Origin of the sequence: Staphylococcus sp. 17KM0847 (genome assembly GCF_013463155.1) — a bacterium.
In the GTDB taxonomy this organism is placed as follows: domain Bacteria; phylum Bacillota; class Bacilli; order Staphylococcales; family Staphylococcaceae; genus Staphylococcus.
Window position 1 is genome coordinate 288,357 of record NZ_CP040781.1, and the last position, 57,671, is coordinate 346,027.

Annotated in this window: 59 protein-coding genes (2 of these 59 cut by a window edge); 41 read left to right on the forward strand and 18 right to left on the reverse strand. The window is 35.4% G+C overall.

Annotation, left to right across the window (positions count from 1 at the left end; genetic code table 11):
- Nucleotides 1–85: the final stretch of an inorganic phosphate transporter gene (locus FGL66_RS01410; protein WP_180809843.1), read on the forward strand. Its footprint begins 917 nt before the window's first position; the window shows 85 of its 1,002 coding nt (coding positions 918–1,002); its start codon lies beyond the left edge, outside the window; it ends in the stop codon at nt 83–85.
- A gap of 55 nt (nt 86–140) precedes the next feature.
- On the opposite strand, the gene FGL66_RS01415 is transcribed toward FGL66_RS01410, so the two are convergent.
- Nucleotides 141–971: a LysM peptidoglycan-binding domain-containing protein gene (locus FGL66_RS01415; protein ID WP_180809844.1), complete on the reverse strand. Its 831-nt coding sequence runs from the start codon at nt 969–971 to the stop codon at nt 141–143.
- Nucleotides 972–1,169: 198 nt separating this feature from the next.
- Between FGL66_RS01415 and FGL66_RS01420 the strand changes: the two genes are divergently transcribed.
- From FGL66_RS01420 to FGL66_RS01460, 9 genes are all read left to right on the forward strand, one after another.
- The gene (locus tag FGL66_RS01420) at nt 1,170–1,787 is read left to right on the forward strand and encodes a Bax inhibitor-1/YccA family protein (protein WP_180809845.1); all 618 of its coding nucleotides are present in this window, start codon (nt 1,170–1,172) and stop codon (nt 1,785–1,787) included.
- A 131-nt stretch (nt 1,788–1,918) separates the two neighbouring features.
- Complete coding sequence (locus FGL66_RS01425; protein ID WP_180809846.1) at nt 1,919–2,389, forward strand: peptide-methionine (S)-S-oxide reductase; 471 nt, start codon at nt 1,919–1,921, stop codon at nt 2,387–2,389.
- A gap of 261 nt (nt 2,390–2,650) precedes the next feature.
- Nucleotides 2,651–3,364 (forward strand): YebC/PmpR family DNA-binding transcriptional regulator, encoded by a 714-nt coding sequence (locus FGL66_RS01430; protein WP_180809847.1) that lies wholly within the window; start codon nt 2,651–2,653, stop codon nt 3,362–3,364.
- Between the two features lie 17 nt (nt 3,365–3,381).
- Nucleotides 3,382–3,861 (forward strand): cupin domain-containing protein, encoded by a 480-nt coding sequence (locus FGL66_RS01435; protein WP_180809848.1) that lies wholly within the window; start codon nt 3,382–3,384, stop codon nt 3,859–3,861.
- Nucleotides 3,862–4,354: 493 nt separating this feature from the next.
- Nucleotides 4,355–5,560 carry a restriction endonuclease subunit S gene (locus FGL66_RS01440; protein ID WP_180809849.1) on the forward strand — a complete coding sequence of 402 codons (1,206 nt, stop codon included), beginning with the start codon at nt 4,355–4,357 and terminating at the stop codon, nt 5,558–5,560.
- 309 nt (nt 5,561–5,869) lie between these two features.
- Entirely contained in the window at nt 5,870–6,433 is a 564-nt protein-coding gene (locus FGL66_RS01445) for a ribonuclease FAU-1 family protein (RefSeq protein ID WP_180809850.1), read from the forward strand.
- Nucleotides 6,434–6,557: 124 nt separating this feature from the next.
- Nucleotides 6,558–7,442, forward strand: a complete 885-nt coding sequence (locus FGL66_RS01450) for a LysR family transcriptional regulator (protein ID WP_180809851.1) — start codon at nt 6,558–6,560, stop codon at nt 7,440–7,442.
- A gap of 192 nt (nt 7,443–7,634) precedes the next feature.
- A complete protein-coding gene (locus FGL66_RS01455; RefSeq protein WP_180809852.1) occupies nt 7,635–8,834 on the forward strand; it encodes a sugar efflux transporter in 1,200 nt (399 codons plus the stop codon).
- A 59-nt stretch (nt 8,835–8,893) separates the two neighbouring features.
- Nucleotides 8,894–9,379 carry a DUF456 domain-containing protein gene (locus FGL66_RS01460; RefSeq protein ID WP_180810444.1) on the forward strand — a complete coding sequence of 162 codons (486 nt, stop codon included), beginning with the start codon at nt 8,894–8,896 and terminating at the stop codon, nt 9,377–9,379.
- A 54-nt stretch (nt 9,380–9,433) separates the two neighbouring features.
- Here the strand turns inward: FGL66_RS01460 and FGL66_RS01465 are convergent, their stop codons facing one another.
- Nucleotides 9,434–10,117 (reverse strand): hypothetical protein, encoded by a 684-nt coding sequence (locus FGL66_RS01465; RefSeq protein WP_180809853.1) that lies wholly within the window; start codon nt 10,115–10,117, stop codon nt 9,434–9,436.
- A gap of 196 nt (nt 10,118–10,313) precedes the next feature.
- Here FGL66_RS01465 and FGL66_RS01470 point away from each other — a divergent pair, with 196 nt between their 5' ends.
- The 3 genes from FGL66_RS01470 to FGL66_RS01480 all read left to right on the forward strand — a co-directional run bounded on the left by FGL66_RS01470 (nt 10,314) and on the right by FGL66_RS01480 (nt 11,712).
- Nucleotides 10,314–10,640, forward strand: coding sequence for an SA0632 family lipoprotein (locus tag FGL66_RS01470; RefSeq protein WP_180809854.1), 327 nt, complete (start codon nt 10,314–10,316; stop codon nt 10,638–10,640).
- 86 nt (nt 10,641–10,726) lie between these two features.
- A complete protein-coding gene (locus FGL66_RS01475; RefSeq protein ID WP_180809855.1) occupies nt 10,727–11,026 on the forward strand; it encodes a hypothetical protein in 300 nt (99 codons plus the stop codon).
- 140 nt (nt 11,027–11,166) lie between these two features.
- The gene (locus FGL66_RS01480; RefSeq protein ID WP_180809856.1) at nt 11,167–11,712 is read left to right on the forward strand and encodes a GNAT family N-acetyltransferase; all 546 of its coding nucleotides are present in this window, start codon (nt 11,167–11,169) and stop codon (nt 11,710–11,712) included.
- 86 nt (nt 11,713–11,798) lie between these two features.
- On the opposite strand, the gene FGL66_RS01485 is transcribed toward FGL66_RS01480, so the two are convergent.
- The 5 genes from FGL66_RS01485 to FGL66_RS01505 all read right to left on the reverse strand — a co-directional run bounded on the left by FGL66_RS01485 (nt 11,799) and on the right by FGL66_RS01505 (nt 15,359).
- Complete coding sequence (locus FGL66_RS01485; RefSeq protein WP_258007312.1) at nt 11,799–12,365, reverse strand: LOG family protein; 567 nt, start codon at nt 12,363–12,365, stop codon at nt 11,799–11,801.
- A gap of 73 nt (nt 12,366–12,438) precedes the next feature.
- Nucleotides 12,439–12,894, reverse strand: coding sequence for a DUF188 domain-containing protein (locus FGL66_RS01490; protein ID WP_180809858.1), 456 nt, complete (start codon nt 12,892–12,894; stop codon nt 12,439–12,441).
- 10 nt (nt 12,895–12,904) lie between these two features.
- Nucleotides 12,905–13,693 carry a hypothetical protein gene (locus tag FGL66_RS01495; RefSeq protein WP_180809859.1) on the reverse strand — a complete coding sequence of 263 codons (789 nt, stop codon included), beginning with the start codon at nt 13,691–13,693 and terminating at the stop codon, nt 12,905–12,907.
- Between the two features lie 187 nt (nt 13,694–13,880).
- The gene (locus tag FGL66_RS01500; protein WP_180809860.1) at nt 13,881–14,732 is read right to left on the reverse strand and encodes an undecaprenyl-diphosphate phosphatase; all 852 of its coding nucleotides are present in this window, start codon (nt 14,730–14,732) and stop codon (nt 13,881–13,883) included.
- Nucleotides 14,733–14,918: 186 nt separating this feature from the next.
- The gene (locus tag FGL66_RS01505; protein WP_180809861.1) at nt 14,919–15,359 is read right to left on the reverse strand and encodes a MarR family winged helix-turn-helix transcriptional regulator; all 441 of its coding nucleotides are present in this window, start codon (nt 15,357–15,359) and stop codon (nt 14,919–14,921) included.
- 228 nt (nt 15,360–15,587) lie between these two features.
- Between FGL66_RS01505 and FGL66_RS01510 the strand changes: the two genes are divergently transcribed.
- The 4 genes from FGL66_RS01510 (at nt 15,588) to mdh (ending at nt 18,924) form a co-directional block, all read left to right on the forward strand.
- Nucleotides 15,588–16,514 (forward strand): CobW family GTP-binding protein, encoded by a 927-nt coding sequence (locus FGL66_RS01510; protein WP_180809862.1) that lies wholly within the window; start codon nt 15,588–15,590, stop codon nt 16,512–16,514.
- A 73-nt stretch (nt 16,515–16,587) separates the two neighbouring features.
- On the forward strand, nt 16,588–17,496 hold the full coding sequence (locus tag FGL66_RS01515) for an aldo/keto reductase (protein ID WP_180809863.1): 909 nt from the start codon (nt 16,588–16,590) through the stop codon (nt 17,494–17,496).
- 31 nt (nt 17,497–17,527) lie between these two features.
- Nucleotides 17,528–17,809, forward strand: a complete 282-nt coding sequence (locus tag FGL66_RS01520; RefSeq protein WP_180809864.1) for a hypothetical protein — start codon at nt 17,528–17,530, stop codon at nt 17,807–17,809.
- Nucleotides 17,810–17,982: 173 nt separating this feature from the next.
- Nucleotides 17,983–18,924: a malate dehydrogenase gene (mdh, locus tag FGL66_RS01525; protein WP_180809865.1), complete on the forward strand. Its 942-nt coding sequence runs from the start codon at nt 17,983–17,985 to the stop codon at nt 18,922–18,924.
- A gap of 72 nt (nt 18,925–18,996) precedes the next feature.
- On the opposite strand, the gene FGL66_RS01530 is transcribed toward mdh, so the two are convergent.
- Nucleotides 18,997–19,707 carry a CPBP family intramembrane glutamic endopeptidase gene (locus tag FGL66_RS01530; RefSeq protein WP_180809866.1) on the reverse strand — a complete coding sequence of 237 codons (711 nt, stop codon included), beginning with the start codon at nt 19,705–19,707 and terminating at the stop codon, nt 18,997–18,999.
- 197 nt (nt 19,708–19,904) lie between these two features.
- Between FGL66_RS01530 and norA the strand changes: the two genes are divergently transcribed.
- The 10 genes from norA to FGL66_RS01580 all read left to right on the forward strand — a co-directional run bounded on the left by norA (nt 19,905) and on the right by FGL66_RS01580 (nt 34,652).
- Entirely contained in the window at nt 19,905–21,062 is a 1,158-nt protein-coding gene (gene norA, locus FGL66_RS01535) for a multidrug efflux MFS transporter NorA (protein WP_180809867.1), read from the forward strand.
- Between the two features lie 195 nt (nt 21,063–21,257).
- Nucleotides 21,258–23,591, forward strand: a complete 2,334-nt coding sequence (locus tag FGL66_RS01540) for a CDP-glycerol glycerophosphotransferase family protein (protein ID WP_180809868.1) — start codon at nt 21,258–21,260, stop codon at nt 23,589–23,591.
- Complete coding sequence (ybaK, locus tag FGL66_RS01545) at nt 23,588–24,073, forward strand: Cys-tRNA(Pro) deacylase (protein ID WP_180809869.1); 486 nt, start codon at nt 23,588–23,590, stop codon at nt 24,071–24,073. The genes FGL66_RS01540 and ybaK overlap by 4 nt, the downstream gene beginning before the upstream one ends.
- A gap of 142 nt (nt 24,074–24,215) precedes the next feature.
- Nucleotides 24,216–24,965 (forward strand): DeoR/GlpR family DNA-binding transcription regulator, encoded by a 750-nt coding sequence (locus FGL66_RS01550; RefSeq protein WP_180809870.1) that lies wholly within the window; start codon nt 24,216–24,218, stop codon nt 24,963–24,965.
- 2 nt (nt 24,966–24,967) lie between these two features.
- Complete coding sequence (pfkB, locus tag FGL66_RS01555; protein WP_180809871.1) at nt 24,968–25,891, forward strand: 1-phosphofructokinase; 924 nt, start codon at nt 24,968–24,970, stop codon at nt 25,889–25,891.
- 1 nt (nt 25,892) lies between these two features.
- Nucleotides 25,893–27,800: a PTS fructose transporter subunit IIABC gene (locus FGL66_RS01560; RefSeq protein ID WP_180809872.1), complete on the forward strand. Its 1,908-nt coding sequence runs from the start codon at nt 25,893–25,895 to the stop codon at nt 27,798–27,800.
- Nucleotides 27,801–28,131: 331 nt separating this feature from the next.
- On the forward strand, nt 28,132–29,478 hold the full coding sequence (locus tag FGL66_RS01565) for a hemolysin family protein (RefSeq protein WP_180809873.1): 1,347 nt from the start codon (nt 28,132–28,134) through the stop codon (nt 29,476–29,478).
- Between the two features lie 167 nt (nt 29,479–29,645).
- Nucleotides 29,646–30,071: a transposase family protein gene (locus tag FGL66_RS01570; protein ID WP_180809874.1), complete on the forward strand. Its 426-nt coding sequence runs from the start codon at nt 29,646–29,648 to the stop codon at nt 30,069–30,071.
- Nucleotides 30,072–30,287: 216 nt separating this feature from the next.
- On the forward strand, nt 30,288–32,867 hold the full coding sequence (locus tag FGL66_RS01575; protein WP_258007294.1) for a YfhO family protein: 2,580 nt from the start codon (nt 30,288–30,290) through the stop codon (nt 32,865–32,867).
- 789 nt (nt 32,868–33,656) lie between these two features.
- Nucleotides 33,657–34,652 (forward strand): glycosyltransferase family 2 protein, encoded by a 996-nt coding sequence (locus FGL66_RS01580; protein ID WP_180809875.1) that lies wholly within the window; start codon nt 33,657–33,659, stop codon nt 34,650–34,652.
- Between the two features lie 620 nt (nt 34,653–35,272).
- Here FGL66_RS01580 and FGL66_RS01585 read toward each other — a convergent pair.
- Entirely contained in the window at nt 35,273–35,668 is a 396-nt protein-coding gene (locus FGL66_RS01585; RefSeq protein WP_180809876.1) for a type II toxin-antitoxin system death-on-curing family toxin, read from the reverse strand.
- A gap of 38 nt (nt 35,669–35,706) precedes the next feature.
- Nucleotides 35,707–35,949, reverse strand: a complete 243-nt coding sequence (locus FGL66_RS01590) for an AbrB/MazE/SpoVT family DNA-binding domain-containing protein (protein ID WP_180809877.1) — start codon at nt 35,947–35,949, stop codon at nt 35,707–35,709.
- On the opposite strand from FGL66_RS01590, the gene FGL66_RS01595 reads away from it, so the two are divergent.
- Nucleotides 35,908–36,213: a transposase gene (locus FGL66_RS01595; RefSeq protein WP_500862568.1), complete on the forward strand. Its 306-nt coding sequence runs from the start codon at nt 35,908–35,910 to the stop codon at nt 36,211–36,213. The genes FGL66_RS01590 and FGL66_RS01595 overlap by 42 nt on opposite strands.
- Nucleotides 36,214–36,326: 113 nt before the next feature.
- Here FGL66_RS01595 and FGL66_RS01600 read toward each other — a convergent pair whose 3' ends face one another.
- The 5 genes from FGL66_RS01600 to queC form a co-directional block, all read right to left on the reverse strand.
- Entirely contained in the window at nt 36,327–36,581 is a 255-nt protein-coding gene (locus FGL66_RS01600) for a GlsB/YeaQ/YmgE family stress response membrane protein (protein ID WP_258007313.1), read from the reverse strand.
- A 71-nt stretch (nt 36,582–36,652) separates the two neighbouring features.
- On the reverse strand, nt 36,653–37,243 hold the full coding sequence (locus tag FGL66_RS01605) for a hypothetical protein (protein ID WP_180809880.1): 591 nt from the start codon (nt 37,241–37,243) through the stop codon (nt 36,653–36,655).
- A 108-nt stretch (nt 37,244–37,351) separates the two neighbouring features.
- Nucleotides 37,352–38,068: a 7-carboxy-7-deazaguanine synthase QueE gene (gene queE / locus FGL66_RS01610; RefSeq protein WP_180809881.1), complete on the reverse strand. Its 717-nt coding sequence runs from the start codon at nt 38,066–38,068 to the stop codon at nt 37,352–37,354.
- Entirely contained in the window at nt 38,068–38,493 is a 426-nt protein-coding gene (queD, locus tag FGL66_RS01615; protein ID WP_180810446.1) for a 6-carboxytetrahydropterin synthase QueD, read from the reverse strand. The genes queE and queD overlap by 1 nt, the downstream gene beginning before the upstream one ends.
- Nucleotides 38,493–39,164: a 7-cyano-7-deazaguanine synthase QueC gene (gene queC, locus FGL66_RS01620; RefSeq protein ID WP_180809882.1), complete on the reverse strand. Its 672-nt coding sequence runs from the start codon at nt 39,162–39,164 to the stop codon at nt 38,493–38,495. The genes queD and queC overlap by 1 nt, the downstream gene beginning before the upstream one ends.
- 330 nt (nt 39,165–39,494) lie before the next feature.
- On the opposite strand from queC, the gene FGL66_RS01625 reads away from it, so the two are divergent.
- The 7 genes from FGL66_RS01625 to ltaS all read left to right on the forward strand — a co-directional run bounded on the left by FGL66_RS01625 (nt 39,495) and on the right by ltaS (nt 46,119).
- A complete protein-coding gene (locus tag FGL66_RS01625; protein ID WP_180809883.1) occupies nt 39,495–40,067 on the forward strand; it encodes an anthranilate synthase component II in 573 nt (190 codons plus the stop codon).
- Entirely contained in the window at nt 40,068–41,210 is a 1,143-nt protein-coding gene (locus FGL66_RS01630; protein WP_180809884.1) for a chorismate-binding protein, read from the forward strand.
- Nucleotides 41,211–41,215: 5 nt separating this feature from the next.
- Nucleotides 41,216–41,827 carry an aminotransferase class IV gene (locus FGL66_RS01635; RefSeq protein ID WP_180809885.1) on the forward strand — a complete coding sequence of 204 codons (612 nt, stop codon included), beginning with the start codon at nt 41,216–41,218 and terminating at the stop codon, nt 41,825–41,827.
- 9 nt (nt 41,828–41,836) lie between these two features.
- Complete coding sequence (locus FGL66_RS01640; RefSeq protein ID WP_180809886.1) at nt 41,837–42,046, forward strand: hypothetical protein; 210 nt, start codon at nt 41,837–41,839, stop codon at nt 42,044–42,046.
- Between the two features lie 14 nt (nt 42,047–42,060).
- Nucleotides 42,061–42,741 (forward strand): 5-oxoprolinase subunit B family protein, encoded by a 681-nt coding sequence (locus FGL66_RS01645; protein WP_180809887.1) that lies wholly within the window; start codon nt 42,061–42,063, stop codon nt 42,739–42,741.
- Complete coding sequence (locus tag FGL66_RS01650; RefSeq protein WP_180809888.1) at nt 42,741–43,745, forward strand: 5-oxoprolinase subunit C family protein; 1,005 nt, start codon at nt 42,741–42,743, stop codon at nt 43,743–43,745. Before FGL66_RS01645 ends, FGL66_RS01650 begins: the two co-directional genes overlap by 1 nt.
- Nucleotides 43,746–44,187: 442 nt before the next feature.
- Nucleotides 44,188–46,119: a polyglycerol-phosphate lipoteichoic acid synthase LtaS gene (ltaS, locus tag FGL66_RS01655; protein WP_180809889.1), complete on the forward strand. Its 1,932-nt coding sequence runs from the start codon at nt 44,188–44,190 to the stop codon at nt 46,117–46,119.
- A gap of 144 nt (nt 46,120–46,263) precedes the next feature.
- Here the strand turns inward: ltaS and FGL66_RS01660 are convergent, their stop codons facing one another.
- Nucleotides 46,264–47,079 carry a ZIP family metal transporter gene (locus tag FGL66_RS01660; protein ID WP_180809890.1) on the reverse strand — a complete coding sequence of 272 codons (816 nt, stop codon included), beginning with the start codon at nt 47,077–47,079 and terminating at the stop codon, nt 46,264–46,266.
- 113 nt (nt 47,080–47,192) lie between these two features.
- Between FGL66_RS01660 and FGL66_RS01665 the strand changes: the two genes are divergently transcribed.
- The 6 genes from FGL66_RS01665 (at nt 47,193) to FGL66_RS01690 (ending at nt 55,606) form a co-directional block, all read left to right on the forward strand.
- On the forward strand, nt 47,193–49,070 hold the full coding sequence (locus tag FGL66_RS01665; RefSeq protein WP_180809891.1) for an ABC-F family ATP-binding cassette domain-containing protein: 1,878 nt from the start codon (nt 47,193–47,195) through the stop codon (nt 49,068–49,070).
- 10 nt (nt 49,071–49,080) lie between these two features.
- Nucleotides 49,081–50,883: a DNA helicase RecQ gene (recQ, locus tag FGL66_RS01670; protein ID WP_180809892.1), complete on the forward strand. Its 1,803-nt coding sequence runs from the start codon at nt 49,081–49,083 to the stop codon at nt 50,881–50,883.
- Nucleotides 50,884–51,085: 202 nt separating this feature from the next.
- Nucleotides 51,086–52,045 carry an ABC transporter ATP-binding protein gene (locus FGL66_RS01675; protein WP_180809893.1) on the forward strand — a complete coding sequence of 320 codons (960 nt, stop codon included), beginning with the start codon at nt 51,086–51,088 and terminating at the stop codon, nt 52,043–52,045.
- Nucleotides 52,042–53,556, forward strand: coding sequence for an ABC transporter permease/substrate-binding protein (locus FGL66_RS01680; RefSeq protein WP_180809894.1), 1,515 nt, complete (start codon nt 52,042–52,044; stop codon nt 53,554–53,556). The genes FGL66_RS01675 and FGL66_RS01680 overlap by 4 nt, the downstream gene beginning before the upstream one ends.
- Nucleotides 53,557–53,833: 277 nt before the next feature.
- Entirely contained in the window at nt 53,834–54,898 is a 1,065-nt protein-coding gene (hisC, locus tag FGL66_RS01685) for a histidinol-phosphate transaminase (RefSeq protein ID WP_180809895.1), read from the forward strand.
- 180 nt (nt 54,899–55,078) lie between these two features.
- Nucleotides 55,079–55,606 carry a 5' nucleotidase, NT5C type gene (locus tag FGL66_RS01690; RefSeq protein WP_180809896.1) on the forward strand — a complete coding sequence of 176 codons (528 nt, stop codon included), beginning with the start codon at nt 55,079–55,081 and terminating at the stop codon, nt 55,604–55,606.
- A 50-nt stretch (nt 55,607–55,656) separates the two neighbouring features.
- Here FGL66_RS01690 and FGL66_RS01695 read toward each other — a convergent pair whose 3' ends face one another.
- On the reverse strand, nt 55,657–57,159 hold the full coding sequence (locus tag FGL66_RS01695) for a peptide MFS transporter (protein ID WP_180809897.1): 1,503 nt from the start codon (nt 57,157–57,159) through the stop codon (nt 55,657–55,659).
- Nucleotides 57,160–57,422: 263 nt separating this feature from the next.
- A protein-coding gene (locus FGL66_RS01700) for a peptide MFS transporter (RefSeq protein WP_180809898.1) crosses the window boundary here: on the reverse strand, nt 57,423–57,671 show its 3' end. The gene runs 1,263 nt beyond the window's last position; the window shows 249 of its 1,512 coding nt (coding positions 1,264–1,512); the start codon falls outside the window, past its right edge; its stop codon occupies nt 57,423–57,425.

Below are 57,671 nucleotides of genomic sequence, written 5' to 3' on the forward strand. Positions count from 1 at the left end.
TATGATTGTCACATGGGTCATTACATTACCTATTTCGGCAGTGATTTCAGGATTGATCTATATGATTTTGAATCTTTTCTTATAACAACAAAAAAGTTTGTGATGTCGCATTTAAAAGTGTGACATCACAAACTTTTTTACTAATGAATATAATTGAATGAGCTTGTAAGTGAACTTGGAATTGTACGATAACCTACAACACCCGGTGGTGTGTTATAATTCATTTCTGAAACGAGGACGCTACCATCTCCGTTGACACGTTCAACGTAAGCAACGTGTCCGACAGCCCCTTCAGTAGTTTGTAAAATAGCGCCTGCTTGGGGAGTGTTGTTCACAGAATAGCCATCTGCAGCAGCACGGCTTGCCCAATTATCAGCATTCCACCAGTAAGTACTAATGGTTTGACCTGTTTCTGCACGACGGTTAAAAGCATGCCATGTACATTGTCCCCATGTATATAAATTAGAGTGACTAAATGTTGGTGAGTTATAGCCTCCATTTGTATAAGTTGTACCGGATGCATCTCCAGATGGTGAACCACTTACGTTAGCAGTTGGCACATAATTAGCCGTGTGACCCGGGATTTGTAATGTTTGGTTAGGGTGAATAAGATAGCCATTCAAACCATTGGCATTCATTAAATCTTGTACAGATACACCATATTGAGCGGCAATAACATCTAAAGATTCACCTGCTGTTACTGTATGACCTTGTCCCCCTGTGGCTTGTGTTGTATAAGTTTGTGTATGACCACTAGAATGAATCGATAAAGTTTGGTTAGGGAAGACCATATTATTAGATAAACCATTAGCTTGTTTAAGTGCATCGACGGTTGTACCATATTGTTGTGCAATTGTCCATAAAGACTCACCTGATTGTACGGTATGTTGTGTTGAAGCTTCGGCATCTTGATGTGCAAGCACAGCTGCTGCGCCAGATGTCACTGTAAGTGCAAATGCGAATTTTTTCAATGTACTGCCTCCTTATGTATAAATATCGACATATTGTAAATTATTGTTTTATTATTCTTGTACATGGTATCAAATATTATTATCCTTGTGGGCGATGTTACGAATCTGTAATAATTTTTAAATGTTTTTGTGATTGATTATCTTTTGATATATAGCTAAAAATGCATACAATATAAGAGAAAGGAAAGGTAATGCTATATGGTTAAGTTTTCCCAGCATAATCGTTATGCACAAGTTTGGTTGTTCTTTTTATATTATTGGTTGGTTTTCAGTGTTTCGATGTATTTCGGTCAATTTTTGCCCCATGCATGGCATCAACCGTTATCCATAGGTTTGGCAGTGCTTATTTTAATGACGATGTTTATACAAAGAGCGCGCTTTAGTGGCCCTATTATCTCACATATCTACACAATTGTGGCGGGCTTGTTATCTTATGCAACAGTGATGTATGCATGGACAGATTTGGGTGCTAAAGATTTTTGGACAGTTATTCTATTAGCAATCGTTGGATTTTTAGTTTTTGGTATTCTTGGCTTTTTTGTGATTCAAGATGCATCTCGCATGGGCAGATACTTATTTGTTACATTAATCGCACTAATCTGTATGAGTATCGTTGGTTGGTTTTTACATATTCCTATGTTATACACAGTGATTTCTGTTATTGGATTATTACTTTTTCTTTTATATACATTATATGATTTTAATAGAATGAGACGAGGTGCTTTTTCACCAAGAGAAATGGGTTTTAATTTATTTCTAAATCTATTTCGTATTATTCGCCACGCACTTCGACTTGCACAAGTAGCTAAAAGATAAATAGTGATATATATCCGATAGATGGCGTTATTTGAAATGGTTTAAGTACATCGACTTTCTTAAAAATCGATTTAATACTAAAATTGGATTAATCAAAAACACTTAATATAAAAGTGGAGTGGGAGTTGGCTATGGAAACGATATATTTAGCAGGTGGTTGTTTATGGGGTGTGCAAGCTTTTGTAAAGACATTACCCGGTGTAGTTGAGACAGAAGCGGGTAGGGCGAACGGAAGTAGCCGTACACTTGAAGGTGAATACGATGGCTATGCAGAATGTGTAAAGACTGTATTTGATCCTGCAATTGTACAAGTAGAAGATTTGATGACATACTTGTTTGAAATTATAGACCCATATAGTGTAAACAAACAAGGTGAAGACGTTGGGTTAAAATATCGAACAGGTGTCTATAGTGAGCAAGAGTACCATTTAGAAGCTGCACGTCAATTTATAGCAAATAGAAGTGATGTAGACCGAATTGCAGTTGAAGTTAAAGCATTGGAGAATTATGTACGAAGCGCTGAAGAACATCAAGACCGTTTAGCCAAATGTCCAGACGATTATTGCCATATTTCCCAAGAAATGCTGAATAAATATCAATAAAGCGGTATGAGAGCTGAGGCATTGTATTGATCAAGACAGGTATGACAAGATAAATAGAGTGTTAGTTTATATTGATACTCACTTAGAGAAGATCAATATTTAAAAATTCTAACCTTAATATAGAGGATACGATATAGGTAGTGAGAAAGTTATAGTATGATTGTTTGTGATAAGTCGTACATATTTGAGTGTATTGCTTTCATCTCAATGTACCATGTATAATAAAAGTAATTTAAAAGCAATCGAAAGTGAGATGGAAGAATGGGACGTAAATGGAACAACATTAAGGAGAAAAAAGCACAGAAAGATAAAAATACAAGTCGTATTTATGCTAAGTTTGGTAAAGAAATTTATGTGGCAGCTAAATCAGGTGAACCGGATCCAGAATCTAACCAAGCATTAAAACTTGTGTTAGAACGTGCTAAAACGTATTCTGTACCCAATCATATTATTGATAGAGCTATTGATAAAGCAAAAGGTGGCGGAGATGAGAACTTTGATGCCTTACGCTATGAAGGTTTTGGTCCAAGTGGTGCGATGTTGATTGTCGATGCACTTACGAACAATGTCAATCGTACGGCTTCTGATGTGCGTGCAGCATTTGGTAAAAATGGCGGCAATATGGGTGTTTCAGGGTCAGTAGCATATATGTTTGACCACACTGCAACATTTGCTTTTGAAGGTTTTGATGTTGATACAGTTTTAGAGCAACTCATGGATAAAGAAATTGATGTACGTGATGTAATTGAAGAGGGAGACTTAACAATTGTATATGCAGAGCCTGACCAATTTGCGTCTGTTCAACAAGCATTACGCGATTTAGGTGTACAAGACTTCGAAGTGGCAGAGTTGGAAATGTTACCGCAAACAGAAGTACAATTATCCTCTGAAGATCAAGAAACTTTTGAGAAGCTTGTCGACGTGTTGGAAGACCTTGAAGATGTTCAACATGTCTTTCACAATGTAGCATTGTAATGATTGGAGCATAATGAATGAATGCAAAGCAATGGATAAAACATTTGCAGTTAGAACCTCATCCAGAAGGTGGATATTATCGTCAAACCATTTTAAGTGCTGATAAGGTGAAAGATCGACCAAACTATTCGAGCATTTACTTTTTATTAGAAGATACGAATATTTCTCACTTTCATCAAATTGATGCTGATGAAATATGGTATTATCATGCAGGTGCAACATTAACGATTCATATGATTCACGCTGACGGTACATACGAAGCAGTACGTTTAGGCGCGCAAGTTGACCGAGGAGATGTTTTACAATATGTTGTCCCTAAACATACAATATTCGCGTCTTCTATTGAGGAACAAGATGCTTTTGCTATCGTAGGCTGTATGGTACAACCTGCATTTCGCTTCGAATATTTCAAACTTTTTACGCAAGATGAATTATTAGAACGTTATCCACAGCATGAAGCAATTATTACACGATACGCTAAAAGAGCGCTATATTAACGCATCTACACCCTTTGATGTCTTTAAGAGATTTGAGAGGGTGTATTTTGTTGGGCGCTTCACCTTTTGTGGTATACAAAAAGCACACATGTCTCTATAATTTTAAGTGCTCAAACTCAAATTAAAGTAGACATGATGCGCCTATGTGTAATGATATATTAAAACGACTTAAAATAAAAATACACATAGATATTCAAGACGATGTTGACGTACGAGGGACAGCTTTTCACAGTCATTTGAATTTAAAAAAGGGAAAACCCAAATAACCCAACTGACCAATAAGTCGAAAAACATCAATTTTTACACAAATAGAGAAGTCATAGATAAGTTATACAGCAAGCTTAGAAGAAATCGCAGACAATGACTATAACAAGATATGTCGATACATTTGAAGAAGAGTCCATAGATTTAGAACGAGTACAAGCAGATGTGGAGATTAAAGAAGTAGAATAAGAAATAGAAGGCTACTTAAAGACATTAAGGGGGATAACACATGACTAATCAAACGAAAAATGTACCCGAATTAAGATTTCCAGAATTTGATGGAGAATGGGAATATAATTTATTTGGTGAAATTGTTACGAATAAAAGTAAAAAATTTGATCCCAAAAAGGAAGACTCAACTCAAGATATAGAACTAGATAGTATTGAGCAAAATACTGGCCGATTACTTAATACATATATATCTAAAAACTTTACAAGTCAGAAAAATAAATTTTATAAAGGTAACGTGTTGTATAGTAAGTTAAGACCATATTTAAATAAATATTATTATGCACAAATGAATGGTGTATGTTCATCTGAAATTTGGGTTTTAGACAGCTTGGATAAGCAAAAGTTATCAAATCTTTTTTTATACTTTTTTATTCAGTCCAATAGGTTTAGTAATGTGGCAAATAAAACTGCAGGGTCAAAAATGCCTCGTACGGATTGGAATTTAGTGGAAAATGTTAGATTATATAAAGGTTCGATTGAAGAACAACAAAAAATTGGTGGATTTTTCAGCAAACTGGACCAACAAATCGAATTAGAAGAACAAAAGTTAGCCAAACTAGAAGAAAAGAAAAAAGGATATATGCAAAAGATTTTTTCTCAAGAGTTAAGATTTAAAGATGAAAATGGGAAAGAGTATCCAGAATGGGAAGTTAAAAGATTAAATAATATTATACATTTACAAAATGGTTATGCTTTTCAAAGTAATTTATTTTCAGACAAAGGCACACCAATTATAAGAATCACAGACATTAATAAATCCTTAGTTTCAGTAGGGACAACTTATTATCCTGAAGATATAAATATTGATGAAAGGTTTATAATTAATAAAAACGATATATTAATAGCAATGTCAGGAGCTACTACAGGTAAATTAGGTAAATATATTAGTGACAATCCTAGTTACTTAAACCAACGTATAGGTAAATTTGTAATGAAAGATGGAGGCGACAATGATTTTATATTTGCCTATTTGAATTCAATGAATTTCAAAAAAGAGCTAACTAAGTTACTAGTGGCAGGAGCACAACCCAATATAAGCGCTCAAGATATTGAAAATATAAGTCTTGTAATACCTTCTAGTGAGGAACAAAGAAAAATAGGAGTATTCTTTAACAAATTAGATAAGTTAATAAAAAGACGATTCGATAAAATTGAACTATTAAAACATCGTAAAAAAGGCTTACTACAAAAGATGTTTGTTTGATGCTTATAACACCTTATTAACTCAAACGATATAAGTTTTTTAGTCTGTGCCAGTCATGTTGTAGTATCAAATGTTTTATTATTATGACTTTTTGAGGTAGCTATGCAAATATAACACCATTAAAAAATATTGCGATTTTCAAATTAAATTATTACAATTCTTGCTATTTTTGCGCTTATGAAATGATAATAAATAAAACGAGATACTTTTAATGATCTATTCATCGCAGTCAAAATAAATGCGTTAAAGTTCGAACGAGTGACAGGGTGCTATTATTTATATATAATAAACGAAAGGAGGAGGGTGACTGTGAAAGTAAAATACATTGATAAACGTCACTGGCGTCGCCTCTTAGACCGTGATTATATAGAAGTAAAAGTCAATAACAATAAGTTTAAAGGTATTATCGGTTTAATCACGATTAATAAAGTGAGGGAGCCGTTAGAAGTGACCGTTGTGGGTAAGAAGATGATTGTAGCTGATGATAAATACCAATGGTTGCAAATCGTACCAGAAAAGAAACGTTATAGTGTAACTGTGATGTTCAACGATCGTGGTGAGCCGTTACAGTATTATTTTGATGTTAATTTAAAAAATATTACTCAAAAGGGTAAAGCGAGAACGTTAGATTTATATCTGGATGTTCTAGTTTTACCAGATGGACGTTATGAACTTGTAGACCAAGATGACTTAGAGCGTGCGTTACAGACGAATCAAATTACGCGTAAACAATATCATGAAGCATATATTATTGCACATCAATTAATGATACAAATTGATGAAGATTTTAAAAGTATTGAAGACAAGGTCATGTATTGTTTCAAAAAGATTAGACATAAACATTACAGGAGAGAACACTCACGCACATATTAAAGAACAGACGACTTGGAAATGTGTGATGTTAGGATATTGAATGGCACACTGGACGAGGCGTCGTCTGGTGTTTCTTTAGTTTAGATTGGAAATAAGAGTAGTTATAGTTAGAGGAGGAACAGTAGTGAAAATTGATGATTATCGATTACTTATCACATTAGATGAAACGAGGACTTTGCGTAAAGCAGCAGAACGTCTTTATATTTCTCAGCCAGCTGTGACGCAGCGTTTAAAATCTATTGAACGTTATTTTGGTGTCGATATTTTTATAAGAACTAAAAAGCAATTAATCACGACGACAGAAGGTGCAATGGTTATTGCACATGCTAAAGAGATGTTAAATCAAGAAAGCCTCTTTCAAGATAAGATTAAAGCCCATGTTGGAGAAATTAATGGCAGTCTATCAATTGGTTGTTCATCACTGGTGGGGCAGGCCGTGTTACCCGACGTATTAAGCCGTTATACATCAGAATATCCTAATGTAGAAATTAAATTACAAATTGGTTCGAGTGACCATATTAAAACACATTATAATGATTACCACATTATGATTGTGAGAGGGAACCAGCTCTTAAATAAACATAATGACCATTTAATGGATGACCAACATTACTTCATTTATCCTAAAAACAAAGCATCAGAATTACATAAGCTGCCGTTTATTGAGTTTCAAGCAGATCCAGTTTATATTAACCAAATTAAGGCATGGTATTATCAACATATGTCTCAAGACTATCATGCGCGTATTAAAGTGGATCAAGTTGCAACGTGTAAGGCGCTATTGCTGAGTGGTGTTGGGTTGACGATATTACCAGAAATTATGACAAAAGATTTGGATGCAGATCAGTTTGAAATGATTAAAGTAGATATCGAAGAGCGCCCACTTGTTCGTGCAACATATTTAAGCTATGACATGAGTATGATGCAACTGCCACAAGTCAATGCTTTTATACGTGTTTTAAAAGAGTATGTTCAGGAAACTCGTAATAATGATATTGCGCTACACTAATATAAAGGTAGTGTGCAATTTTTATTGTAAATATCTATAAGTGATTGGCTAAGCCTGATATAAAGAGAAATTAAAGGTCAGTGCATAGTCATTTTACGATTTTTATTGATTGTGAGAGGTGAGGTTTTTGATAAAAGTGCTTAAATCTTGCTTCTTTATTGTTTGGTGAGGTCAAATAAAAAGGAGATTTGTATGTTTCGCGAGCTATTAACGATTAAAAATTATAAGTTATTTATTGTAAATATGATGTTAATTGGAATGGGGATAGCAGTAACGGTACCATTTTTTGTATTATTTGCAACTAACCAATTGGGAATGACAACAAACGAGTTTGGTTTACTCTTAGCTCTAGCAGCAATGAGTCAATTTACAATGAATGCTATCGTGGCACGATTTTCAGATACCCATGCTATTAATCGTAAAATCATTATTATTATAGCGTTGTTAATGGGTGCCATTAGTTTTTCTCTTCCGTTTTTTGTAGATAATATTATTTTGTTTATTATATTATACGCAGTGTTTCAAGGATTGTTTGCACCAGCTATGCCTCAATTATACGCATCAGCGAGAGAATCGATTAATCAATCTACATCAAGCAGTCGTGCCATCTTTGCAAACTCTGTACTCCGTTCCATGTTTTCTTTTGGCTTCTTATTTGGTCCGTTAGTAGGTAATATTTTAAATCAATCAATGGGATATAGTGGCTTATTTGGTGGTACAGTAGCTATTATTTTAACGACACTTATATTGCAAGTCTTCTTTTTTAAAGACGTCCAATCCACCCAACCTGTACGTGAGCATACACCCACTGAACAAAATGCACCTTCTATGCTGACACATACATATTTAATTGTGCCATTTTTAGCGTTTATATTACTTCATGTTGGTCAATGGATGTATACATTGAATATGCCATTATTTGTCACTAATTATTTACATGAAGAAGAAAAGTATGTGGGACATCTTGCAAGTTTGTGTGCAGGCTTAGAAGTGCCATTTATGATTATTTTAGGTATTGTTGCGAGTAAAGTTTCGACTCGGACGCTCTTAGCTATTGCTGCACTTTGTGGTGCTTTATTCTTTGCAAGTATTGGTATTTTTGAGAGTGTACACATCATGTTAATAGGTCAGGTCTTTTTAGCAGCATTTTTAGCAGTGTTATTAGGCATAGGGATTAGCTATTTTCAAGATATTCTACCACAATTTCCAGGGTACGCCTCCACGCTGTTTGCGAATGCAATGGTAATCGGTCAGCTGTTAGGTAATTTACTCGGTGGAGCAATGAGCAACTGGGTGGGATTAGGTAACGTCTTTTATGTTTCAGCATTTTCACTGGTTTGTGGTTTTATTCTTATTTTATTTACTAAAAAAGATGTTGCTGTACGATCATGACATTCAACAAAAAATGAATAATCCAGTTATATTGTAAGAGAGGTAACATTATGGAAAATATATCTGTTGTTTTATGGATACTTGTTTTGATGACATTTATTATGGCATTCGTTGGACTTGTTAAGCCAGTTATTCCTGCTGTTTTGATGCTTTGGATTGGCTTTTTTATTTATTATTTTGGGATTGATAGAGCGTCATTGTCGTTATGGTTTTGGGGTGCCATGCTATTGTGGACGTTGTTTATTCTTATGGTAGATATATTTTTGAGTCGTTATTTTGTAACACGATTTGGAGGTTCTAAACAGGCAGAGTATGCGGCATGGATAGGGGTTATTGTGGGTACATTTATTTTGCCACCGTTTGGTATTATGATTGTTCCGTTTGTTGCTGTTTTAGTCATCGAATACATACAAAAGCGTCACTTGTATAGTGCGATTAAAGTGAGTGTGGGTGCAGTAGTTGCATTCTTCTCAAGTACACTAGTACAAGCGTTGGTTATGCTTATGATGGTCACGTGGTTTTTTATTGATGCGTTATGGTTGTAAAAACATAAAGATGTTAAGCATCTTAAAAACGTAATTAAGACATATAGAGTTACATCAACGCCATGAGGCACGATTATCTTGTTGTTGCTTTGTATTCATATAGAGTCCTACGGGTAGAATAAATAGAGATGCAATAATGAATGTCCAGTTGTCAATATGAAAATAAGGGCCAAACTCTAAAAAACGTTGTGGAAAGAAAAAGATATTAAACATAATCATAATAAGACCTATCAAAATGAAATAACCACCCAGCCATGCCCAGCGAGAATAGCTAAATGCTTGGAGTTGCACCATTTTAAAACAAGCCCATACAAATAAGAAGATAACAAATAGACCACTTAAAAAGGTGAGTGGAAATGTATAAATAAAAATACGTGTATCATTAATAAAGAAACCTAAAAATCCTTTGAGAAAGCAGAAAAGCCCTAATAAAAAGATGATATGCTGATAAATATATCGAAAAATATTAATAAATGTATGATTGGGCAGTGTTTTAATTGTTTGAATCGCATGCTTTTTAGGATCATGATTAAAGAAATCCATAGCATGAGTTCCTTTGTTTTCTGCTTTGAGTAGGTGTGTTAAAATGCGTTGTAATACTTTTTCAGAGTCGTACGCATTAACACGCATATCTGCACGTACATATGTCATATAACTTTCAAAAATTTGACGATCTGTATTATTGAGACGTAAAGACTTTACGTTGTTTTCTTTCATCAATTCATTGGTAGTTTTCATAAAGCAATACACCTTTGTTCAATGTGATTTGTTAAGATGACCTTATTATACGACTTTAAGTATAGAAATCAATCATTATTATCAAGTGAGTTGGAATGAGTGAGATTCAGGTGTGCTGATTTCTATTTATGTTTATGCGTCATATTGAAAGACATGATAGAATAAAGATAAGCAATTCTTGCATTGGAGAGAGATTATGAAGAAACAAGTTGCAATATTAATGATAGGTGCATTGATGTTAACAGGGTGTGGCAAAAGTGAAAAAGCTAAGCTACAAGATGAGATTCAGTCACTTGAAAAAGAACAGAAAACATTGAAACAAGAAAATAAAAAGTTAAAAGAACAAGGCGATAAACTGGATGATCAAATTAGAGAAATGGAAGATAAGATTGAACATGATGTCAATCGCAATGAAGAAGAAAAAAGAAGTACTAAGGAAGATGAAGCATCGTCTACCTCAGCACAAGATGAAACTTCAGAAAATCAGCAGCAAAACGATGCGCACGATAAAGAAGAACAATAAATTTCAAATTGAGCTGTTTGAAAATAATGATGTAAGGGTATGTTGAAAAACAATAGAAATGAACGAATAGAAAAGAGGAATCGTCTATGTATGAAAAAGAATTTGCACTTTTAGAAGGACGTGACATGTCACTTGTTGAACTCGGAAGAGAGCTTGAAAATATCACAGGTTATGACATGATTGATTCAACTGGAGAACTTGAAAGATCAATTGCGCTAAAGCCGAACTTTCAACATGATTGGGAAACATATACAGCGACTTATCGTTTAAAGCATCGACATGATTATATAGACGCAGTGTTTAATATCATTAAAGATTATAATGAAGAACGTATAAAAGAAGTCCCAGTAAAAATTCAGCTTATCAGTTATATATCAAAAGCATAAAAATTGAAACGTCGGGACTAGGGCATTTTTGTCTTTAGTCCTCAATTTTTTTTGAATGATTCATTACAAGCGGAGTCGTATTTTATAAATGATGCCCGCTCAGTTATAAAGTGGGGCTTCAATAGAAAGGGAGTTGTGTTATGACGATATATATGGAAACAGAGCGGTTATATTTACGTGGATGGAAACGTGAAGACTTATCGTCATTACAGCAATTGAATGCCAATCGCCAAGTGTGTCAATTTTTTCCAAGTATATTAAGTTATCAAAGAACAGCAAAACATTTCGAATCGATAAAAACATATTTGGATCTACATCATATTGGTATGTTTGCAGTCGAATTAAAAGCAACAAAAGAATGGATAGGGATGATTGGGTTGAATTATTTGCCAGAAACGAGTACATATCCATTTAGAAATTTACCATTTTATGAGATTGGATGGCGTTTATTACCAGATGTATGGAATAACGGTATTGCGACAGAAGGAGCGGCTGCAGTTATAGATTATGCACAGCAAAAAAATATTAAAGAAGTTTTTGCGATTGCTTCTGAAAAGAACATCTCCTCTATACGTGTTATGGAAAAGTTAGGGATGCAACGCTATGATCAGTTCGAGAATAGGCAATTGGGGTTGCACCATCCGTTAAAAAAACAAGTACGATATCATCTGAATTTGGAAGATTAATGAAGCATAACGATATGATATACAATAGCTGGTCAGAAAATGGATGTTTAGCACACCACTCTGACCAGCTATTGTTGTATATATTATTAATCATATGTACGTGTTGAAATAGGTTGAGCTGCTTTTAAGCCGTTTAGTAAGGCTTCAGGTGTATCATACAGTTGAGAGAGTTGTGCATACTTTGAATTGATAAATCCCTCATCTATTATGTGTTGAATCAAGTGTGCTAATGGTGCATAAAATTGATGTGTATTATAAATGGCGATTGGCTTCTGATGTAAACCAATTTGAGCCCAACAATAAACTTCAAAAAACTCTTCTAAAGAGCCTGCACCACCCGGCGCAAGTACAAAGGCGTCAGCAAGATCAGCCATTTTTTGTTTACGCTCATGCATAGAGTCTACAAGGATAAGTTCAGAAACTTTTTGACTTGTAATCTCACGTTGATCTAATAGTTTGGGCATCACACCAATAGCCTTACCCCCGTGATCAAGTACGCCATCTTGTATAGCCCCCATAATACCGATAGAACCTGCACCAAAAACAAGTTCGATATTTTGTTCGGCAAAGTAACGCCCTAGTGCATATGCAGCTTCTACATATTCAGGACGATGCCCTTTGCTTGCACCACAATAAACAGCAATTCGTTTAATCATTGTAATCACCTCCCTGCATTTAAGTATACGTGTTATAGCTGACTTATGACAGGGAGAATTGCATTGGGCTTTATGAATGGCTCAATATTTGAATCAGTTTAACGCAGAATCTTTGACGTGTTTCATCAGTAAATGGCTTAGGCCCTTTGAGATGTCGCTTTGTTTTACGGCGTGTTTGCTGACTGTAAAATCGTTGTAAGAGTAGCGTGTCGATATTATCGTGTGTATATAAGAAACCGTTATGATGAAAAACGGTATGTGCTTGATTTAATACAAGACTGGCTAAACCATAGTCTTGTGTAACAACAAGATCTGTTGTAGTTGCATATTGTAAAAGTGAAAAGTCTACTGCATCACGCCCGCCATCTATATATTGTAGTGTGACATAAGAGGGATAATCTTGATATGAAAAATGATCATAACTGCGAAATATAAAGACAGAGATGTCATACCCTGCTGCAATACGAATGATATCATCAATTACAGGGCATGCATCTCCATCTATAAGTATACGTTTAATCGTCATAAGATAAAACCTATTGCTTTGTTTGACTTGTTGATGCTTTTTGAAGTTGGGACAATTTTTTAATGTGTTGACGTTCAGCTCGTGTTGATTTTAAGTGATTATGACCTGATGTAGCTTCTGATTTACTAGCATGTTTTTGTGCTTTTGCCATTTGCTGTTTCATCGCTTTTTGACGTTGGTTACGTATTTTTTCTTCGACTTTATGACGTTTATCAATAGCTTTTTGAAGTTTTTTATCCATTTTGTTTAGGCTTTTTTTATTTTGTTTTGCGAGCTTATCGCCATATGCTTCAACTTTTGAATCCACTTGACTAGGCACGAATCCCACTTGTTTTGCATGCTTTTGCATTTTGGTCATATTCTTTTTCATTTGTTTTTGACGATAGGATTGTGCTTTTTCTTCGACTTTATGGCGTTTATCGATAGCCTTTTGAAGTTTTTTGTCTAATTTTTGAATGTCTTTTCGATTTTCTTTGGCTAAAGCGTCTCCTCGAGCATGTACATTTTCGGGGCGCATCTCACGCTGTATTTTTGCTGCTTGTTTCATTGCTTTTTGATGTGCATGACGACGTTTTTTAGTCTGAAGGTGTGATTTTATTTTGTTTTCACTATTAACAATATGATTTTTTACGGATATAGCAGTGCGACCAGTTTTAAGTGCAGCTGTTTTAGTTGTTGAGACTGTTAAATTGGTAAGCTTTTGAACTTCTGGATGTTTTTTAAACTTTTTGCGCTCTAAAATAAGTGGTACTAAAAAAACAGGTATTACAGTAACAAGAGTTTTAAATGTTTTATTCATAGACGTTTGCCTCCAATTTTATTATTCTTCAAATTATACCCACTTAATCTATATTTAAACGTATATAAATTAAGAGAATGTGATAGAACGATCAAGTATTGACAAAGTATTTAACCTATCCCATTCTCTTAACTTTATAATAGATGTTTTTGTGTTTACAGAAGTCTAAGATGTTGTTTTTGTATTGTTATAAAATGATGTAATATACAACAGCTATCACAACTACGAGTACAATACGATAAATTGCAAAAGGTAAAAGTTTAACATTTTGAATAAGTCGCAAAAAGAGCTTGATGGAAATAAATCCAACGATAAATGCAGCTAAAAATCCGACGATATAGAATGGAATGTGTGCCAATTCTATATAGTTGTAATGCTTCACAATCGAGAGACCGCTTGCTGCTAACATAACGGGAACTGCCATAATAAATGTGAAATCTGATGCTGATTTATGGTCGAGTTTCATCAAAACACCTGTTGAGATGGTAGAGCCTGAGCGTGAGAAACCCGGCCACATTGCAACAGCTTGTGACAGTCCAATCACAAAAGCTTGAAAATAAGAAATTTCATCTACATTTACAGGATTTCGGACATTTCGACTATATTTATCAGCTATTATCATATAAACTGCACCTAAAAAGAGTCCGATAAGTACAGTAGGTAGGCTAAATAAGTATTTTTCAATTAAATCATCAAACAACAAACCGAGAACACCCGCAGGAATCATACCAACTAAAATATGAGTGAGTTTGAGACGACGCGGTTTTGAACGACGACCGTCTTGGTGTTGTGGTGCGTATGTACCAATATGAAACATTTCGAAATACTTATGACGAAAAATCCATGCTGCAGCAAACACAGAACCAAGTTGGATGACAACCTTGAACGTGAAAGCAGATTTTGAGCCTAAAAACTCTGTGGATTTTAGCCACATATCATCTACTAAAATCATATGTCCTGTTGAAGAAACAGGCGCAAATTCTGTGAGACCTTCGACAATACCTAAAATAAGTGCTTTTATAAGTTCAAAAAATAGCATAAAAAATCCTCTTCATTCTATTTAGTATAAGTACTAATATAACATAGCACAGCAGGGCTTTGCCTGTCTGTTGCTTTCTTTAAATTTCAGACCAAAGTATGAAAAAACATGCATACCTCAATCAATGTCTAGTGACTTTAGGTATGCATGTATCACATATATAACAGTAGTGTATGTTAATGGTTGTTAATGTTTGTCTTCTGTAAATGCATCAATGACTTTTTCAAGTATATGATTTAAATTTTCGAGTTCGTCAAGTGATAGTGAAGATGCTTCTGCTACAATAACTGCCGCATCGCAGAGCTTGGACTCCATAGCTTTACTTTTATCCGTTAAATAAACGAATACTTCGCGTTGATCTATCTCTGAACGTTCACGTCGAATCAAGTCAATATGCTCCATGCGCTTAAGTAGTGGAGAAACGGTACCTGTATCTAATGCCAAGTCTGTAACAATCTTTTTAACATTAACAGGTGATTGTTTCCAAAGAATATTTAACACTAAAAATTGTGGATATGTGATATTGTATTCTTTAAAGATTTTGTTAGAATAATAGCGGTTCACTTGTCTTTGTGCATTGTATAAATTAAAGCATACGCGTCCTTTTAGGTTAAGGTGATCAGACATTATTACTTCTCCTCCAGACATTCTATCCGTTTTTTCTTTTTCTCTTTCAGATGGAACCCGCCCTATAATTTAAGTTGATTTTAGCCGTTCTTACTTAAATATATGCTATTCTAAAGTGTAGCATGCAGCAATTCTAGAAGATAAAACATACTTTATCAAGTCAAACACCATATTAGCATGTATATATTATAACAGATTTATAAAATTTTTATACAGAGAGTGATAGAGATGCAACATAAAAAGATAGAAATTACCATTGTAAATGGTTTTTTAGGTAGTGGGAAGACAACTTTTTTGAATTATTATATTAAAAAAGTGTTAGAGCAACATGAACATGTCGCACTTATTGTTAATGAATTCGGTGATTTTGATGTAGATGGACATATTTTAGATGGCGTTGAAACGTCTATTTCGATGTTGCAAGGGTGTGTATGCTGTGACTTACAAGAGGATTTAGTAGCCCAACTTCAACAACTATATCAACAAGGTATGACTCAAGTTATCATTGAAGCTACGGGCATTGCCAATCCTGTTGACATCCTTTTAGCTTGCCAAGATCCTTTGATTGTACAATTGTTCGAAGTTCCAAAAATTATTACGATTGTTGATAGTCAGAGATTCTTAACAAGAGGTACATTGACGGTGCAAACGCAAAATTTAATGCATACACAAATAGCGATGAGTCAACAAGTGATTTTGAATAAAATAGATTTAGTAGAAAATAATGAAATACAAACACAACTGATAGAAGATGTTCGTCAGTTGGCACCTCAAAGTTTTGTTGCTACTGCTATTCATGGACGGATAAAAGAAGTTATAACGCAAGGGAAAGATGGAGCGTGTCAACAACAAAATAGGGATATCCAAAAAGGACATGCACATTATGATACAGTAACATATCATTTTACACATCCTATTTCACGCGCAATGTTCATTGATTTTATTTTGAATATTCCTGATTCTGTGCTAAGAATGAAAGGATATATTCAATTGAGAGAGACCCCAAATGAAACCTATTTATTTCAATATGCGGGTGAACTGCCATCGTTTGAAAGTTTAGGAAACGTCAACATTCCTACATCGTTAGTGATGATAGGGGAGCATCTTGATAAACCAAGACTTCGAAATAAGTTAGACGTGTTACAATTCAGTTAAATACATTTTTTATTCATGCAATGTGAGATAACTTTCGCTACAATCTAAGTAAAGATGCTTTGAGGTGAGACTATTGGAAAAAATTAAAATTAATCAGCATGTATCATATTCTCAATTGATTCATGGCTTTTTTCGTGCACATACTTGGCAAATGACTACTCAAGAAATGAACCGTTTTCTCAATGAATTAGTTGAGCGGGGCATTACAACAATGGATCATGCCGATATCTACGATAAATACAAGGTGGAAGGCTTATTTGGTAAAGCGTTAGCACTATCTCCACGGTTACGGGAGCAAATTCAGATTGTGACGAAGTGTGGTATCGTACAGCCAAATGAAATTTATCCAAATCAAAAAGGTCATCGTTATGATTTGAGTGAAGCACATATTAAACGTTCAGTTGAGCGATCACTACAAGAATTACAGGTAGATTATATCGATAGTCTACTGATCCATCGTCCATCTCCACTGATGAAACCGTGTCAAATTACAGATGCATTAAAGTCTTTAGTTGATGAAGGTAAAGTACGTTCATTTGGTGTGTCTAACTTTAGAAGGTCACAATACGAATTATTAAATGACTGTTTAAAAGATGACCGTTTTCATATTGCTGTTAACCAAATTGAAATATCACCATATATGTTACAAGCTTTTCATGATGGTACACTTGATGATATGTATAAAGATAATGTCAAAATTATGGCATGGGGACCTTTTGCTGGAGGACGTTTATTTGACCTCAATGATGCAATTACACAGCGCGTTTATCCGGTTTTACAACGTGTAGCAGCACAGCATGAAGCTTCAGTTGAAGCCATTGTTATTGCATGGCTGATTAAACATCCTGCAATGATTATGCCTATATTAGGGACGCAACGTTTAGATCGTATTGATGCAGCGCTTGAGGGCTTGACAATACAGTTGTGTGAACAAGAGTGGTTTGATATTTACACAGCTGCTCAAGGATATGATATTCCTTAACAAATGATATCGATGAAATGAGGAGGTTCATATGACAGAAACAGAATATCAACAACGCAATCGTTTTAAACTTTATGTAATTATTTTGCCGTATCTCATCTTTGCTTTTATTGTAGCAGCCGTTGTTATTGTGTCACCAAAAACAATTTGGTTTGTGACATTGTTTGGTGTTTTTATGGTTTATCATGTCATTGCAATGTTTGTCGCTTTTTTATTCAAGTATGGCAAAGAAACATTATACTTATTATTTCTGACTGGCTGTATGGTTGCAGCTTTTGCCTTTTTTGTAAATATGCTGCTCGAACATCATTAATAGAAAACGAAATAAGTTTAATCTATCAGGAGTTATAGGAGGAAGATTTAATGATTAAAGGATCTGATTCTGAGATAGCTCCTTTTTAATTTGGTAAGCGCTTACATTTTTGGGTTAAATTCTCATCTTGCAATGTTATAATAAAAGTGAATAACAAGTAGGGGGATTGAATGATGAAACGTAAAAAAATATCTATTATTGGTTCAGGGCATACGGGTTCAACATTAGCGTTTATTATAGCGACACGAGGGATTGCAGATGTTATGCTTGTAGATCGCGAAAAGAATGAGCAGCCTATGAAAGGCAAGGCGTTAGATATATTGGAGAGTGGTCCTATTTTAGGATTTGACACACATATTTCATCTACTGTGGATTACGCAGATACCCAAAACTCTGATATTGTCGTTATGACTGCGGGTGTTCCACGTCAACCGGGAATGAGTAGAGATGATTTGGTGCAAATCAATGAGCAAGTCATGATAGAAGTAACGGAGCAGGTCGTTCGCTATTCGCCGAACTGTACGATTATTGTACTCACTAATCCAGTTGATGCGATGACATATACAGTGTATAAAGCTTCAGGCTTCCCAAGTACTCGTGTTATTGGGCAATCAGGTGTATTAGATACTGCACGTTTTAGTACATTTGTTGCTGAGGCTCTAAATGTTGCAGTCAATGATGTGACAGGACTTGTACTAGGAGGACACGGTGATACAATGGTACCATTAATTCGTCATAGTCAAGTGAATGGCGTGCCATTAACGGAACTGTTGTCACAGGAAAAAATTGATGCCATTATTGCACGTACACGTAGTGGTGGTGCAGAGATTGTTAAGTTATTGGGGGACGGTTCTGCTTATTATGCACCCTCTGCGGCAATTTATGAAATGATAGAAGCGATTTTATTTGATCAAAAACGGTTATTACCCGTAATTGCATATTGTCAAGGTGAGTTTGGATTAAATGATTTGTATATCGGCGTCCCGACAATTTTAGGTGCAAATGGTGTAGAACGTATTGTAGAGTTAGAGCTTAATGATGATGAAAGCGTACAGTTAGAACAATCAGCTGCTTCGGTGGAAAAAGTAAAAGCAGCATTGAAACAGCAATTTTAAATGTATATTAAGTAACAGAGTAACGGGATTTAAGACGGTATCATAGGTCTTAATCCCGTTTTCGATACAGTATTATAATGTTTGCATCGTAATGGCAACAAAAGCGATGAAGTTATTGAACATATGTGTTGTAATAGAAACAACAATGTTGCAATTACTTTTAATATAAGTCATCACAAACATAGCCCCCATTAAAATGTACGGTATGATTTCGAGTATTGTTTGTGAAGCTTGCATATGTAGAGAGGCAAAAGTAGCAATAGAGATAATCCCCATTATACCGATGCCGAATTTTTTCCCTAATTCACCGACGATAACGTAGCGAAAGAGTAACTCTTCAGTAATAGGTGTGACGATAACAATACTAATAAAAACGAGCGGTAACCATTGTGGATTTTCGAAAAACATTTTTAGTGCTTCTTGGTTACCCGTCTCTTCAAATTGCCATTTTTTAGGAAGATGACTTATAGTAAGCATAAAAACTGCATTTGCAATAATATAGCAGATGTATGTAAAGATAATCAATTTAATATAATGACGCAAATTGCTGAAACATTGCACCAAGTATGTGCGAACATTATGGCGATGTGACCAGATTAAAAAGCTAATGACGCCTAATGATACAAGAAGTGATCCGATAATAATGGCAATAGGTACAGGGAGAACATCGTTTGTACCAATAGCTAATAGTGTAAGTATAGGGATAATCACGGCTTGACCCGTAAAGTAAATAAAGAAAGCCCATAAGTCACGCCATGCTGTTTTAGGCTGTGAATGATTCATATAAAAATCTCACCTTTCTAATTTGGAAATGTGTACAATTACTATTAAAACATAAAGTGGTATATGAAGAATAGACATAGGATAACAATATAATATTGTTATGATATTTTTAATATGCATAATCAATGACTTTATCATATACGCTTGCTAATATATACTGAATGGATATTTTGCAAACAATAATAAAGGAGGTATATATGAATAAACAGTTTGTCGTATTATACATGAATATTTTCCTTATATTCTTAGGGATTGGACTTGTTATTCCTGTTTTACCCGTTTATCTAAAGGATCTTGGGTTAACAGGTGCAGATTTAGGGATATTAGTGGCAGCATTTGCTTTGGCACAAATGATTATTTCACCTTTTGGAGGCGCTTTAGCTGATAAGTTAGGGAAAAAATTAATCATATGTATAGGACTCATACTCTTTAGCATATCAGAGTTTTTATTTGCTGCGAGTCATGTTTTTTCATGGCTTCTTGTATCTCGTGTATTAGGTGGCTTCAGTGCAGGAATGGTTATGCCGGGTGTAACAGGGTTGATTGCAGACCTTTCACCTATGCAGGATAAAGCACGTAACTTTGGTTATATGTCGGCGATTATTTCAGCAGGATTTATACTGGGACCGGGGGCAGGCGGTTTTCTTGCGGAGATTTCACATCGTATGCCATTCTTTTTTGCAGGTGGACTGGGCGTGATGGCGTTTGTAGGAACAGTGCTGCTTGTTCAACCCCCTAAACAAGAAACATTACAAGGATTTCAGCATTTTGAAACAGCTGAGTTAGAAAAAATACAAGTCAAAAAGTTTATAACTCCAGCTATTCTAACATTGATTTTAGCATTTGGTTTGTCGGCTTTTGAAACACTATTCCCACTTTATACTGCAGATAAGATGGATTTTCAACCTGCAGATATTTCGATAGCGATCACAGGTGGTGGTATTTTTGGAGCGATATTCCAAGTGTTTTTGTTCGATAAGATGATGCGTTATTTAAGCGAACTGACATTCATTACGTACGCTTTAATTTATTCTGCAATAATTTTGGGGCTTCTCATTTTTGCACAAACGTATTGGCATGTTATGTTGATTTGTTTCATTGTCTTTATCGGATTTGATTTGATTCGCCCAGCATTGACGAATTATTTTTCTAATATTGCAGGTAACAGGCAAGGATTTGCAGGAGGGCTTAACTCTACTTTTACAAGTATGGGGAACTTTATTGGACCGTTAATTGCAGGTGGTTTATATGATGTTAATATTGAGTATCCATTGCTGATGTCTATTGTCTTTATGATAGTAGGCTGTGGCGTGATTATGATTGAAAAGATGTTGAGAAAAAAAGTTGCACAATAATGAATGAAATATGACTTGAGATGGTTAGAGATGATGTGAGACAACCACTTTGACAATAAGTGTGTTTTTCATTAATCATCTACTACCATTTTTTATTAACAAGATCTTTTAAACATACATGATTTGTTGATGAATAGGGTTGCTGCATGCTCATGTTATAATGGTGAGAAGTGAGTTAAGAGGAGAGAGGATATCATGCGTATTAAAGTGCTGGGATACAATATTTTTCAAAAAGGTGGCACCTCACAAAGTAATTTGAATCTTATATCGACACTGTCCAAAGCAGGTCATGAAGTGACATATGTTAATTTTGTTGGCTTTCAAAATAAGCATTTGAAAGTATTAAAAAAACAAGTCGGCCACTCTATTCATGCTGTTCACTTTGTTTCATTTCATGGGCGTCAATCTTTAATGAATGCAGATTTGCTTATTTTAACGAGAGAAAGCTTGTTTAGTTTAGCACGAGAAGTGAAGATTTATGCGCCAAATACAATGATATTAGGAGAAATACATGGTCCACTTGCTTATGTCAAAGAAGATATGGATTTAGCATTGGAAGCAATGGATGCAGTACGTGTGAGTACACAGGAAATCGCCAAGCAGTTTGCGCAACGTTATGATTATCCATATGTTTTTCCGATGTATGTGAATACGGATCATATTAAGTGGAAAAAAGCACCAAGTACCAACACTAAAAACTTATTGATTAAAGCAAGGTTTGAAGATGAGATTAAAGAGATATCTTATGCATTGAAATTGATGTACTATACGATTCATACACGAGGTCAACAAGATATACACCTTTATTTACAAGGTTATGGACCTTCGTTGACGGACTATAAACAACTGATTGAATATTATGATATAGCCGAATATGTGCACATCAATGAAGCGATACCAAGTGAAGTGATATATCTTTCAACATCACCATATGAAACACTCGGCTTTTCTATTTTAGAATCTATTGCTGCAGGTTATCAGGTGATGGTTTATCCGGGGCATGATGATGTACTCCGAAATATTTATAGTGCTTATCAGGCAGTACATTTTATTTCTAAAGATTTAAGTTTAGATTATGATGTATTAATGACTGTATTAGCTACACCATACACTCAAGCTCAGCGTTTAGCAGATGAGGAAGTGTATACTGCCCAATTTGCAAGCACAGCTTATGCAGATAAGCTTGTTGATAGCGTTAAACGGATGTCTCGCATACACCACACACAAACAGTTCATATCAAGCCACCTCAAATCACAGCTAAACAGCAATATTGGAAAGCTTTAGGCCAACGTTTGATTGGCAAAACACAACGAATGTTACCAACGCGCGTAAAACAAAAGTTAGAAAACTCAAAGCAAGGTCAACAATTAATCCGAGGTGTACGACTTGCTAATGCAGCCGTTCGACGTAGACGGCATTCTCATAATATACAGGAAAAATGTATATTTATAGAGTCGTTTCATGGTAAAAACTTTTCCGGAGATCCTAAATATATTGCATTAGCATTGAAACGTATATCACCAGAACTACAAATTTATGTGAGTTCTGTGAGTACATTAGTAGATATGGAAATTCGTTCGTATGGTATGATACCGGTTCGTTTTGCCTCTAACGCTTATATTAAAGCTTTTGAACAGTGTCGTTATATTATTATTAACGGTAATCTTTGGAATCGCTTAAAAAAACAAGAGGGGCAAGAAGTTATTCAAACATGGCACGGTTTTCCGTTGAAGCGAATGGTAAATGATTTGATGAACGCTAAAGAACGGATATATCAATCTGCTCAGTTTAGACCTAAAATGCTGCAATGGGACGCGCTATTAATATCATCTAAACAATATGAGGAATATGTAACATCTGCCTTTGGATTGTCTGATCATCCATCACTTCATATAATGCCATATGGCGCACCACGCAATAGTTACTTAATACAGCATAGAGATGATTCAATAGAGCGTCAAAAGGTACAAGAGAAATATTTATTGACTAAAGATGAAAGTAAGCGATACATTTTATTTTGTCCGACGTGGCGTAAAACGGAACGCCAGTCTGTATCAAAACTAGATTTGAAAGCATTATTAGAAGCATTGCCGATACATTACGAAATACTCATCAAGCTACATCCTAACGAAGGCCATTTGCGTCAGTATTATAAAACAATGCATCCACGTGTACATTGTTTTATGAATGAACTTGTCGATATTCAAGAATTATATTTGTTAGCTGATATTTTAATGACAGATTATTCATCAGCTATGTTTGATTATGCACATTTAAATCGTCCAATTTTCATTTTGGATGAAGATGTAATAACATACGGTCAAGAAATAGGATTTTATTTTGATGTGACAGCATTAAAATCGATTCAACACGTTCAACCGGATGCTAAAAATATTGCACATGCTATTCAAGCAGCAACAGCTATAAATCATGAAGAAATCATTCAGAGATTTATGTGTCTCGATACTCAACACTCAGATGAATGTGTCGCTCAAGCGATGATGTCTTTTGGGAGGGAACAGCAATGAAGAAAATGAAAAAGACAAATGCAATGAGAATATTGGACCGTGCAAAAATAATGTATGAAACGAGAACATTTGAAGTAGATGATGAACATATTGAAGGCTTAGAAGTGGCAAAACGTATAGATGTTTCCGAGAAACAAGTCTATAAAACATTAGTGCTTGAGAATGCACAAAGAGAACATTTTGTGTTTGTCGTACCTGTATCAGCACACCTCGATATGAAAGCTGCAGCGGCAAGTGTAGGAGAGAAGAAATTACATTTAATGCCCTTAGAAGATTTGAAAAAAATAACAGGCTACATACGAGGAGGTTGTTCACCCATAGGTATGAAAACACAATTTCCAACAGTCATAGATGCCAGTGTAGAGCAGTTTGATCAAATGTTTGTGAGTGCAGGTCAACGTGGCGTTCAAATGGGTTTAGCTCCGCAAGCATTAATAGAGGTAGTCAACGCAGAAGTGAAATCTATTGCCATATATGAATAGAAGTTATAGATACATAATGATCGAATGAGATTGTTATGTGTCTTTTTTATGTCTTTGATGAATGTTTTTGATTGAAAATGACTGTATATGATTGATAAATGAAAACGAATACATTATAATGTAAGAGAATTGAGGTGGTCAGGTGTTAACAGACAAACGCCATGCACTTATTATTGAGGCTTTGGAACAACATAATTTTTTAAAGTTACAACAGCTAATGGCTTATACAGGTTCGAGTGCATCAACGATTCGACGAGATTTAACAAAACTGCAAGAAGAAGGTCTTTTGACACGTGTACATGGTGGTGCAAAGTTAGTGTCTTTATCGTTAGAGCCTGAGCTATCCACTAAACGTACACAACATATCGAAGAAAAGATTGAAATTGCCAAACAAGCAGCACAGCTGATTAACGATGGAGATGACTTGTATTTAGACGCGGGATCAACAACATTGGAGATGATACCGTTTATAACAGCCACAGGTATTACTGTTGTGACAAATGGTTTATCTCATGTTGAAGCACTTTTGAAACAAGGCATTCACACATATATTATTGGTGGAGAAATGAAGCCAAATACAATGGCGGTCGTAGGTACGAGAGCAGTTAAGTTTTTGAAGAATTATTGCTTTGACAAAGCTTTTTTAGGTATTAACGGTATTGATGAAACATCGGGGCTGACGACACCAGATGAACGTGAAGCGATGATGAAGGAAGTGGCGATACAGCAAAGCCAACAAGCTTATGTTTTGGCAGATCATTCTAAATTTGGACAGGTTCATTTTGCTACTATAAAAACATCTGAGTTACCCATTATTATTACATCCGCACAAGGTCATTTGCAGAACCAGTCATTAAAAGGGGAAAAACATCTTGAAATTTTAGGAGGCTAAATATGATATATACAGTAACGTTGAATCCATCGATTGATTATATTATGTTTGTGGAAGGTTTTACATCGGGAGCGCTTAATCGTACAGTAGATACTGCAAAGTTTGCAGGGGGTAAAGGTATTAATGTTTCACGTGTATTAAAAACATTAGATGTACCATCTACTGCGTTAGGTTTTGTGGGTGGATTTCCCGGACAGTTTATCGAAGAAACATTAACAAAGGCGGGTATTAAAACGGACTTTACGCACGTGAAGGAAGATACACGTATTAATGTTAAATTGAAGAGTGATAAAGAAACTGAAATTAATGCAGCAGGACCTCAAATTACAAAAGAACATATTTCAGAGTTATTTGAAAAACTTCGTCAAACGACATCAGAAGATATTGTTGTTGTCGCTGGTAGCGTACCGAGTAGTTTGCCAAATACAATTTATAAAGATATCGCTGAAATTGTTCAACGTACTGGAGCACAATTGGTAGTAGATGCAGAAAAATCCTTAATCGAAGGGATTTTACCTTATCGACCACGTCTCATTAAGCCGAATAAAGTAGAACTAGAAGAAATGTTTGGCACGACGATAACTACTGATGAAGAGGTATTAATGTATGGTCATAAACTTTTAGAACAAGGTGCACAAACTGTTTTAGTATCACTTGGGGGAGAAGGTGCTATTTACTTAGATAGAACACAAGCCTATAAAGTCCTTGCACCAAGTGGTAAAGTCGTGAATACAGTAGGTGCAGGTGATAGTACCGTAGCAGGCATGGTAGCGGGCTTTACAAAATGTTTAGCTCAGCAAGAAGTATTAAAATGGGCGATCGCCTCAGGGTCAGCGACAGCATTTAATGATGATTTAGCACAGCGCAAGATGATTGATGACTTATTTAAAAAAATAGAAATCACACCACTATATAAGGAGGGGTAATATGAGAATTACAGAATTACTTACAAAAGCAACAGTAGCAATGGATTTGGAAGCAACAACAAAAGATGAGGCGATATTAGAACTTGCACATCAACTCAACCATGCCGGGAAACTTAACAATTTAGATGATTTTGTGGCAGCAATACACAACAGGGAAAGTCAAAGTTCGACAGGTATTGGAGAGGGTATTGCGATCCCTCATGCCAAAGTAGGTGCGGTAGATACCCCTGCTATTGCATTTGGTAAATCTAAAGCGGGTCTTGATTACAATAGCTTAGATATGCAACCCGCACATCTATTCTTTATGATTGCAGCACCAGAAGCAGGTGCACAGACACATTTGGATGCCCTTGCTAAACTATCAGGGATTTTAATGGATGATCAAGTGCGTGAAGCTTTACTTCATGCAACGACGCCTGAAGAAGTTTTAGCAATTATCAATAAGGCAGATGATGAGGTTGAAGATGAAGAAAATGTAACAAATCATGCAGCAGATGTGGATACAACACAACCTTATGTATTAGCAGTCACAGCATGCCCAACAGGAATTGCACACACATTTATGGCACGCGATGCATTGAAAAAACAAGCAGAGCAAATGGGCGTTCAAATAAAAGTTGAAACAAATGGCGCGGGCGGTATTAAAAATCATTTGACGGAAGAGGATATTGAAAAAGCAGATGGTATTATTGTCGCTGCAGATGTGCATGTCGAAACGAATCGCTTTAATGGTAAAAACGTAGTACAAGTGCCGGTAGCAGATGGTATTAAACGACCAGAAGCATTGATACAAACGGCTTTGGATAAAAGTCGTAAGCCATTTGTAGCGGAGCAAGGTACAACAACTTCTGAAGGTAATGAAGAGAAGTTAAGTGTAGGTAAAACAATCTATAAACATTTAATGAACGGTGTTTCTAATATGCTACCGCTTGTTATTGCAGGTGGTATTCTGATGGCAATTGTCTTTATGATTCACCCAGACGCTATGGATCCGAACAGCAGTCATTATAATGCATTTGCAGATACGTTATGGCAGATTGGTAACAAAAGTGCCTTTGCATTAATTGTTCCGATTTTAGCAGGTTACATTGCACGTAGTATTGCAGATAAGCCGGGCTTTGCAGCAGGTCTTGTGGGTGGTATGCTCGCAGTTTCAGGTGATTCAGGCTTTATCGGTGGGATTATTGCAGGTTTCTTAGCAGGTTATTTAACACAGGGCATCAAGTCATTAACGAAAAACTTCCCACAAATGTTAGAAGGGTTAAAACCGACATTAATCTATCCAATTGTTTCTGTAACAATTACAGGTTTAGCGATGATTTATATCTTTAATACACCCGCATCATGGTTGAATAATGCATTGATTTCAGGATTGGATAGTTTGTCAGGTACAAACATCGTCATTCTCGGTATTGTAATTGGTGCAATGATGGCGATTGATATGGGTGGACCATTTAACAAAGCGGCTTATGTATTTAGTACGGCGGCTTTAACAGCTGGTAACCCTGCTCCAATTACAGCAGCAATGGTAGGGGGTATGGTTCCGCCAATCGCTTTAGCCTTTGCAATGATTATTTTTAGAGCGAAGTTTACAAAAGAGCAACGCGGTTCAATTATTCCTAACTTTGTAATGGGTGCAAGCTTTATTACAGAGGGTGCCATTCCATTTGCTGCGGCAGACCCATTGCGTGTTATACCATCAATGATGGTGGGCTCTGGTATTGCAGGTGGACTTGCATTGTTATTCGGTTCTCAAATTCAAGCTCCTCACGGTGGACTTGTAGTCATCTTCGGTACAGATTTTGGTCACTCACTTTATACAATTATAGCTATTGTAATAGGTGCACTTATCGGTGCAGTAATGTATGGATTACTCAAACAAAAACCAAAACAAACACCAACAATTTAATGGATAGAAGGACTGTGTCACAAAAGTGGCCAGTCTTTTTATTTATGCTGTCTATTAAGTGAGATAAATGGGTAAAGAAAACAAGTCTCATTTTATGGAGTACTACTTCGAATATCTTTTCTTATAGCAGATATACTCCTATGTATGATTTTGAAATGAGTTATGGTATGATAAAATTATTATTTTTATGTCTGGAGGTAGCTCAATGGGAAGGATTTAGTATTTGGATCTGAACAGTCAATGCATGTTTGGCATATAAATATCATGTTATCGCTTTCTATTGAGCGATGCAAAATTAACGGAGGTGAATCCCTATTTAATAGGGAACTAATTGGATAGTACGACCATTATTTATTTACTTATATTTTTTACATTAATTGCGCTAACAACCGTCTTTGTAGGGTCTGAATTTGCGCTTGTAAAGGTACGTGCAACGCGTATTGAGCAGTTGATTGCAGAAGGGAACGGCAATGCACGTGTTGTGAAAAAGATGATTTCCAACTTAGATTATTACTTATCTGCCTGTCAATTAGGAATTACGGTAACATCATTAGGATTAGGGTGGTTAGGTGAACCATTATTTGAGCGAATACTACATCCTGTGATTGAACTATTGAATATACCAGACCCGCTCGTAACAACTATTTCTATTGTGACAGCATTTATTATTGTAACTTATATCCATGTTGTTATTGGGGAGTTAGCCCCTAAAACTTTAGCAATTCAATATACTGAGCGTATCGCTTTATTATATGCACGACCACTATATTATTTTGGTTTTGTCATGAAACCTTTAATTTGGTTGATGAACGGTTCAGCGCGACTCATTATTCGCACATTTGGTGTAGATCCAGATGTGACAAATGAAGCGATGTCAGAAGAAGAACTTAAAATTATTATGAATAATAGTTATCATGGTGGCGAAATCAATCAAACAGAGTTAGCATATATGCAAAATATTTTTTCGTTTGATGAGCGACATGCAAAAGATATTATGGTGCCACGTACACAGATGATTACACTTAATGAACCGTTTAATGTCGATGAATTGTTAGAAACAGTAAAGGAACATCAATTTACGCGTTATCCAATTACTGAAGATGGTGACAAGGACCATATTAAAGGATTTATTAATGTGAAAGAATTTTTAACTGAATATGCATCGGGTGTGCCGATTAAAGTGAGTCATTATATTCACGAGTTACCGATGATTTCTGAAACAACACGAATCAGTGACGCTTTAGTCCGTATGCAACGTGAACATGTGCATATCAGCTTGATTATTGATGAATATGGTGGAACAGCTGGGATTTTAACGATGGAAGATATATTGGAAGAGATCGTTGGCGAGATACGAGACGAGTTTGATGATGATGAAGTCAATGATATTGTACAATTGGATGATAAGACATATCAAATTAATGGTCGTGTGCTTTTAAGTGACCTTGAAGATCAGTTTGGTATTGAATTTGAAGATTCAGAGGATATAGATACCATTGGTGGTTGGTTACAAGCACAAAACACCAATTTAGAGCATGATGACTATGTAGATACTATTTTTGATCGCTGGGTCATTTCAGAAATTGAAAATCATCAAATCATTCATGTCTTATTACGTTATGAATATAATGCAGAACGTCCGCGAAGTGTAGATGAAGAAGCACAAGATGAAGAGTAAAAAGTGATTTGAATAGTTTATATAATGAAACACTACCTTTAATAGATGCTTCACCTTTTGTGGTGGGATGGCATATGCTGTCTCACCTTTTTTGGTATACAAAAAGCGCATATGTCTCTATAATTTTAAGTGCCTTAAACCCAAATTAAAGGAGACATGATGCGCCTATGTGTAATGATATATTAAAATTACTTAAAATAAAAGACAAAAATATACAGGTGGTAGATGTTCAAGATGATGTTGAAGTACGAGGACAGCTTTCCACAGTCATTTACGGCATACTTTCATATATACCTCAGTGTTGTGAAAAATGTGGGCATAAGAATGAGAGTCACATTCATAAACATGGTAAGCGTATATCTCGTTTAATGTTGTTAAAGTCTCAAGAAGCCTATGTTTATTTTAATCTAGCAAAACAACGTTATAAGTGTCAGTACTGTCAAAGCACCTTTACAGCTTCTACAAATATTGTGGAAGCAAACTGTTTTATTATGAATCGTGTGAAGCTGGCCATTCAAGACAAACTGACACAAGTGCGTTCTGAAGTTGATGTTATGAACGAATGTTGTATGTCTCCAAGTACTGTGAAATGATGTATTTAATAAGAGTATAATCCATCATAATTGTACGTTTAGATAAATTCAACTATTTCTACGTATATGAAAGTATAATAGAAATAAAATCAGGTTATTTTAATTATCGATCTATCCACGACAGGAAGATCGACGGCTTATTTTATTACAAGAATATTAAAATAAAGTTATTTAGTAATATAGTGTTTTAAATAAATATTGAAAGAGTGGATACTATTGAAAAAAGATTTTCTGCAGTTTAAATGGTTAAAAGTAGTTATGATGGCTCTTTGTGTTGGTGCAATTGTATATTCACCTGTCCTTTATCGATACGTTGCACATGGCATTGTTTATAGTGGAAACGTTGATGGATTCAAACAAATGATGCCATTCCAATTATTTTTATATGAACGGATGACAGCTCTGTCGTCATTTTATGATAGTTCTTTTGGTTTAGGTGGAGATTATTTCACAGATCTATCTTATTATTATACGACTTCTCCACTTATGTATATGACTTTTTTGGGTATCAAATTTTTTCAAGTGTTGGGCGTAGCAGACCCATCAACAATTGAATTTTGGCCGCCTATTCAAATTGTGACTGCATATTTTAAATGTGTGCTTATGTTTATAGTCACATATGGTATGTTTAAAATGTTTCGAATTGTGAATCCATATCGTTTTGTTGGTGCAATGCTGTATAGCACATCAACGGTTGTGTATTATTATAATCTTGCGTGGTCTTTTTATGGGGATGTATTGATTTATTTGCCACTCTCTATTTGGGGAATGGAGCGTTTCTTCAAAACGCGTAAGATTGGTCTGTTTATCGTTGCAATTGCTCTAACATTATTTTCTAATTTTTATCTCAGTTACTATGAAGCTATTGCATTAATAATTTATTTGATTTATCGCATGATTGACACACACCCGGAAGATATGGTTTCACGTTGGAAAAAGCTATGGCTGTTATGCCCAGCTGTTTTGATAAGTTTATGTATTGCTTCGTTTGGTTTTTTAACAGGTGTGCAGTCATTTTTTAATAATGATCGCCAACTTAGTCATTATCACGTACCAAAATTGATTAACTTTAATCCAAATTATCATATTTTTTCTAGCGGCTTTTTTATTACGATTACATTTATTGCTTTAGTTGCAACTTTTTCGTTTAAATTATATCGTCACTATTACTATCGTTTATTCGCTATTTTTACATGGATTTTATTGTTAGGTAGTTTGACACCATATATCGATACAATATTTAATGGCTTTTCTTTTCCGGTCAGACGGTGGTCATATTTGTTAGCTTTATCAACAAGTGTTTTGGTGTCCTTATGGTTGAAACATATTACAGAATTAACCATGCGTGATTACTTAATATCGCTCATGCCACTTATTCCATTAGCAATTGCGACAATAATGTTATCTATGGGACACATGTGGTGGATGATCGCAAGTATGTTGATTTTATGTATTATTGTATATTATTTATATCGCCAAAGAAATATATCAAAAAAGGGAATCTATGTGATTGTAGGGTTGTTTATAATCCAACAATTTGTGATGCTACTAAATTATCGTACGAACTATGTAACGCAATATGAATCGGATATGGATATGTTCTATAGTCCAAAGTATTATAGCCAGGTGCTTCAAGAGAAAATTAATGAAATAACTCAAAGACAATCGCCCTTGGAACGCATTGATTTTATGGGACACTATTCACTTAATTCGAGTATGATCTACCATTATAATGGTGTTGCACTTTATTCTAGCATTTTTGACGGTGCGATTTTAGATTATTATGATAAACAAATGCAAATAAATATGGAGTATGAAAGTAATAGTACGTATCGTATGTTAGGAAATCGTGCCAATATGTATGCATTATGGGGAGTAACGGATCGTATTAAAAAAAGGACAGATACAACAATTCCTTATGGTATGACAGTTGAAGATACCATTAAAGATAAAGATACTATATGGTCACACAGTCATAATTACATAGATTATCCTGCTGCACATTTGACGTCCAAAGTTTATAATGCAAAAGATTTAAAATCTCCATTAGATCGTGAACATGCCTTTTTACAAGGTGTTGTGCTAGATGGTGTCACAGGAAATACATCTTTTGAAGCTAACCATAACCTTATAAAGTCTGCTAAAATTACCCCTCGTGATGCAAAACAAAAAGGGCATCAATTAACAGTGTCAAAAAACATGGGTGGTTTAGACATTTTAATGCCTAAGAATTTGTTAAGCCAATATAAAGATTACTATGTAGAAATGGATATAGAGTTATTGTATCCTGATAGTCAACATTATGTGAAGCTAGATAGTTTTCATCAAATGCGTAGAGAGCCTAGCTATAGATATAAACGCTTTGTGACTCCTATTACAATTCGTGTTGCTGCTAAAGATGTAATGCAATTGAAACTAAAAAAAGGTACATATCGTGTAAAGATTAAAGGTATCTATGGTGAAGACTATTCCACATTAGAAAAAGCGAAAGATGACCTAGTTCCAGTGAAAGTTACGAAAACAAAACAAGACGTCCGTGTAGAAATGAATCCGAAGAAAGATACATACCTTGTTATGCCAATGCCGTATCGCGATGGTTTAAAAGCGGAAGTAGACGGTAAAGCAAGAACTGTGAAAAAAGGGAACGGTTTACAGACAGTTATTCCAGTTAATCGAGGTGAGAAAACTGTTGTGATTCATTATGAATTACCGTATTGGCGTTTATATCTTGTGATGACAATTTTAGGTTTCATCAGTGCATTTATTTATCGTAAGTGGTTACGTTGTAGTATTTAGTCTGTTCATTGAATAATGATGATTAGATTCATAAACATAATAATATATCCCTTATTTAATTAAACAGGGTTATAGCCTAAACGACCTATTATATTGTTACCTATATTTAGACCAGAAGGGATCAATGTTTCTATCACAAAATATCTTGTAAAATAAGGCAAAGTGGGAAATTCAGAAACTTTTCGAAATAATTTAATTTAAAAAGGTTTGTTAGTTTGAATAGGTCTGCAGGAAAATGATTAATAGAGAAACGGTGGTAAAGCACATAACATATCATGATGTACACTTAGACATAACCAGCTACTTCTATGTTATGAGACTATGATAAAAATAAGAAGAGGTACATTTAATTATTTATCCACCACATTCAAGTGATAGGGTAGTGTTTTCCATTCAGTCCGAAAATAGACCAAAAGTATGGATGACGAAGTATTTTATATTGCTAAGATGATGGAAGGATGTTTGTTTTCTGATTTGAAACGATAAAAGTTATAATGGTGTAAGAAAAGAGGAGAAACAATACAATAAAATAGTCATAAAGTGGGTATACATAAATACAACCATTAAATTATAAAAGTCTAAACGATAATGTTTTTTAGTGTAAAGCGTGTTGTGATTATAGTGCTATATTTTTTGATATTAAAGGTTTTATGCATTCCGAGTCTAAAGTGTCAGGTAGCATGATCGTCTTGGATTTTAATATTGATAGTAAGAGCGCATGATATAGCCAAATAGACATGGTTTTAATAGTCATAAAGTAAAATATAAGAAAGAAGTAGGTGTACGAAAGTGAAAGTCAGAGTGATTGTACCTTGCTATAACGAGACAGAAGTGTTGCAACAAACGATTGATAAACTACAAGAAGTGTTAGAAATTGATGCGCAACGACAAGGTTACACGTATGATTTACTGTTTATTGATGATGGTAGTAAAGATGCTACAATTGATTTGTTGCAAAATGCTGCAGCACATTCCTCAAAAGTAAAATTTATTTCATTTAGTCGCAATTTTGGTAAAGAGTCGGCGATGATTGCAGGATTTGAACATAGTGTTGATTGTGATGCTGTTATTATGATTGATGCCGATTTGCAGCATCCCCCAATGCTGATTCCAGATATGATTCGTGCTTATATGGAAGGGTACGATCAAGTTGTTGCTAAGAGAAACCGTGATGGTGAAACGGTAACGCGAAAATGGATGACACGTCTATACTATAAGATGGTCAATTATTGCATAGAAGATATTGAGTTGGTGGACGGTATTGGTGACTTTCGCTTATTAAGTCAACGCGCTGTGCATGCACTCGTCAATATGAAGGAATACAACCGTTTTTCTAAAGGTTTATTTGCATGGATTGGCTATCATACAAAAATTATAAGTTATGATAACGTAGAACGCGAACTAGGGGAATCAAAATGGTCTTTTAGAAATTTATTGAACTATGCCATTGATGGATTGATTTCGTTTAATAATAAGCCGTTACGTACGATGATTTATCTAGGTGTTTCTATTTTCGGTTTGAGTGTCGTTTACTTGATTTATTTACTGATTAACACACTCATGCACGGCATTGCAGTTCCAGGGTATTTTTCTATGATTGCAGCCATTCTGTTGCTTGGTGGTATTCAATTGATTTCGATTGGTATAGTTGGCGAATATATTGGGCGAATTTATTATGAAGTAAAACAGCGACCGAAATATATTGTACAGGCTGCCAACATTGACCCCCCTCATCATGAAGTATTAGTACCCGAACAATCAAAGACTCACTTTCATACACAATAAAAAGGTATATTTAAACATAGAAAGGGGCTGGGATATAATTTCTAGCCAAAAAAGAGAATCGATTAGGTAAAATCATTTTTACTTAATCGATTCTCTTTATATTATTTCAGAAAAATAAAGTCATCACGTATAATAATGAATAACCACAAACAAAACGATACGAATGATGTATATCATGTAGGAGGCATTACTACAAATCGGTTTATACTTAAACTGTTAAGTACTTATACCTTAGGTTATGCAAGATATAGTTATGAAGATCTTTATAACAAAAAACACAGACTGGTTATGGGGCGTACAATTTATTCGATATGTTTGATGAAATATTAGATTGTGGTTACGTAAAAGATGGATATGGAACTTTTAGTTATAAAGAAGTTCAAGTTAGGTATAATGTCAAGCGTAATCATTTGAGAATTGATATAGCAGATATCACTATAGAAGGAATTATTGAAGAGGCAAGGGTTCTTTTAAATATGATCCTATTAAAAACTACAAACTCTTAGATTCTGTTGCAGCATCGAATTGGATTGAAGATTATTTAGGAAGTATAGAGTTGAAATAAAAAGTACTAGTCACTTTGTGCATCAAGAGTATTAACAAGGAAAACACTATGACGTTTATGAGCAAATATATTGTATCCTCTCCTTAATCCATTTCTCTATATCCGCTTCCTGTAAATCATCAGTAGCAATTTTAACTATATAGTCAACCGCTTCTTCATTACCAGCTCTAAACTGATAGCCATTTATCTTAAGGAAAACAACTAACGCCATTAGAGCTGTTCTTTTATTACCATTATAAAATACATGCTGTTGTATTAAGTTCCTAAATAAGTTAGATGCTTTCAGTTCTATAGTAGGATACAATTCTTCGCCAAACACATATTGTTTAGGTGCATTAACTAACATATTTAAAGCTATTGGTTCTTTTACCCCTATTTGCTCATTAGGGCTGTATTTATTAATAACATATACATTGAGTGTTATGATGTCTTTTTCCTTTAAATATCGCATATGTTACCCTCCAATAACTTTAATCATTCATGCTGTTGCTATCTATTCACTAACTCTTTTAAAGCCTTATCATATTGATTACTAACTTGCTCTGCCATACTTAAAATATCTAGTTCCTTATTATCTGTTTTAACCGCTTCTAATACCACTTGGCCATTCTCAATATTAAATGCAATTTTTTGTCCCTCATGAATATCTAAAGTCTTTAAAACTTCATCTGGTATTGTTAGTACTTTACTATTACCAATTTTTCTAAGTTTTCTTATGTTAATAATTGGCATCGTAATCACCTCTTCTGTAGTATATCTTTGTATATCTTTATTATATGTATATTGTTGTCTTTTGTAAAATCTCCTAAAAAATTGCTTTCAGACCCCAAAGTGAATGACATCTACAAAAAACATAAAATAGATGTTGAATCAGCTTTTGGAAATCTGAAGGCTAATTTGGGTTTCAAAAGATTATCTGTACGTACCCAATCTAAAGTCGAATGTGAGATTGGAATTGCCCTTATGGTACTAAACATAAGAAAATTAGCAAGGTAAGTGTTAATTTTTAACAGAGTACAAATGAAAAACACCACAAAATCCAATTTAAAGGATTTTTGTGGTGTTTCTCTTATGAAACTGAAACCTTATGTTCCAGCCTCTATGTGTTTTTATTTACCGCGTAATTTACCTAAGATGAGTGAAACAACAGCGATAAAGATAATAGAACCGATAAGTGCTGGGAAAACATAAACGCCACCAAATGATGGTCCCCAATCACCTAGAAGTAAACCGCCGACCCATGAACCGAGTAAACCAGCGATTATGTTACCTACGATACCACCTGGGATATCTTTACCTAAAATTGCACCAGCAGCCCAACCAATGAGTCCGCCTACTATTAACATGACAATAAAGCCCATTATAATAGCCTCCTTTGTATTTAAATATATGTTTACTGATACAGTTATACCACGTTTTAAAATTTTTAATCATGCTATTTTAAAATAAATAATTTTTCAAAATATAAAATCGTAATAAAGGCCCCATAGAGAAGTAGAAATAAATACCAGAATGGCGTTAGAACCACCATTAATATTAGTGCTAGTATAATCAATAATGTCCCGATCCATAAAGGGTTTTTAATTTTAAAGCGTTGGAGGCTACGCTGATATCGTACAGATTGAAAAGTACTTGAAAATAATAGGATAGCACCCAATGCAAAAGCAGCAGGACCAAGATAAGGGACAGACATATAATAGGACTGATCAGATGTTTGGAAGCATACAACGAGTGCAATGCTTAACATTATTGTGAGAATAATGATCAGGAATTTTTGTTGTCGTACTTCAAAATGATAAAAATAATGGTCCAAATAATATTGTAAACCTGTCCATATACAATACATTAATAAAGTGAAAATAGAAATAAATGAGAGTTTACTAAGTAAAATAAGGTTGATCCAGCCATTTATAGTAAGGGTGAGCAACACGCTACTAAAACGTATAGCAGCGTACTGATGTCGATATAAATCAACGGATAGTACAGTGATAACGACTATAATATTTAAGATGACAAAAAGAGCCATTGTTTTCTCCTAACTATTGATGTTTCATCATTCTATTATAGCAATGAAAGCACAAGATAGCATATAAAAAGTTAGTATACGTAACGCATTGTAAAAAGGTGCCTAATACTAGACACCTTTAAGATTGCTCCACAACAATGTATGTAACTGTGGTAAAACGTGAACACGATTCAGTTTGTGATTGGACATCACTTGATGTACGAGCCACTCATAGCGATTGAGAAGACGTTGCGTATGATTTTCAACTTGGTCTTCCAAAAAAGGGTTGCCGACTTGTAAGTAGAATGGAATATGGGGATAACGTTGATGGATCGTTTCGGCAAAGTGTATATCCAAATCATCAAATATGACAACTTTTAAACTTAATGATTCTTGAACGCACTGTGCGATGACATCGTCTAAGACATCTAAATCTTGTGTCATATGAGAACTTGGTGGTTTAGGAGAAAGTGTCAGATTATCAATTTGACGCATCCAAGGTTGAAACTTCGACCCCTGTGTTTCAAGTGCAAGGGAGATATGTTTTTGTTCGCATAAATTCACAAAGTCTTGTAAACCTCGAATCAATGCTGGATTACCACCAGAGATGGTGACATGATCAAAGCAATGCTCTCCTAAAGATTGCAGGCGTATCCATATTTCCTCAGCGGTTAACAGTTCAATATCATCGCGCATTGAACCATCCCATGTAAACTTCGAATCACACCAGCTACAACGGAAATCGCAACCAGCTGTACGTACAAACATGGTTTTGCGTCCAATAACTTGACCTTCACCTTGAATAGTAGGTCCAAAAATCTCGAGAACGGGTATTTTAGAAGTCATTAGCGTTGCTCCTTCTTGTGTTTGGGACGATAAACCACATAGCTTGATGGTGTTTCACGTAAAAAGACTTGTAAACAACGTGGTGCATGAGGTAAGCCTGTTAAATGCTCGTCAACAATATCGTAAATGGTTTGCGCCACAACTTCCGTAGATGGGACTTTCTCTTCGAAATAGGGCAGATCATTGAGTAAATAATGATCAAACTGCTCGTGTATGAGTGATTTTAAATGACTAAAGTTAATAAGGAAACCAGTTGCGTCTAGCGTATCCCCCACTATTGTTAAATTGACAAAGTAAGTATGACCGTGTGTGCGGGTACACTTTCCAGCTTGTGGATCAGGAATGAAGTGGGCAGCAGAAAAGTTAAAATCTTTATTCAGCTCAAAGCAATAATCGTGATCGACACTCGGATAAATTTGTTGCATCATAATGAAATCTCTTCCTTTTCTTTAAGGTATTGTTCTAAGCCACGTTGACGAAGTTTACATGCGGGGCATGTGCCGCAGCCCTCTGCCATAATGCCGTTATAGCATGTTAAAGTTTGGTAACGTATGTAGTCAAGCACACCGAGTTGATCGCTTAATGCCCATGTTTCTTTTTTATTGAGCCACATCAGTGGTGTATGAATAACAAAATCTCGATCCATTGCTAAACTCATTGTGACGTTCATAGATTTGATAAACTGATCACGACAATCAGGATAACCAGAAAAGTCTGTTTCACACACACCGGTAATAATATGTTTTGCCTCAATTTGATATGCTAATGCACCAGCAAATGATAAAAATAATAGGTTGCGAGCGGGGACGAACGTGTTTGGGACATGATGACTGTTCTCTATTTCCATTTCTGTTGATGTCAATGCATTGGGAGTGAGTTGAGATAATAGGTTCATGTCTAAAATATGGTGTTTTAAACCTTGTTCTTTAGCTATTGCTTTCGCTACTTCAATTTCTTGAGCGTGACGTTGTCCATATTCAAAAGTAACGAGCTCTACCTCTTTAAAATGCTGTTTTGCGTAAAATAAACAAGTGGTACTATCTTGCCCGCCACTAAAAACAACAAGTGCTTTCTCATGATTGAGAACATCTGACATAGTTATCTTACTCCTTTGAATAGAGGGTTTCCTAAGCGTTAAATGACAAAAGTCCTGAAGCACATGATTTAATAAGAAGTTTTATCTTATACCAACATGAAAAAATCCGTCTCTATAAAAAGTAGACGGATTCAGCAAGTCTAGTTTTTTATAGAGGGTTAATATACGCTAGAAACCTCTGTATAAGTTTAATTTCGCTCATTAATGTAACGTATTTAGCGAAATAAATCAACCTGTCTTATCGTTGCACTATAAAAATAAGTTCTTCTTTGTCAATTGGTGAGACATTTGTGATAATAGAAATAATAAAGTAAAAATGAGGATAAAACGATGATTATAATGATAGATAATAAAGATTCTTTTACTTATAATATTGTAGATTATTTACGTACCGAAAGTGATCAAGAAGTGAAAGTCATCGATGTAAGTGAGGTTAATCTTGCATTATTAGTGTCATATCGACCTACTGCTTTAGTAATCTCTCCTGGTCCGGGTGCCCCTGTGGATTACCCTGTCTTAACCAAGGTACTAGAAACTTTTGAATCGCATATTCCTATACTTGGTATTTGTTTAGGGTTTCAGCTTATTGTGACTTACTTTGGAGGGGATATTATTCATGCGCCGATGCCTGTTCATGGTCATACTACACGTATTGAACATAAGGGTTCGCAGCTTTTTAAAGGGTTGCCTCCAACTTTTCAGGTGATGCGATATCATTCATTAATGGCTGATCCACACAGTATACACGCTCCCTTACTGGTTACAGCAATGAATGATGAAGGCGTGATTATGGCAGTGGAACATGAAAACTTACCAATATATGGTGTACAATATCATCCCGAATCCATTTTATCTGAATATGGACATGCACAAATACGTAATTTTTTAAGTGAGGTTGAATAAATGGTTGTGATATTTGACTATACTTACTATAAAGATGAAAAAACAGTTGAGAAGTATCATTATACTTTTGATAATCCGATTGAAAAACATATCGCTCGAACTTTAGAAGAAGTCGGAACAGTGGTAGAGCAAGCTGAAAAGTTACAAAAAGAAGGCTATTATGTTGCTTTGTATCTGCCTTATGAAGCGGCATCTTATTACCAATCACAATTTCAGACATACCAACTTGTAGATGAAGTGTATGCAGTTTGTTATGCCTTTGATAGACCATGTTCTAAAGTGAAAACATCAAATACAGACGTAGGTTATAAGCTGACTATGCCATCATTTGTGTTTAGTCAAATACGTGAAGAAGTGATGTCACACATCTGCGATATACAACATGAAATTATAGAAGGTTGGACCTATCAAGTGAACTATACAACGCGACTTGTCGCTCAAGCGAATGTATCTATTGGTGCACTTTATCACGAATTAACGAAACAAGCGAATGGCAATTATACAGTCTTATTTGATACTGAAGAGATTAAAGTGGCTTCAATCTCACCAGAATTATTTTTTCAATTTGGAAGATTTGAAGGTCGAGAAGGTGTTGTAGTGAGCAAACCGATGAAAGGAACGATGCCAAGAGGACATACTGCTGAAGAGGATATCGTGCAATATAATAAACTCAAGCATTCATCCAAAGATCGTGCAGAAAATATTATGATTGTTGATTTATTGCGCAACGATATTGCACGTATTGCTAAGCAAGGCACAGTAAATGTAAAACAGCTATGTGCGATTGAAACGTATCCAACAGTATATCAAATGACAACAATGGTTACGGGTGAGGTAGCACCACAGATGACATTGAATGATATGCTTACCGGTCTTTTTCCATGTGGCTCAATCACAGGTGCACCTAAAGTCCACACAATGGCTATTATTCATCGGTTGGAAAGCACGCCGCGTTATATTTATTGTGGCACAATTGGATTATTACGACCACAAGGTAATGCAATATTCAATGTCCCTATTCGTACAGTGCAACAGCGAGGTGACCAATTTATTTACGGTGTAGGGGCAGGCATTACAATTGATTCAGATCCAGTACAAGAATATAAAGAGTTTCAAGATAAAACGAAAATATTAAAGGGGTAAACCAGATGTATATATTTGAAACGATGCGTTTAGAGGCAGGTTTCTTCCCTCGTGAAAGTTATCACCAAAAGCGTATAGCACAATCGGCGCAAGAGCTTGGATTTCATTATTCACGCACTCAGTGGCAACAAGTCATACGTGCTATCCAGACAAAATATGCAGAAGGCTGTTACCGCGTGAAAATTAAGCTTCAGTCAACAGGTGAAATGACGTCAGAAGTTGGACCACTGTTAGAAAAGAAAGCAATGACAGCCCACCTTGTAAAGGTGGATATACATACGCCAAAATGGGCAAGAATTAATAAAACTTCAACACGCGATTTTTTACATCATGACCATCAAACTGATGTCATTTTACTTTATGATGATGTAGGCAAGTTATTAGAATTTGATATAGGTAATCTCGTCATCGAATATGAAAACACATATTATACGCCGCGTTACGAACAAGATTTTTTACGAGGATGTATGCGTGAGTCACTATTAGAATGTGGAGAGATTGTGGAAGCGGCACTCAATATCAAGCAGCTGCAGCACTATATCGAAAATGGTGGTAAAATATGGATGATTAATAGTTTGAGGGCATGGGTGCCTATTGCTCTGGAAATGAATGAGTAGGTCAAATATATGGTTATAGGTTATTTAGTACTTTTTATGTTAATGATGTGGTTAGGTCAATCGGTTTGTCAGTATTGTATAAAATCTCAGCGTCAAACTTTAGCTTATTTATGGATGATGCTCGTGTTAATCATTCAAGGTGTGATTATTTATATATTTGTTGAACAGCTTGTGCTAGATGTTAATAATATATTGCAGTCGTTTTATCATGAAAACTAATCGAGGTGAATAAAATGAAAGTGTATAGTCAAGGGGATCAAGCAATAGTTGTATCATTGCGTGGGAACGTTACATCTAAAGCGACACAGCGCTTATTAGTTCTAAGACATTACTTAAATGAACAGAATTATTCGTTTATTACTGAAATTGTACCAACAGAGACAGATATGCTTATTTCATATGATGCGCGTATGATGATGAAACAATTGAATATAACATCTCCTTTTGTATATATGAAAGCGTTGATAGAAGGTATTGATTTATCAGAAGAAAAATGGAAAAAACAACGACGATGCATTAAAGTACCTATGTATTATGGTGGCGTACATGGCCCACATCTCGAAAGTGTATTAGAAGAATTAGAAATGACAGAAGAAGACTTTATAGCGCGTCATTTAGCAGGGGACTATTTCGTATCTATGATGGGGTATTCGCCAGGTTTTCCTTACTTATCGGGTTTGGATCCAACTATTACTGTTAAGCATACAGCACCGCATAAACGACTTATTCCAGCAGGATCAGTCATACTTGAAAATAATAAATGTGGTATAACAACTACAGAAACATATGAAGATTGGCTTGTTATTGGCTGGACACCGCTTCAATTGTTTGATCCAATGAAAAAAGACTTTGCACTTATAGAACTCGGAGATTATGTGAAGTTTGATGTATTGCAAGAAGGGAGTGAACGCTGATGAGTATTATTATAGAAGACAGTGGACTTTTTTCTAGCTTTCAAGATTTTGGGCGTTCAGGATATGAACACTTAGGTGTAATTCGCAGTGGTTCACTTGACATATTGGCACATGAAATTGCCAATAGATTAGTAGGCAATCATCCGAATGAAGCTACATTAGAAATGACAAATCGTATGGCACGTATCCGTTTTACAGAGCCTACATTAATTGCAATATCTGGTGCACAGGCTATTGCGCATACAGAAGATATTCAAATTAAAATCAATAAATTATATTTAATGAATAAAGGCGATGTGTTGATATTCGATAAGTTAAGACGTGGTGCACGTGTATATTTAGCTGTTGCAGGAGGTTTTGAATTAGATACATGGTTAGGTTCATCATCTACTGATACTATTTCACAAATGGGTGGATTTCAAGGTCGAGCTGTTAAAGTGGGTGATGAAATAAACTTAAAGCGTAGTTACAGTCAGCGTCATCGTAAATTGTTTGATAACCTACGAGATACGAGAACAACAACTTGGGGTGTTGATGGCTACGCGTTGTCCTTTAACTACCTTTCTGATGTTGTGCATGTTATTCCAAATAAGGGAACAGAAGATTTTCAAGAAGTAGAATTGAACGATTTTACACAAGGTGAATATAGTGTCACAAGTAAAGCCAATCGTATGGGAATTGTGTTAGAGGGAGCATTGATCAAAGCACACTATATAGATACACCGCCTCATCGCTCAGTCAAACGTGGAACAATACAGGTGAAAAAGGATGGGACACCTATTGTGTTGCTCAATGATCATTATACTTTAGGAAGTTATCCACAAATTGGAACAGTTGCAACGTATCATTTATCTAAAATTGCTCAAAAACGCCAAGGTTCTAAAGTGAAGTTTCAATGGATCGATGTGTTACAAGCAGAGCAAAACCTTGTGAAATACCATAGATGGTGTCGTCAACTGTATCAAGGTATCGAGTTTCGGATGCAAGAAGAAATGTTAAAATAGATAAAAAAGTACGTCATAACAAAAGTAAGAGTGAAAGGACTTTTACTTTATGTGATATTTTATCTGTAATACAGCTGAGGTCTGAATACAAAAGGTGATACTTTTTGTATAATAATCAAAATGAAAAGATATGTTACGTTTCATGACGAATTTTGTCATATTTTATCAGCACGAATAAGTTTGATATAAGATTTGTCATTGATAAGAGTGATGTTGATTAGGCTATGTCAAACAGCTGATGTTATCATAATATGATATAGCGTTTATACTATTGATGTGTTTTCACTTGAAATTTGTCACTAAATCCTATATATTGTTATACTGAACTTGTTTTGAATGTTACAAAAAGATTACAAATAAATCGATTGTGTAACAAAGTGAGTTTGATGTTCTAAGATGATATATAAACAAATGAACTGAACTGAATAACGGGGGAACATACATGAATCAAGAAAAGAAAAAAATAGGGATTTTTGCGTTTTTCCTCTTAATGGTATTGACCATTTCATTAAAGACGTATTTTGCCTATTATGTAGATTTGTCACTCGGTGTTAAAGGACTTGTGCAAAACTTAATATTACTGATGAACCCATATAGCTTAGTTGCATTGATACTAAGTGTCTTTCTGTTTTTTAAAGGGAGAAAGGCATATTGGTTTATTTTCATTGGTGGCTTTTTGCTCACTTTTGTACTTTATGCCAATGTCGTCTACTTTCGATTTTTCTCAGACTTTATTACGTTTAGTACACTGAATCAAGTCAGTAACGTAGATTCTATGGGTGGTGCGGTAAGTGCCTCATTTCAATGGTATGATTTTGTTTATTTTTTAGATACATTTGTTTATCTTTTCATTTTAACGTTTAAACAGAAATGGTTGAGTAAACAAGTCTTTCATAAAAAGTTTGTACCAGTTGTTATGGCAACGGCAATTGCACTATTTTTCTTAAATCTGGCATTTGCTGAAACAGATCGTCCAGAATTGTTGACACGTACATTTGATCATAAATACTTAGTTAAATATTTAGGACCTTATAATTTCACAGTGTATGATGGTGTGAAGACGATACAAAACAATCAGCAAAAGGCACTGGCTTCTGAAGATGATTTAACTGAAGTCTTAAATTATTCAAAACAAAAAAATACAGAGCCTAACAAAGCCTATTATGGTAAAGCTAAAGGGAAAAATATCATTAAAATCCATTTAGAAAGCTTCCAGACCTTTTTAATTAATAAAAAAGTAAATGGTGAAGAAGTCACACCATTTTTAAACAAATTATCATCAGGTCAAGATGATTTTAGATATTATCCTAACTTCTATCATCAGACTGGACAAGGTAAAACATCAGATGCAGAGTTTACAATGGATAACAGTTTGTACGGTTTACCACAAGGTTCAGCGTTTTCAATAAAAGGTGATAATACATTCCAATCATTACCTGCTATATTACATCAACAACAAGGCTATACAACGAATGTTATGCATGGTGACTACAAGACATTTTGGAACCGTGATCAAGTGTATAGACATTTTGGCATTGATAAGTTTTATGATGCCACATATTACGATATGTCACCTGAGAACTTAGAAAACTTAGGATTAAAAGACAAAGAGTTCTTTGAAGAGTCAGCAGAATATTTAGATAAGGAAAAACAACCTTTTTATTCACATCTCATTACGTTAACGAACCATTACCCGTTTACACTAAGTGAGGAAGATGCAACAATTGCTAAAAGTGATACAGGCAATAATACTGTTGATGGCTATATTCAAACAGCACGTTACTTAGATGAAGCAGTTGAGGCATTTATTAACGACTTGAAGGAACGTGGTTTATACGAAGACTCTGTTATTATTTTATACGGTGACCATTATGGTATTTCAGAAAACCATAATAAAGCGATGAGTGAGTTGCTTGGAGAACCTATCACGCCAGCGAAATTTAACGACCTCAATAAAACAGGTTTTTGGATTAAATCACCGGGTGTCGAACCTAAAGTAGATGAGACGTATGCGAGTCAAACAGATGTAATGCCGACACTATTACACTTACTAGGCATCGATACATCAAATTACTTAATGCTAGGTACAGATATGTTATCTAAAGATCATCAAGAAGTCGTACCATTCCGTAATGGTGACTTCGTAACGAAAGACTATAAATATGTGAATGGCAAAGTTTATAGTAATGAAGATAATGAGCCTATGGAAACACCACCTAGTAACTTAGAAGAGGTCAAACAACAAGTTGAAACAGATCTTGAAGTATCCGATAAAATATTAAATGGTGATTTGTTCCGCTTTTATGATAATCCAGATTTTAAGAAGATAGATCCATCTAAGTATAAATACGAAACAGGTCCAAAAGGAAAATAAGAGAAGTAAAAAGCCAATGGTGATGCATATCAAATGCAAAACACCATTGGCTTTTTGTTATTTTGAGTGGGGTTCCAAAGGTCTTACTATATCCTATCTGAATGCTATTTTATGGCATGATTCATAGGCAAAATAGAGGATTGTTTACCCTAGTGCAACATCTAATATCATCATGATAGTAAATCCAAGCATTAAACTCATAGTTGCAAGGTCTGTATTTTTGCCTGATTGCGAATCGGGAATGAGTTCTTCAACAACAACGAAAATCATTGCTCCAGCAGCAAAAGCAAGCGCATAAGGTAGAATCGGTGTCACAATAAGTACCGCAGCCGCACCAATAGTAGCAAACAGTGGCTCAACTAAGGCAGATGCTTGACCATAATTAAAAGACTTCCATTTGGACTGTCCAGCCGCATGAATCGGTAATGATAAAGCAGCCCCTTCTGGAATGTTTTGAATACCAATACCGATAGCAAGACCGAGAGCGCCTAGTATGGTCGCGTGTTCATTGCCAGTCGCAACACCACCAAATGCGACACCAATAGCAAGCCCCTCTGGAATGTTATGTAAAGTAATTGCCAGTAAAAGCAATGTATTTTTACTTAAACCTGTCTGAACCCCTTCTTGTTTTTGAGAAGTATCTTGAGCGTTTCGATGCATATGTGGAATAACGTAGTCTAAAGAACGAATAAAAACACCACCAAGCAAAAAGCCGATTGCAGCAGGTAACCAAGGCGTTGAAGTATCTGAACTACTTTCTATGGCTGGTTGTAGTAAGGACCAAAAACTTGCTGCAATCATAATACCAGCAGCAAATCCCTGCATGGCGCTTAATACTTTGTTGTTAACTGTTTTGAATAGAAAGACTGTCGCAGCGCCTAACGCAGTCAATAGCCATGTAATAATTCCCGCAGTTAATGCCTGTAAAAAAGGGGGGATGTTTGTAATGTATTCTAGCATAGTGCAAGTCTCCTTGTATCATTTAAATCGAAAAAACGATATAATAGATAGAACTGATTTAAGGTTAACAGATATATTTAAGTAAATCTATATGGTAAAAGGAAGTATATTTGATGGCAGCTTATAAAATTGAACAACTGAATAAATCATTTGCAGATAAGGTGATTTTTGACGATTTGTCATTATCGGTTTCTGATGGTGAGCGTATAGGTTTAGTTGGGATTAATGGTACAGGGAAAAGTTCATTACTCAAAGTCATCGCAAATATGGACGAAGATTTTGATGGTGTTGTGACACATCCGAAGCAGTATCGTATTCGTTATGCTTCACAGCACCACGACTTAGACCCTGAGATGACGGTATATGATGTTGTGTACAGTGCAGAAACTGAAACATTGCAAGCAATTAAACAATATGAACTTGCTACGACACATTATGCCAAACAACAAACAGACCAAGCATTAGAAGCAATGATGTCTGCACAATCAAAGATGGATATATTGGAAGCGTGGGATTATAGTGCAGAAATTAAAACCATTCTCTCTAAGTTAGGTATTCATGATACAACGAAACAAGTAGGGCATTTATCGGGAGGGCAACAGAAGCGCGTACTTTTAGCACGTACTTTAATTGAACAACCTGACTTATTATTGTTGGATGAACCGACGAATCACCTTGATTTTGAGTCGATCCACTGGTTAATTCAGTTTGTAAAGTCTTACCCGAAAACTGTAATCTTTGTGACGCACGATCGATATTTTCTGAATGAAGTATCAACACGTATTGTTGAGCTGCGTGACGGGCGTTTATCATCATATCATGGAAATTATGAAGCGTATATTGCAACACGTGCGGAACAAGAAGAAATTGAAGCACGTCAACAAACGAAAAAGCGTGCATTGTTTAAGCAAGAGTTAGCATGGATGCGTGCAGGTGTTAAGGCACGTACAACCAAACAACAAGCACGACAAAATCGATTTGAAACATTAGAGAAAGAAGTAAAATCATATAAAACCCAAGATAAAGGGGCATTAAACTTAGCTTACTCTCGCCTGGGAAAACAAGTGTTTGAGCTGGAGGCATTAGGAAAGGCGATTGAGGGGCGTGTTTTGTTTGAAAACCTGACAACAATTATTCAAAAAGGTGCGCAAATTGGTATTGTTGGTCCCAATGGTGTAGGAAAAACAACGTTATTGAATATTCTTGCGGGTGAAGATACAGCATTTAGCGGTATCTTAAAAGTAGGACAAACGGTCAAAATCGCTTATTTTAAACAAACTGATGAGCGTCTAAATCGTGATATACGCATGATTGATTTTTTACGTGAAGAGCAAGAAGTAGCTAAGCAGAAAGATGGGACTACGGTGTCTGTTACACAATTACTTGAGCAGTTTCTTTTTCCGAGCAATACACACGGTAAAAAGGTATATAAGTTATCGGGGGGCGAACAAAAACGTTTGTATTTATTACGCCTTCTTGTACATCAGCCGAATGTATTATTACTCGATGAACCGACGAATGACTTAGATACAGAAACATTAACGATTTTAGAAGATTATATTCAGACATTTGGTGGTACAGTGATTACAGTCAGTCATGATCGCTATTTTTTAGATAAGGTTGTGGATTGTTATTGGTACATCCATGATGGGCATATCGATATGATTTTAGGGCGTTTTGAAGATTATTTGGCATATAAAAAGAAACAAGCAGAGGCTGCTGAGTCAGAAATGAACGCCAAAACAACAGTTACAGTTGGAAAACCAAAGAAAAAAGGACTGTCATATAAAGAGAAACGTGAATACGAGGCACTGTTGATTCGAATTGAGGAAGTGGAGTCTCGTTTGGTAGAAATAGAAGCAGAAATGGTTGCAGCACATGCCGATTACAGTAAAGTTCAAACCTTAAATGAAGAACGAGAAAAACTTGAAGTGCAATACGAAACAGATATGGCACGATGGAGTGAATTAGAAGAAATTTTAGAACAGTAAGAGGGATAGCATGGAAGATATATTATCGCATTATTTTGGATATCAAACTTTCAGACCGGGACAACGAGAGATTATTGATCATATTATGGCGCAGCATCATACACTGGGTGTGCTGCCAACAGGTGGTGGAAAGTCGATTTGCTACCAAGTTCCAGGTCTTAAACTATCCGGGACAACACTAGTGATTAGTCCTTTAATTTCGCTGATGAAAGATCAAGTCGATCAATTAAAAGCAATGGGGATTGCAGCAGCCTATTTAAATAGTAGTCAAAGTGTAAAAGAACAACAAAATATCGAACAACAATTAAGAGAGGGCGCATTGAAATTTATTTATATTGCACCAGAGCGCTTGGAACAGCCACGTTTTGTTCAGCTTTTACGTCGCATCCCTCTAGCATTAGTTGCCTTTGATGAAGCACATTGTATTTCTAAATGGGGGCATGACTTTCGCCCGAGCTATCAAGCAGTCATTCATACTGTACTGTCATTGCCTCAACAGTTTGCGATTGTTGCGTTAACAGCTACTGCGACACATGAAGTACAACAAGATATTATGCAACGTTTAATAATCCAGCCTAAATGTGTGGTAAAGACAAGTATTAAACGTGATAACCTTATTTTTGAAGTGAATCCAACATATCAGCGAGAAAGATTTGTCATTGATTATATTAAGCGCCATGCACAGTCATCAGGTATTGTGTATTGTTCAACACGCAAGCAAGTAGAAACACTACATCAAGCTTTAGAAGATTCAGGAATTCATGCCACTTATTATCATGCAGGCTTATCATCTCAGTTAAGAGAAGCTGCACAAAATGATTTTCTATATGATCGTACACGTGTAGTCGTAGCTACAAATGCTTTTGGTATGGGGATTGATAAGTCCAATGTTCGTTTTGTTATTCATTATAATATGCCGGGCGACTTAGAATCATACTATCAAGAGGCAGGACGTGCAGGACGTGACGGTTTAGATAGTGAGTGTATTTTATTGTTTAGCGAACGTGATATCAGCTTACATCAATATTTCATCACATCATCTAAAGCGGATGAAGATTATCAAGACAAGATGGGCGATAAGCTGACGAAGATGATACATTATACTAAGACTAAAAAGTGCTTGGAAGCGACATTAGTTCATTATTTTAATCCTAATGAAAAGTTAGGAGAATGTCAGCATTGCAGTAATTGTATGGCTAAGAATAAGACGTACGATATGACACAAGAGGCGAAGATGATTATTAGTTGTGTGGCACGTTTAGGTCAAAAAGAAGGGTATCAAACAGTCATTCAAGTATTGCGAGGAGAACATTCAGATTATATTCACCATCAAGGTTATATGACATTATCGACATACGGTATCATGCAAGACTATACCACCGGAGAGTTACACCATCTCATTGATGAGTTACGTTTTAAAGGTTATTTGAATGAACAAGATGAAATATTGTTATGTGATGATTCGGTAAAAAAGCTACTTAAAGAAGATGACACTGTATTTACAACACCATTTCGCCAGAAGTTCAAAGAAACCGTTAAAATTAATACGGTAGAAGGTGTGGATTCTAATCTGTTTGAACGTTTGGTAGGTGTCCGCCAACAATTAAGCGAAAAGTTAAGTATCCCGCCCATTAATATCTTTTCGGATTATACGTTGGAAGAATTCTCAAAGCGTAAACCTGTGACTAAACAAGAGATGATCCACATTGAAGGTGTTGGAAGTTATAAGTTAAAGCACTATTGTCCATCCTTTTTAGAAGCGATTCAAAAATATAAAGGTATCGAAGTACAGAGCGTGGGGCAAAAACTTTAAGCATGATGTTGCCCCATGTTGATTTTTATCTCATCCTCTATTTTCCGCCTATACGCAAACGCTTTCTTAATTTCCCTTTTTAAAGTTAAAAGACAAACAAATTAGATTATTTTTAAAAGAAAATATGTTTAAATAAGTAGGACAGTATTAATTGTTTTATGTATATAGCTAAGCTGTTAAAAATTTAAAAAGTAGGGAGACTATGATTGAATTTAACAATGTTTCTAAACGTTATGGTGCTAAAACAGTCGTTGATCAAGTAGATCTGAAAATTAAAGAAGGTGAATTTTTTGTATTAATTGGTCCATCGGGTTCAGGTAAAACAACAACGATGAAAATGATAAACCGACTAATTGATTTATCTGAGGGTTACATCTATTTTAAAGGTAAACCCATCAGCGACTATTCTGTATATGAGATGCGTTGGGATATGGGGTATGTCTTACAACAAATTGCACTCTTTCCACATATGTCGATTCGTGATAATATCGCTCAAGTTCCATTGATGAGAAAGTGGAATAAGCAAGATATTGATCATAGAGTGGATACATTATTAGAAATGGTTGGATTAGAGCCTAAACAATTTCGTGATCGTATGCCGAGTGAATTATCAGGGGGTCAACGTCAACGTGTTGGTGTTGTACGTGCATTAGCCGCAGACCCACCTGTGATTTTGATGGATGAACCGTTTAGCGCACTTGATCCTATTACGAGAGAAAAGTTACAAGATGATCTGTTAATCTTACAAAGCCAAATTAAAAAAACAATTGTTTTTGTGACACACGATATTGAAGAGGCATTTAAGTTGGGAGATCGTATTTGTTTATTAAATAAAGGTCATATTGAACAAATTGGGACACCTAATGATTTTATCAAATATCCTAAAAATGAATTTGTACGTCAATTTATTGGTGATTTAACAAGTGTGGCGCTCAATCATTTCTCACTTGGAAAAATAGCAGAATTGACAGGTCAAAAAATTATGGATGAAGTGCAATATCAAGATCCCATTGTGCAGCATGATCAATCAGTCAGTGATGTATACCGAGAACTTGTAACACATGAAGCTGTTATTGTAGAGAGCGGAGGCGATTATTGGCGATTAACACGGCAAGATATATTCCGCTTTTTATCACGCAATCAAGTAGGTGATATGGCATGAGTACACTCTTGATGACATTAAATGAACGCAAAGAAGAATTGTTACAAGCATTGCTCACTCATGTGCAACTGTCATTTATAGCATTGCTTATTGCGGTATTAATTGGTGTACCACTGGGGATTTTATTGACAAAGACACCTAGACTGTCTGAAGGTGTGATTAATATTGCAGCGGTACTACAAACAATCCCTTCTCTAGCATTATTAGGATTGATGATTCCACTTTTTGGTATTGGAACTGTACCAGCTGTTATTGCACTCGTTGTATATGCGCTATTGCCTATTTTACGCAATACATATACAGGTATCGTTGGTGTTGATGCATCACTGATTGAAGCAGCAAAAGGTATCGGTATGAAACCTACAAGACGACTTATAAGGGTAGAGCTACCATTAGCAATGCCAGTCATTATGGCAGGTATTCGCACAGCAATGGTACTTATTGTAGGTACAGCAACACTTGCAGCATTAATCGGTGCTGGAGGTTTAGGTGACCTTATTTTACTGGGTATTGATAGAAACAATACGTCGCTCATTTTAATCGGTGCAATTCCAGCAGCATTACTTGCTATTCTATTTGATGTGATTTTACGGATATTAAGTCGTGTATCTTATCGTAAGATGTTTATAACACTTGGTATACTCTTAATTATTATGTTGAGTGTAACAATTGCGCCTATGTTAGGACAAAAAGAAGAACATATTACAATTGCTGGTAAGTTAGGAGCAGAACCGTCAATTATTACGAATATGTATAAAATTATTATTGAGCAGGAAACGGATTATACCGTTGATGTGAAAGATGGTATGGGGAAAACGACATTTTTATTTAATGCTTTAAAGGCAGATGAAATTGATGGTTATCTTGAGTTTACAGGAACTGTTTTAGGTGAGCTGACAAAAGAAACACCGAAATCTCAAGAGGAAAGTCAAGTATATAGACAAGCACGTCAAAGCCTAGAGTCGCAGTTTGATATGACTTTGTTAAAACCAATGAAATATAATAACACGTATGCTTTAGCTGTCAAACGTGACTTTGCAGAAGCAAATGATTTAAAAACCATTAGTGACCTTAAACGTATAGAAGATAAAGTGAAGCCAGGCTTTACTTTGGAATTCAATGATCGTGAAGATGGTTATCCTAAAGTACAGTCTGCATATCATTTGAACTTTAATCGAGTTAAAACGATGGAACCTAAGTTGCGTTATCAAGCGGTTGAAAAAGGTGAGATTAACTTGATTGATGCGTATTCAACGGATGCAGAATTAAAACAGTATGATATGGTTGTTTTAGAGGATGATGAACATATTTTCCCACCATATCAAGGTGCGCCACTCTTTAAACAATCGTTTGTTGAAGCACATCCAGAGGTGACAAAGGCGTTGAATCAACTTTCTGGCAAGATTTCAGATGAAGAAATGCAGGAAATGAATTATCGTGTTACTGAAAAGGGTGAACGTCCATATGATGTAGCTAAAGATTACTTGAAGTCACATCAAATTATTAAATAAAAGAGTAGCCTCAAAGTATTGAGGTATAACGTTTTTAAATATATAGAACATGATAATAAAATAGGAGCATATGACGATATTCAAACTGTATTGATATAAATAGCTGCCTATTATGATTAGAGTGGAATCATGAAATCTTTTTGAAGTATTAAGGTTTCTATTCCGCTCTTTTTTTATAAAAGCTACAATGGTATGAAATCGGGACTAGCTATTTAAGAATTAAATAGTTATAATAGTTAACATATTTCAAATGTTCAGAATATATGGAGGTATTGCTATGAAGTCACAAATTTCACAGTTACGTGCATACACACCGGGTTTATCACCTGAAGCACTCAAGAAAAAACTAGGAATTGAAGGAGAACTGCATAAACTCGCATCTAATGAAAATGTGTACGGTCCTTCTCTATTAGCCAAAGAAGCAATTCAACATAATGTGGATGATTTATATTTATATCCAGAGCCGAATGCACCGTTATTACAAGAAGCAATTGCTAAACATTATCAAGTTAAACCGGAACAAGTAGTATTTGGAGCTGGATTAGATGAAATGATTGTTATTATTTCACGGACAGTCATTCGTTCAGGTGATAAGGTCGTTACAAGTGAAGGTACGTTCGGACAATATTTCCATAATGCTGTTGTTGAAGATGCGAACTTTGTACAAGTTCCGTTAAAAGAGGGGGCATTTGATTTAGAGGGTATTGCTGAAGCAGTAGATGAGAATACGGCACTCGTATGGATTTGTAATCCTAATAACCCATCAGGAACTTATCATACACATGAAGCAATTGAAGCATTTATTCAAAAAATACCAAGCAATGTCACAATTTTGTTTGATGAAGCCTATGCAGAGTACGTCACTGCATCTGATTATCCGAATACGCTAGAACTTATGAAAAAATATAATAATATTGCGATGCTTAGAACATTTTCAAAAGCATATGGTCTTGCAGGGGTACGTATAGGCTATATTATTGCACCAGAAAAGCTGGCAGAACAGCTCAATGTTATTCGTCCACCATTTAACACGACACGTTTATCAGAGCAAGCGGCATTAGCAGCATTTCAAGATCAAGACTATTTGAAAAAGATAGTTGAGCTTAATGCACAAGAGCGTGAAAAATTTTATGATGTAAAAACACCATTCCATATCTATCCATCACAAACAAATTTTATTTTTGTGGAGACAGATGATGCAAAAGCCTTGGATAATGCTTTATTAAAAGAAGGGATCATTGCACGTGCCTTTCCAAACGGGGTACGTATTACAATTGGTTTTCCAGAACAAAATAAAGTGATTCGCAATGTTTTAACAGCATTTGGAAGTCAGACCTCTTAGAGAAATGAAGAGGTGCAATAAGAGACACTGATTGAAATTCAACCTCAAATGAGCAGGTAACGATTTTTTTAACTAGACATACCGCTAACCTAGATCCCTCTAGTGCAATGATCTTATTATAGGTGGCTACTAGCAAATTTTGCTATAATGTAGACTGAAAGATATATAAGGAGCGATACGATGAGAAAGTCAATTGGTATTGATATGGATGAGGTTTTAGCGGATACAATGGGGGCGATTTTAGAAGCGTTTAATCGTCGCACACAGTTAAATATAACAATTGAGCAAATAAAAGGGCGTAAAGTCTACGATATGTTGCCTGAACATGCATCAATCGTTCGAGATATTTTACGATCGGATGGTTTTTTTGGACGTCTTCCAGTCATTCAAGATGCACAAGAAGTGGTTCAAAAATTAACAGAACATTATGATGTCTATATTGTAACAGCTGCTATGGATGTGCCGACTTCTTTTCATGATAAATATGAATGGTTGCGAACGCATTTTCCATTTTTAGATCCACAACAATTTGTTTTTTGTGGACGAAAAAACATTGCAGCTACTGACTATTTAATCGATGATAATCCGAAACAGCTCCGTATTTTCAAGGGGAAACCACTGATGTTTAGTGCGCCACATAATTACGGTCATACAGAGTTTCAACGTTTGAATGATTGGCGAGAAGTTGAAGCTTATTTTCTAAAATAACATTAAAAGACCTTCCTACGTTTAGTAAAAACGGGAAGGTCTTTTAATGTTTAACGAATACCTTTCATGGCGCGTAGAATAATAGGAGAAATAAACAATATAATAAGGGCAACAGCTACGGCGATGCCTCCGATTAAGCCGAAGTAGTTTTGGTCTCCTAAAAGTGGTAGTAATTTAACGAGTTGTGCATTAATTGCTTGAGCAGTGGCACTTGTTAATAGCCACAGACTCATCATTTGTGCGTTGAATTTTTCTGGTGCAAGTTTAACAGCCGAACTATTACCAGTCGGCGAAATACATAATTCACCGAGTACGCAGATGAAATAAGATAAAACAATCCATAAGAAACTAATATTTGCACTTTGGTTATAAAAAATAACAGCCATCATTAAAATAAATGAAGCCCCCGCTAAAAATAGACCGATTGCAAACTTGACGGGGAGACTGGGTTCGAAACGACCAAGGCGACGCCATAGCCATGAAATAATCGGTGCAAATACAACAATAAACAATGGATTGATCGATTGAAACCATGTTACTGGGAACTCAAACGCAGCACCCAAAATGTGGAATGATAAATCTGCTTTTTCATCTGCATAAACATTTAATACGTTAGCGCCTTGTTCTTGAATAGACCAAAAGATCACACCTACGATAAATAGTGGAATAAATGCAAAGACACGGGAACGCTCTGTTTCTGTTGTGTCTTTACTTGTGAGCATCACACTAAAGTAACAAATCGGTAGTAAAACCCCTAGAATAAGTACAATGAAACTTATTAAATCAAATGTCAATGTATTGGTTAGATAAGTAATAGTCAGCAACAATAACATCAAAATAATAATGATTAATGTGAGACGTCCATATTTTTTCTTTTCAGTTACAGATAGTGGATTGGGGGCTGTTGTTCCGATCGTTCCTAAGTTTTTGCGATGAAATAGTAAGTAAAAAATTAATGAGAGCGTCATACCGATTGCCGCAATAAGAAAACCACTATGAAAGTGACCCGTCTTACGGAAATGGTCTAAAATCAGTGGTGCAACAAAAGCCCCCATATTGACTGACATATAGAAAATGACAAAACCTGCATCGACACGTTCATCCCCTTTGGGATAGAGGCGTCCAACAATATTTGAAATATTAGGCTTCATTAAGCCAGAGCCCACTATAATAAAAAACATAGAGGTTAATAATCCAGGCAAAGCAAAAGGTAGGCTTAGGCAAACATGACCGATAATGATAAGTATTGCACCGTAAACAAGTGAGCGACGCGTTCCTAATATACGATCAGCCACCCATCCTCCAAGAATAGTTGTCATAAAAATAAGAGAACCGTAGATAGAAATTAATGACTGTGCAAAAGTTTTTTCGAGTCCAAGTCCACCTTGAGCTACATTGTAATAAATATAGTAGATGAGCAGGGCGCGCATACCGTAGTAACTAAAACGTTCCCAGAACTCAACGGTATAGAGTACACCAAGCCCCTTTGGATGTCCAAAGAATCCCTTTTGAGGGATGTTTCGAACAGCTTCTTCATGTGATGATATTGACATGTTGCAACCTTCTTCCTCGTTGAGAATAATACAGTAGTCAGTTTACGCCTTTCAACTATACATTTCAATAACTTATCGAGGATTAGAACGTATGGACAAGAAGTAATCAAGAAGTAGATAAGCTGAACAAAACATTTAAAACTTGATGCGCGAAAAGAGAGGTTAAAAGTCAGGTTTATCAAAAAGTCACTTTAATATTTCAAAGTGGCTAAATATCAATAAAAGCCTATACTCAAAAAATGAGCGTAGGCTTTTATTGTGTGTTATTTTACACCTTGCATTAAGTTCTTGATAAATGGTGTTGCGATTAGTAGTAAGATACCAATTGCGAGTGCAATACTGCCAGAATATAGGAAGTATTGATTCGAGCTAATAGCTGTATAAATGGTTACCATTTGAGCGTTGATACCTTGAGCCATAGCATTTGATAAGAACCATACACTCATCATTTGAGCTGTAAAAGCTTCAGGTGCTAATTTAGTAGTTGTTGACAAACCGATTGGAGATAAGCA

Excerpts from the sequence above, each read along its gene's own strand:
- FGL66_RS01420 (WP_180809845.1), top strand. The coding sequence starts at position 1,170 with ATGGTTAAGTTTTCCCAGCATAATCGTTATGCACAAGTTTGGTTGTTC.
- FGL66_RS01425 (WP_180809846.1), top strand. The coding sequence starts at position 1,919 with ATGGAAACGATATATTTAGCAGGTGGTTGTTTATGGGGTGTGCAAGCT.
- FGL66_RS01430 (WP_180809847.1), top strand. The coding sequence starts at position 2,651 with ATGGGACGTAAATGGAACAACATTAAGGAGAAAAAAGCACAGAAAGAT.
- FGL66_RS01435 (WP_180809848.1), top strand. The coding sequence starts at position 3,382 with ATGAATGCAAAGCAATGGATAAAACATTTGCAGTTAGAACCTCATCCA.
- FGL66_RS01440 (WP_180809849.1), top strand. The coding sequence starts at position 4,355 with ATGACTAATCAAACGAAAAATGTACCCGAATTAAGATTTCCAGAATTT.
- FGL66_RS01455 (WP_180809852.1), top strand. The coding sequence starts at position 7,635 with ATGTTTCGCGAGCTATTAACGATTAAAAATTATAAGTTATTTATTGTA.
- FGL66_RS01465 (WP_180809853.1), bottom strand. The coding sequence starts at position 10,117 with ATGAAAACTACCAATGAATTGATGAAAGAAAACAACGTAAAGTCTTTA.
- FGL66_RS01470 (WP_180809854.1), top strand. The coding sequence starts at position 10,314 with ATGAAGAAACAAGTTGCAATATTAATGATAGGTGCATTGATGTTAACA.
- FGL66_RS01475 (WP_180809855.1), top strand. The coding sequence starts at position 10,727 with ATGTATGAAAAAGAATTTGCACTTTTAGAAGGACGTGACATGTCACTT.
- FGL66_RS01480 (WP_180809856.1), top strand. The coding sequence starts at position 11,167 with ATGACGATATATATGGAAACAGAGCGGTTATATTTACGTGGATGGAAA.
- FGL66_RS01490 (WP_180809858.1), bottom strand. The coding sequence starts at position 12,894 with ATGACGATTAAACGTATACTTATAGATGGAGATGCATGCCCTGTAATT.
- FGL66_RS01495 (WP_180809859.1), bottom strand. The coding sequence starts at position 13,693 with ATGAATAAAACATTTAAAACTCTTGTTACTGTAATACCTGTTTTTTTA.
- FGL66_RS01500 (WP_180809860.1), bottom strand. The coding sequence starts at position 14,732 with ATGCTATTTTTTGAACTTATAAAAGCACTTATTTTAGGTATTGTCGAA.
- FGL66_RS01505 (WP_180809861.1), bottom strand. The coding sequence starts at position 15,359 with ATGTCTGATCACCTTAACCTAAAAGGACGCGTATGCTTTAATTTATAC.
- FGL66_RS01510 (WP_180809862.1), top strand. The coding sequence starts at position 15,588 with ATGCAACATAAAAAGATAGAAATTACCATTGTAAATGGTTTTTTAGGT.
- FGL66_RS01520 (WP_180809864.1), top strand. The coding sequence starts at position 17,528 with ATGACAGAAACAGAATATCAACAACGCAATCGTTTTAAACTTTATGTA.
- mdh (WP_180809865.1), top strand. The coding sequence starts at position 17,983 with ATGAAACGTAAAAAAATATCTATTATTGGTTCAGGGCATACGGGTTCA.
- FGL66_RS01530 (WP_180809866.1), bottom strand. The coding sequence starts at position 19,707 with ATGAATCATTCACAGCCTAAAACAGCATGGCGTGACTTATGGGCTTTC.
- norA (WP_180809867.1), top strand. The coding sequence starts at position 19,905 with ATGAATAAACAGTTTGTCGTATTATACATGAATATTTTCCTTATATTC.
- FGL66_RS01540 (WP_180809868.1), top strand. The coding sequence starts at position 21,258 with ATGCGTATTAAAGTGCTGGGATACAATATTTTTCAAAAAGGTGGCACC.
- ybaK (WP_180809869.1), top strand. The coding sequence starts at position 23,588 with ATGAAGAAAATGAAAAAGACAAATGCAATGAGAATATTGGACCGTGCA.
- pfkB (WP_180809871.1), top strand. The coding sequence starts at position 24,968 with ATGATATATACAGTAACGTTGAATCCATCGATTGATTATATTATGTTT.
- FGL66_RS01560 (WP_180809872.1), top strand. The coding sequence starts at position 25,893 with ATGAGAATTACAGAATTACTTACAAAAGCAACAGTAGCAATGGATTTG.
- FGL66_RS01570 (WP_180809874.1), top strand. The coding sequence starts at position 29,646 with ATGTGTAATGATATATTAAAATTACTTAAAATAAAAGACAAAAATATA.
- FGL66_RS01585 (WP_180809876.1), bottom strand. The coding sequence starts at position 35,668 with ATGCGATATTTAAAGGAAAAAGACATCATAACACTCAATGTATATGTT.
- FGL66_RS01590 (WP_180809877.1), bottom strand. The coding sequence starts at position 35,949 with ATGCCAATTATTAACATAAGAAAACTTAGAAAAATTGGTAATAGTAAA.
- FGL66_RS01605 (WP_180809880.1), bottom strand. The coding sequence starts at position 37,243 with ATGGCTCTTTTTGTCATCTTAAATATTATAGTCGTTATCACTGTACTA.
- queE (WP_180809881.1), bottom strand. The coding sequence starts at position 38,068 with ATGACTTCTAAAATACCCGTTCTCGAGATTTTTGGACCTACTATTCAA.
- queD (WP_180810446.1), bottom strand. The coding sequence starts at position 38,493 with ATGCAACAAATTTATCCGAGTGTCGATCACGATTATTGCTTTGAGCTG.
- queC (WP_180809882.1), bottom strand. The coding sequence starts at position 39,164 with ATGTCAGATGTTCTCAATCATGAGAAAGCACTTGTTGTTTTTAGTGGC.
- FGL66_RS01625 (WP_180809883.1), top strand. The coding sequence starts at position 39,495 with ATGATTATAATGATAGATAATAAAGATTCTTTTACTTATAATATTGTA.
- FGL66_RS01630 (WP_180809884.1), top strand. The coding sequence starts at position 40,068 with ATGGTTGTGATATTTGACTATACTTACTATAAAGATGAAAAAACAGTT.
- FGL66_RS01635 (WP_180809885.1), top strand. The coding sequence starts at position 41,216 with ATGTATATATTTGAAACGATGCGTTTAGAGGCAGGTTTCTTCCCTCGT.
- FGL66_RS01640 (WP_180809886.1), top strand. The coding sequence starts at position 41,837 with ATGGTTATAGGTTATTTAGTACTTTTTATGTTAATGATGTGGTTAGGT.
- FGL66_RS01645 (WP_180809887.1), top strand. The coding sequence starts at position 42,061 with ATGAAAGTGTATAGTCAAGGGGATCAAGCAATAGTTGTATCATTGCGT.
- FGL66_RS01650 (WP_180809888.1), top strand. The coding sequence starts at position 42,741 with ATGAGTATTATTATAGAAGACAGTGGACTTTTTTCTAGCTTTCAAGAT.
- ltaS (WP_180809889.1), top strand. The coding sequence starts at position 44,188 with ATGAATCAAGAAAAGAAAAAAATAGGGATTTTTGCGTTTTTCCTCTTA.
- FGL66_RS01660 (WP_180809890.1), bottom strand. The coding sequence starts at position 47,079 with ATGCTAGAATACATTACAAACATCCCCCCTTTTTTACAGGCATTAACT.
- FGL66_RS01665 (WP_180809891.1), top strand. The coding sequence starts at position 47,193 with ATGGCAGCTTATAAAATTGAACAACTGAATAAATCATTTGCAGATAAG.
- recQ (WP_180809892.1), top strand. The coding sequence starts at position 49,081 with ATGGAAGATATATTATCGCATTATTTTGGATATCAAACTTTCAGACCG.
- FGL66_RS01675 (WP_180809893.1), top strand. The coding sequence starts at position 51,086 with ATGATTGAATTTAACAATGTTTCTAAACGTTATGGTGCTAAAACAGTC.
- FGL66_RS01680 (WP_180809894.1), top strand. The coding sequence starts at position 52,042 with ATGAGTACACTCTTGATGACATTAAATGAACGCAAAGAAGAATTGTTA.
- hisC (WP_180809895.1), top strand. The coding sequence starts at position 53,834 with ATGAAGTCACAAATTTCACAGTTACGTGCATACACACCGGGTTTATCA.
- FGL66_RS01690 (WP_180809896.1), top strand. The coding sequence starts at position 55,079 with ATGAGAAAGTCAATTGGTATTGATATGGATGAGGTTTTAGCGGATACA.
- FGL66_RS01695 (WP_180809897.1), bottom strand. The coding sequence starts at position 57,159 with ATGTCAATATCATCACATGAAGAAGCTGTTCGAAACATCCCTCAAAAG.